Annotated in this window: 37 protein-coding genes, 1 tRNA gene and 2 rRNA genes (2 of these 40 only partly in view); 26 read left to right on the top strand and 14 right to left on the bottom strand. The window is 53.4% G+C overall.

All coding sequences use genetic code 11. From position 1 onward, the window contains the following. The 4 genes from QTO31_RS02330 to QTO31_RS02315 form a co-directional block, all read left to right on the top strand. Positions 1-99 (top strand): 23S ribosomal RNA (locus QTO31_RS02330) (it extends 2,843 nt beyond the left edge of the window). Positions 100-189: 90 nt separating this feature from the next. After that, positions 190-304 (top strand): 5S ribosomal RNA (gene rrf / locus QTO31_RS02325). 38 nt (positions 305-342) lie between these two features. Further along, positions 343-417: transfer RNA gene (locus QTO31_RS02320), tRNA-Met, on the top strand. Positions 418-1,059: 642 nt separating this feature from the next. Then, positions 1,060-1,557 (top strand): pyridoxamine 5'-phosphate oxidase family protein, encoded by a 498-nt coding sequence (locus QTO31_RS02315; protein ID WP_301427969.1) that lies wholly within the window; start codon positions 1,060-1,062, stop codon positions 1,555-1,557. A gap of 135 nt (positions 1,558-1,692) precedes the next feature. Here QTO31_RS02315 and QTO31_RS02310 read toward each other — a convergent pair whose 3' ends face one another. After that, complete coding sequence (locus QTO31_RS02310; protein WP_031460444.1) at positions 1,693-2,136, bottom strand: DUF3592 domain-containing protein; 444 nt, start codon at positions 2,134-2,136, stop codon at positions 1,693-1,695. A gap of 1,058 nt (positions 2,137-3,194) precedes the next feature. Here QTO31_RS02310 and QTO31_RS02305 point away from each other — a divergent pair. Both QTO31_RS02305 and QTO31_RS02300 read left to right on the top strand, forming a co-directional pair. Further along, positions 3,195-3,365 carry a hypothetical protein gene (locus tag QTO31_RS02305; protein WP_301427967.1) on the top strand — a complete coding sequence of 57 codons (171 nt, stop codon included), beginning with the start codon at positions 3,195-3,197 and terminating at the stop codon, positions 3,363-3,365. Between the two features lie 181 nt (positions 3,366-3,546). Then, positions 3,547-7,155 (top strand): histidine kinase N-terminal 7TM domain-containing protein, encoded by a 3,609-nt coding sequence (locus tag QTO31_RS02300; protein ID WP_301427966.1) that lies wholly within the window; start codon positions 3,547-3,549, stop codon positions 7,153-7,155. Between the two features lie 180 nt (positions 7,156-7,335). Here the strand turns inward: QTO31_RS02300 and QTO31_RS02295 are convergent, their stop codons facing one another. The 3 genes from QTO31_RS02295 to QTO31_RS02285 all read right to left on the bottom strand — a co-directional run bounded on the left by QTO31_RS02295 (position 7,336) and on the right by QTO31_RS02285 (position 10,127). After that, positions 7,336-7,932 (bottom strand): ANTAR domain-containing response regulator, encoded by a 597-nt coding sequence (locus tag QTO31_RS02295; protein ID WP_031460446.1) that lies wholly within the window; start codon positions 7,930-7,932, stop codon positions 7,336-7,338. Positions 7,933-8,091: 159 nt separating this feature from the next. Then, a complete protein-coding gene (locus tag QTO31_RS02290) occupies positions 8,092-9,165 on the bottom strand; it encodes a dipeptide epimerase (protein ID WP_081910043.1) in 1,074 nt (357 codons plus the stop codon). A gap of 17 nt (positions 9,166-9,182) precedes the next feature. Then, positions 9,183-10,127: a DMT family transporter gene (locus tag QTO31_RS02285; RefSeq protein ID WP_301427965.1), complete on the bottom strand. Its 945-nt coding sequence runs from the start codon at positions 10,125-10,127 to the stop codon at positions 9,183-9,185. Between the two features lie 51 nt (positions 10,128-10,178). Between QTO31_RS02285 and alr the strand changes: the two genes are divergently transcribed. From alr to QTO31_RS02265, 4 genes are all read left to right on the top strand, one after another. Further along, positions 10,179-12,629 carry an alanine racemase gene (gene alr, locus QTO31_RS02280; protein ID WP_301427964.1) on the top strand — a complete coding sequence of 817 codons (2,451 nt, stop codon included), beginning with the start codon at positions 10,179-10,181 and terminating at the stop codon, positions 12,627-12,629. Positions 12,630-12,733: 104 nt separating this feature from the next. Next, entirely contained in the window at positions 12,734-14,299 is a 1,566-nt protein-coding gene (pruA, locus tag QTO31_RS02275; protein ID WP_301427963.1) for an L-glutamate gamma-semialdehyde dehydrogenase, read from the top strand. An 8-nt stretch (positions 14,300-14,307) separates the two neighbouring features. Next, positions 14,308-15,171, top strand: coding sequence for a DUF72 domain-containing protein (locus tag QTO31_RS02270; RefSeq protein ID WP_301427962.1), 864 nt, complete (start codon positions 14,308-14,310; stop codon positions 15,169-15,171). 391 nt (positions 15,172-15,562) lie between these two features. Beyond that, a complete protein-coding gene (locus QTO31_RS02265) occupies positions 15,563-17,146 on the top strand; it encodes a proline--tRNA ligase (RefSeq protein WP_301427960.1) in 1,584 nt (527 codons plus the stop codon). 523 nt (positions 17,147-17,669) lie between these two features. Here QTO31_RS02265 and QTO31_RS02260 read toward each other — a convergent pair. Continuing rightward, positions 17,670-18,470, bottom strand: coding sequence for a DUF3352 domain-containing protein (locus tag QTO31_RS02260; protein WP_031460453.1), 801 nt, complete (start codon positions 18,468-18,470; stop codon positions 17,670-17,672). Between the two features lie 289 nt (positions 18,471-18,759). Here QTO31_RS02260 and QTO31_RS02255 point away from each other — a divergent pair, with 289 nt between their 5' ends. The 3 genes from QTO31_RS02255 (at position 18,760) to QTO31_RS02245 (ending at position 22,788) form a co-directional block, all read left to right on the top strand. Beyond that, positions 18,760-19,758 (top strand): molybdopterin-binding protein, encoded by a 999-nt coding sequence (locus QTO31_RS02255; protein ID WP_301427959.1) that lies wholly within the window; start codon positions 18,760-18,762, stop codon positions 19,756-19,758. Positions 19,759-19,826: 68 nt separating this feature from the next. Beyond that, entirely contained in the window at positions 19,827-21,179 is a 1,353-nt protein-coding gene (locus QTO31_RS02250) for a tetratricopeptide repeat protein (protein ID WP_301427958.1), read from the top strand. A 325-nt stretch (positions 21,180-21,504) separates the two neighbouring features. Next, positions 21,505-22,788 (top strand): glycosyltransferase family 4 protein, encoded by a 1,284-nt coding sequence (locus tag QTO31_RS02245; RefSeq protein ID WP_301427957.1) that lies wholly within the window; start codon positions 21,505-21,507, stop codon positions 22,786-22,788. Here the strand turns inward: QTO31_RS02245 and QTO31_RS02240 are convergent. Next, positions 22,731-23,306: a DUF3267 domain-containing protein gene (locus QTO31_RS02240; protein ID WP_031458205.1), complete on the bottom strand. Its 576-nt coding sequence runs from the start codon at positions 23,304-23,306 to the stop codon at positions 22,731-22,733. The two genes, QTO31_RS02245 and QTO31_RS02240, sit on opposite strands and share 58 nt — an antisense overlap. Before the next feature lie 113 nt (positions 23,307-23,419). Here QTO31_RS02240 and QTO31_RS02235 point away from each other — a divergent pair, with 113 nt between their 5' ends. Beyond that, positions 23,420-24,460: a uridine diphosphate-N-acetylglucosamine-binding protein YvcK gene (locus QTO31_RS02235; protein WP_301427956.1), complete on the top strand. Its 1,041-nt coding sequence runs from the start codon at positions 23,420-23,422 to the stop codon at positions 24,458-24,460. 121 nt (positions 24,461-24,581) lie between these two features. Here QTO31_RS02235 and QTO31_RS02230 read toward each other — a convergent pair whose 3' ends face one another. Next, positions 24,582-24,887, bottom strand: a complete 306-nt coding sequence (locus QTO31_RS02230; protein WP_301427955.1) for a P-II family nitrogen regulator — start codon at positions 24,885-24,887, stop codon at positions 24,582-24,584. 20 nt (positions 24,888-24,907) lie between these two features. Beyond that, positions 24,908-25,882 (bottom strand): sodium-dependent bicarbonate transport family permease, encoded by a 975-nt coding sequence (locus QTO31_RS02225; RefSeq protein ID WP_301427954.1) that lies wholly within the window; start codon positions 25,880-25,882, stop codon positions 24,908-24,910. A gap of 123 nt (positions 25,883-26,005) precedes the next feature. Between QTO31_RS02225 and QTO31_RS02220 the strand changes: the two genes are divergently transcribed. Beyond that, the gene (locus QTO31_RS02220) at positions 26,006-27,448 is read left to right on the top strand and encodes an MFS transporter (protein WP_301427953.1); all 1,443 of its coding nucleotides are present in this window, start codon (positions 26,006-26,008) and stop codon (positions 27,446-27,448) included. Positions 27,449-27,954: 506 nt separating this feature from the next. Here the strand turns inward: QTO31_RS02220 and QTO31_RS02215 are convergent. From QTO31_RS02215 to QTO31_RS02200, 4 genes are all read right to left on the bottom strand, one after another. Beyond that, positions 27,955-29,028: a CAP domain-containing protein gene (locus tag QTO31_RS02215; protein WP_301427952.1), complete on the bottom strand. Its 1,074-nt coding sequence runs from the start codon at positions 29,026-29,028 to the stop codon at positions 27,955-27,957. Positions 29,029-29,263: 235 nt separating this feature from the next. Beyond that, positions 29,264-30,109: a hypothetical protein gene (locus QTO31_RS02210; protein ID WP_301427951.1), complete on the bottom strand. Its 846-nt coding sequence runs from the start codon at positions 30,107-30,109 to the stop codon at positions 29,264-29,266. A 76-nt stretch (positions 30,110-30,185) separates the two neighbouring features. Continuing rightward, the gene (locus QTO31_RS02205; protein WP_301427950.1) at positions 30,186-30,518 is read right to left on the bottom strand and encodes a DMT family transporter; all 333 of its coding nucleotides are present in this window, start codon (positions 30,516-30,518) and stop codon (positions 30,186-30,188) included. Between the two features lie 10 nt (positions 30,519-30,528). Next, positions 30,529-31,440, bottom strand: coding sequence for a LysR family transcriptional regulator (locus tag QTO31_RS02200; RefSeq protein WP_031458213.1), 912 nt, complete (start codon positions 31,438-31,440; stop codon positions 30,529-30,531). An 886-nt stretch (positions 31,441-32,326) separates the two neighbouring features. On the opposite strand from QTO31_RS02200, the gene QTO31_RS02195 reads away from it, so the two are divergent. Next, a complete protein-coding gene (locus tag QTO31_RS02195) occupies positions 32,327-33,913 on the top strand; it encodes a proton-conducting transporter membrane subunit (protein WP_301427949.1) in 1,587 nt (528 codons plus the stop codon). A 26-nt stretch (positions 33,914-33,939) separates the two neighbouring features. Next, positions 33,940-36,471 carry a YbcC family protein gene (locus tag QTO31_RS02190; RefSeq protein WP_301427948.1) on the top strand — a complete coding sequence of 844 codons (2,532 nt, stop codon included), beginning with the start codon at positions 33,940-33,942 and terminating at the stop codon, positions 36,469-36,471. Between the two features lie 258 nt (positions 36,472-36,729). Here QTO31_RS02190 and QTO31_RS02185 read toward each other — a convergent pair whose 3' ends face one another. Both QTO31_RS02185 and QTO31_RS02180 read right to left on the bottom strand, forming a co-directional pair. Continuing rightward, positions 36,730-37,992, bottom strand: a complete 1,263-nt coding sequence (locus QTO31_RS02185; protein WP_301427947.1) for a sensor histidine kinase — start codon at positions 37,990-37,992, stop codon at positions 36,730-36,732. Positions 37,993-38,025: 33 nt separating this feature from the next. Beyond that, on the bottom strand, positions 38,026-41,007 hold the full coding sequence (locus QTO31_RS02180; protein WP_301427946.1) for a clostripain-related cysteine peptidase: 2,982 nt from the start codon (positions 41,005-41,007) through the stop codon (positions 38,026-38,028). A 712-nt stretch (positions 41,008-41,719) separates the two neighbouring features. Here QTO31_RS02180 and QTO31_RS02175 point away from each other — a divergent pair. From QTO31_RS02175 to tuf, 9 genes are all read left to right on the top strand, one after another. Beyond that, positions 41,720-45,403, top strand: a complete 3,684-nt coding sequence (locus QTO31_RS02175) for a DNA-directed RNA polymerase subunit beta (protein WP_301427945.1) — start codon at positions 41,720-41,722, stop codon at positions 45,401-45,403. Between the two features lie 354 nt (positions 45,404-45,757). Continuing rightward, positions 45,758-50,263, top strand: a complete 4,506-nt coding sequence (gene rpoC / locus QTO31_RS02170) for a DNA-directed RNA polymerase subunit beta' (protein WP_301427944.1) — start codon at positions 45,758-45,760, stop codon at positions 50,261-50,263. A gap of 314 nt (positions 50,264-50,577) precedes the next feature. Continuing rightward, positions 50,578-52,548, top strand: a complete 1,971-nt coding sequence (locus QTO31_RS19380; protein WP_301427943.1) for a hypothetical protein — start codon at positions 50,578-50,580, stop codon at positions 52,546-52,548. 155 nt (positions 52,549-52,703) lie between these two features. Beyond that, positions 52,704-52,982: an Lrp/AsnC family transcriptional regulator gene (locus QTO31_RS02160; protein ID WP_028457723.1), complete on the top strand. Its 279-nt coding sequence runs from the start codon at positions 52,704-52,706 to the stop codon at positions 52,980-52,982. Positions 52,983-53,203: 221 nt separating this feature from the next. Further along, the gene (gene rpsL / locus QTO31_RS02155) at positions 53,204-53,659 is read left to right on the top strand and encodes a 30S ribosomal protein S12 (RefSeq protein ID WP_031458221.1); all 456 of its coding nucleotides are present in this window, start codon (positions 53,204-53,206) and stop codon (positions 53,657-53,659) included. Positions 53,660-53,671: 12 nt separating this feature from the next. Then, positions 53,672-54,145, top strand: coding sequence for a 30S ribosomal protein S7 (gene rpsG / locus QTO31_RS02150; RefSeq protein WP_301427942.1), 474 nt, complete (start codon positions 53,672-53,674; stop codon positions 54,143-54,145). Between the two features lie 67 nt (positions 54,146-54,212). Continuing rightward, entirely contained in the window at positions 54,213-56,321 is a 2,109-nt protein-coding gene (gene fusA, locus QTO31_RS02145; RefSeq protein WP_031458222.1) for an elongation factor G, read from the top strand. 51 nt (positions 56,322-56,372) lie between these two features. After that, positions 56,373-57,269, top strand: a complete 897-nt coding sequence (locus tag QTO31_RS02140; protein ID WP_031458223.1) for a class I SAM-dependent methyltransferase — start codon at positions 56,373-56,375, stop codon at positions 57,267-57,269. Between the two features lie 49 nt (positions 57,270-57,318). Further along, a protein-coding gene (tuf, locus tag QTO31_RS02135) for an elongation factor Tu (protein WP_301427941.1) crosses the window boundary here: on the top strand, positions 57,319-57,671 show its start. Its footprint extends 853 nt past the window's final position; the window shows 353 of its 1,206 coding nt (coding positions 1-353); the start codon lies at positions 57,319-57,321; its stop codon lies beyond the right edge, outside the window.

Here is a 57,671-nt window from a genome sequence, read left to right as displayed (position 1 = left end):
CTGGTAAGCCCCCCGCGAGATGAGCGGGCCAAGCGGCCGGAGCTGGAGGCGGGGTGACCCGTAGAGGCGACCGGTGCGCAGGGGCGAGGGCTTCCTTCCGTCACGGCGAACCGACCGGCAGCAGGAAAACAGGGTGCACGAGCAAGCAATCGCGTGAGGGGTGAAGGGACGACGGTCTCTTCTCCCAATGGGTGTGTGTGGAGCGCGGTGGACCCACCCCGTCCCATCCCGAACCGGGTCGTGAAACACCGCAGCGCCGATCCTACTGGCGGCTCACCGCTGGGAACCTAGGTCCATGCACCCGTTCATAGGGGTGACAGATTTTCTGTCACCCTTTATCATCGCGGCGTGGAGCAGTGGCAGCTCGTCGGGCTCATAACCCGAAGGTCGCAGGTTCGAATCCTGCCGCCGCTACCAAATTGTGATACCCGTAGGGTTACACCTACGGGTATTCTACTTTTGTGTGATACCGAGACGAGTTTCTCTTGTCTGAGAGTGAACCTTTGGCGCCCATGATGGGCGACCGAAACCGTCGATGTCTCATCAGCATTCTATCTGGGATGGCTTGGGAACTCATCACTACAACTGACGCTCCATCCGAATATTCGTTGCCACATCACGACGGGTGAACACAGGTCATAATAATATGATGGACAACAGCCTGATACCGATGGAGTTGCATGGTGGGGAAGAAGACGCCTTATCTTATGAGTGAACTCTGACGGACGGGACACAGCGCCGCTATATACCGTCCGATGAATCCCGCAGGCGGGGTATGGTGTTGCCGTGTATCGCCGGTCAGAACCGACATTGCGAACGTGGGGGTGGTTCACGAACTGACTCTACGCCGCTCCTCTGATGTGGCTAATCGTCAGCTCTGCCAACAGGATGTTTCCGATAGGCTCTCATTTCTATTTCCCCTGCAAAAAACACGACAAAGCAGCCTCGTTGCTTATCTCGTTATCCTCCGTGACAATTCATCTCATCATTTGATAAACTGTCTGTAGATCGCGAAACCAGATTGCGCTTCCTGGGAAGGCAATGAGAAGAGGACAATCTATGCGCTATGAAGATCGATTGGCCTTACGCCGTTTAATCGAAGAGCAACAGGCTGCTGCACTCGGTACAGTTACTCCTGACGGGGTGCCATTTGTGTCTTATGTGCTGTACGCCGTTGAACGACGGGATGGACACACACCGGGTCTACTGCTTTTGTTGAGTCGCCTGGCAGCGCATACCAATCATCTGCTGGCCGGTTCACCGCTCTCGCTGTTAATCACTGCCTCACCGCAAGGTGTTACCGACCCCCAAGCGTTGGCCCGTGTCACGTTACAAGGTTCTGCTCAAGACATACCAAGGCATTCGCCCGACTTTCCGACAGCACAATCAATATACTTACAGCGTTTACCTGCACAGCAACACCTGTTTGCCCTGCCGGATTTCACCTTATTCCGTGTCACGCTCCACGAGGCGCGGTATATTGGTGGTTTCGGACGAGCTTTTACGCTTGATGCTGCTAGATTAGCGGAAGCGCTTATGGTCACAGAACCGGCATAATCGATCAGTGAAAGCGGTTTTTATAGTTTGTCTGAAAAATAATCCTCTTGCCTGCGCTACGTTGGTGTCATATGGCCTGTTGAAGCCATGCTTCAGTAGGAATTGCCTCAATCCTTTATTTCGGGGTATCGAGATTCAGGATTTAGCAAAAAGTGCCAAGCCCAACGCAAACATGCCCGGCGCAAGACCGGAAAGGCTCAATATAGTAACAACGATTGGTGGTAACCATATCTCATACCAGGAATTGATCGTAGCGTCTTGAGGCATTTGCGGGTCATACAGGATCAGTACTTGATCACCTACGCGGTAGGAGGTGGAACTACCACCAGTATTGCTCTCAAACTGGAAAGTCTCGCCAGTTTGCGTTTGGAACTCGATTCGTGGATAGTAGTTTATATCATCACCAATACGCCGTCGAGTGACTTCGACTACAGTACCTGTACCATCGATCATCCTTTTTAAACGCTCACTAGTCGCGTTCAGCCAGAACAAGCCGATGAACAGTACGACCAGGCCAATTACGGTAAAGGTTAGACCGATGAGTAGAGCACCCGTTCTAGACAGTGGTCGTGAACTCATGAGAGTGTCCTCCGATTACTAAATTTGCCTCAATATCTCTAATGAAGTACTGTATCGAGTAGGTATTGCAGACAATAGCTGGTGTTTGCCAAAAATAATGACTTTCACCGTACCGTAGAGGAGGAAACTGTCTCTGATGGTGTGTTGAGATAGTCTGCGTGAGGCTCGCTGAAGATTGCCCCCTACCTATGGACTACCGTCAGTCCTGACCGGTACGCCACGTGTTCATGGGGTATTGTACAATGAAATAGCAAAGAGATACAAAATATCATTATCGTAATCTTTCAGATTATTGCCAACAATGAGCGGAAGAGTGCGCGGGCCTCCGGCCCGCCTTGTGCGACATACTGTGGGGCAAGCATTGCCCGCCCTATCAACAAGCTATCTGGAGCGGGCATCCGACCTACCCATGATCCCCTTTCCTCGCCCTATGTAGACGAGGAAAAAGGTTGGGGTGAGAAGCGCCGGGCATGCTGATAAGACATGCGCTGGCTGCCACGTGATCACCCTATACGGCTGGTAAGGCTTTTCAACGTTCTCACCTTGCGCGGTAGAGGCAATGTGAGGAGAGGAATGGAGAGATTCCCAACTCGTCTACTGCGCGTGCGGAGATGTACTGCTTCCCGTTCCGACTGTGCGCTGCTTCCCCCTGTTTGTCTCGCCGATGACGCCCGTCCCTGACTTGTAGGGGCAACTGCCCAACCCGCCCGCGCAGGGGCGACTGCCCAATCCCCCCGCAAAACCGGCTACGTCGCAAGCGAATCGGTCTCGCAACCATAGGGTAGGGGCGGGTGCTCAACCCGACCGCCATATGCCATATCTAGCATTCCTGCCCAATGCGGGCCAAAGGCCCGCGCACCCAGGGAAACTATGTGGGATAGTAATGCGTGCGAAAGATGTTCATCGGTGAACACGATCAACACCTGATAACTCTGAAAAGCCATACACGGCTGGTACCCATCGTTCGTTACATTAGCACGCCATCCCCAGCCCCCGCTTGCGTCACCCCGCCCAAGCCCCCCTGCAAGTGGGGGGAGGGGGATTAGGGAGTGACGAGTATGATTCGGCGAGACAACGAGGGTCTGGCCGCAGGCTACCGTCCGAACGAAGAGCTGCATGCTTTCGCACGGGCTGCGAACAGTCTGGAAACCTCTCCTTACCTCCCAACTGCCGGGGTAGGGAAAAACTTTGAAAACCCTGAGCAGAATGAGGTATCATCTGTTAACTAGACTTCAGTTCTGCTATGTATGATTGTACTACCTTTTCTCAGAGGAATTAGAAGCCTATCTTAATTCAGCACTTTACGAAAAAACTTCTAAACGTTATATCATGTTGTAGCGTTAAATTAGGAATACAGCAGGATACATCTCTTAATAGCAGATTATTTTAGCGGTTAGAAGTTACACGATCATGCCGATAGAATTACTCGCTTCCATTCTGTTTCTCTGGATCAGTGCTGGTCTGACCGGCAGTATCGCCTATTATGCGTTTCGGCGAGCGAGTCAGCCTGGTGCACTTGTACTGGCGTTCTTGCTGTCGGCGATGAGTGCGTGGTCGGTATTGTATGCTGTTGAACTGCTCGTACCTGAGTTGCAGGGGAAGGTACTCGCAGCTCAATTGCAATATCTTGCTATTGCGGCTATTCCACCACTGTGGTTGATCTTTTCTTTGCAATACACCGGTCGTGCCGATTGGTTGACTCCAGCTCGCCAGCGCTGGCTATTTATCCCTGGGATCATAACCTGTCTTCTCGTGTTCACTAATCAATGGCATGGTCTCATCTGGCAAGGCGTGGCACTCGATCCTGCCGGTCATCGTGAATTGTACATAATCGGCAGGGGATTTTGGTTTTGGGTGCATACCACGTATGCTTACGGATTGATCGTTAGCGGTATTATTCGCTTCGTCTGGTTTGCTGTACAGGTTCCAAAACTATACCGGCTGCAAGCTCTGTTTATGGTTGGTAGCACGCTCGTGCCACTGATGGGAAATGCCGTCTATCTCTTCGGTGGCCTGCCACGTAGTTGGTTCGACCCCACTCCATTTTTCTTTTCCGCTTCAGGAGTGTTGTTGGCGGTTGGCTTTTTTCGGGTAGGGTTATTTGACGTAACCCCTATCGCTGCGCGAATGATCATTGCCAACCTGCAAGATGCAGTGATTGTGCTCGATCATCTGTATCGCGTTATTGATCTGAACCCGGCAGCCCGTCAACTCTTTCAATGTGGTGAAGAGGTTATCGGCCATGATTTTCGCGATGTACTGCGCCTGCATGGACTAACATTTGCCCGTGATGTTATGGCTGAAGGTCAACAGGAAATTGTCTTTCATCGTGAAGGAGTGCAGCACATTTTCCGGCGAACGGTTTCGGTGATTCGCGACCGAAAGGGGCTGTCACTCGGTTATATACACGTCTGGCGCAATGTGACCCACGAGCAAGAGCTGCTTGCTGCCGAGCGCCAGCATGCTGAACGCCAGCGGTATCTTGTGCAGGCAATTGGCGAGCTGTTAGTTGCCGTCGATCTGGAAACCTTTTACACGACGCTTATGAAAGCTGCTCAACAGGTATTGAGCGCTGACCGGACAGCGGTGTATCTCTATGACCGTGAAACAGATAGTTTGAGTTGTCCGTATGCGAATGGTCTTTCCAGAGAATACGTTGATGCGATTAACCGCTTCTTTCATAAAGTTCCAGGCGCACGACTGTTACAGCGACCCCAGCCAATAGTCATTACCGATGCGCAAACCGATCCGGCAACTGCTGCATTACGCGAGGTCATCGTGCACGAAGGATTTCACACGTATGCGGTTTTTCCACTGATCGGGTCTCATGGTCTCTTTGGTGCGTTTGCGGTCTATCGTAATGTTATCAAACTCTTTTCGGAAGATGAAGTTCACGGCGGTCAGACCCTGGCGTACATGGCTGCGGCCATGCTAGAAAATAGCCGTCTGCTGGCTGCTACTCGCCAGTATGCCCGTCGGATGGCACTGCTAAACGAGATTACCCGAGCAGCGCTGGAGGTCCATGACCTTCAACAAATGTCGCGGTTGCTCGCCAATCGGCTGGGAGTGTTGTTTGAGGCAGATGGCTCGTTTATCACCCTGTGGGATGACCATCTGCAACGACCGGCGCCAGCAGCGGCCAACGATGAGTTACACGATTATTATGTGCAGATTCGGGCTGAACCTGGTGAGCCAACCCTCACAGAGGCCGTCTTGCAGGCTGGCAAGGTTTTAGCCGTGGAAGACCTGTCTAACACGCCATACCTCAGTCCACGGATTGCAGCGTTGTTACCAACCCGTTCAATGCTGGCGTTACCGTTGATTGTCGAGCAGCAGAAGCTTGGGGCTGCATTGATTGGATTTAACCAACCGCACCGCTTTACCGCCGAAGAAATATCTCTTGGTGAACAGGCAGCGGCCCAGATTGCACTGGCAATCGTGAAAACCCGACTGCTGGTAGCCGAGCGAGAACAACGGCAATTAGCCGAAGCATTACGCCAGGCAGGACTGGCGCTGAGTGAAACTCTTGACCTTAACACGGTTCTTGAGCGGCTTCTCGATGAATTGCAGCGCGTTATACCGTATGACTCGGCAAATGTCATGATGGTTGAGCATGATGCGCAACAACAACCCATCCGTGCTTACCTGACACACCTCCGTGGGTATGAACAATTCGGCGAAAAGGTTGCTCGTGCTGCTGAAGCCGTTATATTCGAGATTGCGACGACACCCAACTTGCAGAGGATGATTGAAACCAGACGGCCACTCATCATTTCGGATACAGCTTCCTATCCCGGTTGGATTCATATCGAAGCGGCGTCCCATGTGCGTTCATGGGCAGGAGCACCGATTATTGCCCATGGGCAGGTGATAGCCTTCTTTTCACTCGATAAAACTGAGCCTTATTTTTATCGTCAGGAGCATGCTACGTATTTGGCAGCTTTTGCCAGTCAGGCTGCGCTGGCTATCGAAAATGCCCGTTTGTATAGTGAGGCGCAGCGGCGCAGTGAAGAGCAGCGCATGCTGTATGCGGCTGCTCGTGATTTTAGTGCTGGTTTGGAGGCAGAGGCGATCTTACAAGCCGTTGTTCATCATACCGTCGAGGCACTACGAGCGGCAATATGTATTGTCTTACGATGGGAGCCGGCATCCGAACAGTTGGTTGTTGTACAGGCATGTGAAGCAGTGACAAGCGGTAGTATGCCACTGACCACCGCATACAGTCTACGTACAGAACCCATGTTGTACCGCGCATTAACGGAATGTGAACCGTTGCGTCTTCAGCCTCATTCGGCTGATGATAGTACGTTTCTGTTCCGGTTTGCTCAGATGAAGTTGCTCATCTTGCCGCTGGCAACCGGTTTAAAGAGCGCAGTGTACGGTCTGGTTGTCGTTGGTCGTACCGCTGATGCGGTTGATTTTAACGATACCGATGTGCAGTTAGGACAAAGCCTGGCGACCCAGGCCGCAACTGCACTTGAGAATGCACGGTTGTATGCAGAGGTTGAATCTCTGGCAGTAACGGACAGTCTTACCGGAATCGCGAATCGGCGTGCGTTTGATCGTGCTCTCGAACGTGAGCTGGTGCGTGCTCGCCATTATGGGTATCCGCTGGCGTTGGTCATGATAGATGTCGACTCGTTCAAGCAGTATAACGACACTTATGGCCATCTGGCCGGTGATCAACGGCTACGTGCAGTTGCCCGCCTGTTAACGCAATGTGTGCGTGACATCGACTTTGTGGCTCGCTATGGTGGTGAGGAGTTTGTGATTATCTTGCCAGATACCAATAGGCAGCAGGCATTGCAGGTTGCCGAGCAGATTCGTCGGAGCGCCGAAGCTGAGTACACAGGATCGTTGAATGGTCAGGTTATTCCGGGTTATACGCTGAGTATGGGTGTGGCCGTCTTTCCTGAAGATGCCCAAACACCAGCTGAATTGTTGTTGGCCGCCGATTATGCCGAGTTGACGGCAAAGCGTACTGGAAAGAATCGGGTCTGTAGTATAGCTCTTAAATGACGAAAGCCGGTTCTGATAGTTATCTGGTGACCACTCACTGTTGTCTTTTCTATTATGCACATTATTACCGGTAGGGACGGGTTTCTTTCAGTAACCTGGTACAACCGGCTCGTCCCTACCGGTGATGTCAGATTGGGTTGAAACCTGGCTCATTCGTATGTCAGGTGTTGTCCGAAGTGTTTATTGTCCAGTGATCTGTCTATGTGATAACTGATGGGTTAAGAGAATCGCCTGCGCCACCTCGCGCATTGTCTTACGGTTACGCATTGCCAGTTGTTGAATCCGGCGAAATGCCTCTGCTTCACTCAAGCCGTGCTCATCCATTAAGATACCCTTGGCCTGTTCAATCTCTTTGCGCGTTTCCAGACGCTCTCGCAACGTCAGCATCTCCTTCCGTCGCGTTTGATAGTCTTGCCAGCGTGCAAGCGTAATCTCGATCAGCGGCAAGAGGTCGGTATCGCGAAATGGTTTTATGAGACAGCCAAACACCCCTGCGGCTCGTGCTCGCTCGGCCAGTTCACGTGATGCTGATGCCGTAAGCAGGATAACCGGCGCTAAGCCCTCCTGGTGAAGTATCGTTGCAACTTCTAGACCATCGAGATAGGGCATTTTGTAATCGAGCAGCACCAAATCAGGTCGTACCTGGCGCGCTACTGCAACTGCCTGCTGACCATCAGCCGCTTCGCCGACGATCAAATAACCGAGTGCGAGTAATACTTCACGTATGTGGAATCGAATCAATGCCTCATCGTCTGCTATTAAGAGTCGCGCTGTCATGCGTGCTCCAAACACAATAAGCACCTGCCGCCGCAACCGTTGCGACGTGCAGGTGGCATCAATGCGGATATAACGTATATGTTTAGTATAAAGGAACAAATGCGTCAGCGGCTATGGCTGAATTGCACAATATGTTATGTACGCTCGTGACGAGTTCCGTTACAACGGTTCAACACCGTGCCCGGCTGTGATATGATCGAGTTCGATGGTACCCCCGCGTAAGCGAAAACCACCTTGGAAAGGATTGGTTGCCAGAAAGAGCGGCGTATCGAGATCGACGAAACGAAACCCACCTAACCCGGCCGCGAAATGGGCCGACATGGTCATAGCCAGGATCGATTCGACCATACCGCCGATCATAAGCCCCAGTCCCGCAGCACGGGCAATCGCTGCAATTTCGAGTGCTTCAACTACCCCGCTCTTCATCAGTTTGATATTGATGACATTGGCTGCGCGTTCCTGCACAATTCGTAAGACGTTTAACGAGCTACTCGCTGTCTCGTCGGCCGCAATCGGTACCCCACCCCATTGCACCAGTTGACGCAGACCAGCCCAATCATCGGCTGCAACCGGTTGTTCGACCAGTACCGGAACGATCCGCTGCAAGCTCAGGGCGCCAAGGAGTTCGAGCATCTGTTCGGCAGTAAGACCACCATTCCCATCGAGGATGAGCGGGGCCTCTGGTGCCAGCGCATAGATTGTCGTGATGCGGGCCAGATCGTGTGCTAGATCACTGCCACCGATTTTAATCTTAATTTGACGGATACCCCGTTCGAGAATATCCAGCGTGGCTAACGCTGCTTCTTCGACCGTACCGGTCGTGATCGTCATATCGGTTTCGAGCGTATGCCCAGCGCCGCCAAAGAAGACGTAGAGCGGTAGCCGATAATGGCGGGTCAGGGCATCGAGAATTGCTGTCTCGATAGCGCAGCGCGCCGATCCGCTTGTGCTAATCCGATCACGCAGCAGCGCGGCAATCGCTCGCCATTCACGCACATCAGCACCCTCGATTGCTGAACGTACTGATTCAATCGCCTGCTGTGCGTTGGCCTGGGTTTCACCGTTGAAGGCCGGAAAAGGCGCTGCTTCACCATAACCGCGAATGCCGTTGACAAGTTCGACTGTCACTAACAGATTACGGGCGATCTCCTGACTACCGCCGGCGATCCCAAACGGATTACGCAGCGGGATGTCAAGAGGAGTGACAGATAGCGAGCGAATAACGGTGCTCATCATTGTCTCAGCTCGTATCAGGCACGGTATTGCTGTTGCAGGTAGACCGTAATTGTGACTAGCACGATGATCGCTCCCAACACCTGCCAAAGGTTCTGCAATTGCTCACCGAGGAGCAATGCGGCCAAACCTAATGCACTGATCAGTCGCCAACCCATCGTACTACTGATCAGCGGCGCACCCAGTTGGCGAAGGGCAACGATCTGGCCGAGGTTGGCTCCCAGGAGAACGAAGACCACAAAGGCTGCGAAGACCGCCCAATCGTGTGGCCCGATAACGGCAAACTGGTACCATTGCTCGCCGAGCACGAGGCTCATTGCGCCGCATGTTATCGTGAGGGCAACCAGTTGCACAAACAACATCGCTTCGGCGCTGATATTGCTAACCGACGTTGCACGTGGGATCAGTATCATGTAAAAGGCTAACGCAAATGCCGAGATCAGGGCAATGACGATGCCCAGGACATCGCTTTCGGTCAGGCGCAACACAGTACCATTGCTGAGATCGCCACTCATCATCAATAATGAGCCAAAGAACGAAAGGCCAATGGCCGGAAGTGTGAAGCGAGGTAAGCGGTTGCGAAAGAACAATTTGCTCAAGAGGGCGACAATAAGTGGTGTAAGCAATGTGATAAGTTGCACGTAGATGGCTAACGTGAAGCGTGCTGAAGTGAGATTGGTCATTGCCCGAATACTGACGACTAGTGCAAACAACCAGATAATCGGCGTGTGCCAGATGTCTGTGCGAATATGCCGGTAGGCAAACGGTACATATACGATCAGCGCCAGGAGATTACCGAGCGTGAGGATAGCCATGCTCGGTAAGTGACTGATCGTTTGGAGATAGCGCGCCAAGACTGGATACGCACCCCATCCAGTGTGGGCAAAGAGCGCTATGATTACCCAGAGCCATGAGACGCCAGTATGAGTTGTCGTTGCTGTGGTGGAAGATGCGTTATTCATAGGCTGTATTATAACCCGAATTAACAAGATGAATTGAAGGTATAAAGACGAATGAACATTCAACTCGCCGAACTGATTGCGGCCGGTGGAACGGTTAGCGAGCCAATCCACGCCGACACCTTCACCGATTGGAGTTACGATTCGCGGCTTACCGCTGCCGGAGAGTGCTTTATTGCGTTGCGCACTGCACGGGCAGATGGTCACGATTATATTCCGGCTGCGATAGCTGCCGGTGCGCGTGGTGTCTTGTGTGTGCGTCCACCGCATGATGCTGGCAATGCAACGGTAATCATCTGTGCTGATCCACAGACAGTACTGCTCCGTTGGGCAAGTGCACGCCTGCGGACGTTGCAGCCAACGGTGATCGCTGTGACCGGTGGGATCGGGAAGACTCTGGCGCGGCGAGCGATTGCGGCCGTGTTAGCTATGCAGGCGCCTACCTTTCAAAGTCGTCGTAATTTCAATTCGCTCCTCGGATTACCGATTGCACTGGCCCGTCTCAGTCAGACTGACCGCTACGCAGTGCTCGAGTTTGCCGGTGAGCATCTGGCTCCGCTGGCAACGGCGTTTCCGCCTCAGATCGCGGTGGTAACACCCGCTGCCGATACGGCGATGGCCGCATTCCTGGCCGACAAAGGAGTAATGGTGGTTGCCGCCGAAGGGATTTCACCGGCAAATATTTGCTATGGCACCGGTCATGAGTGTGCCGTGCGGGCAACCGATATTTCCTGCCACCGTCATGGTGTGGATTTTGTTGCTTCAAGCCGGGAAGTAACCATTCCCGTTTCAACCCCGCTTTTGGGCCTTCCCGGTGTGATGGCGGCACTGGCTGCCGTTACGGTTGGACTGATATGCGGCGTTCCACCGGAGGCGATCCAAAACGCCCTAGCTCATCTTGCAGCACCGGCGGGGCGTTTACGTCCACTACCTGGCACCAATGGTGAACTCATTCTCGACGATAGTTTCAATGCTACTCCAGCAGCCATGGTGGCGGCAATGCAAACCATGGCTGCCTTGACGGCCAAACGCCGCATTGCCGTTTTAGGTACGCCCACCGAATTGCCTGCCATTGATGCAACGCCATTTCTAACCGAACTTGGTGCTCTAGCGGCCCGTAGTGCCGATTACCTGGTACTCAAAGGGGGTGGGGCGGCAGTGATGGCCCAGGCTGCACGGACGGCCAACCCCGCCATTCCCATTCACGTCGTTGATACCAACGAAGCGGCACGTGCTGCTTTGCCCAACAAACGCAACCAGGGCGATCTGGTGTTGGTGTCGGGTGGAGCTGGTGAGCGGCTTGAACAGGTTGTAGCTCCTCTGTTAGCTGCCGACTGTCCGCCAGAACATCACCTCGTGCGCCAGGAACCGGCCTGGCGTAGTGTGCGGATCGGTGATCCGGCACGTCCAACCTGGGTGCATCTCGATCTGACTGCCATTGCCGACAATGTTCGTGCGCTCCGAACTCATACCGGTGTACCACTGATGATCGTGCTTAAAGGTGATGGGTACGGGCATGGTGCAGCACGAGTAGCGCGGGCGGCATTGCGAGCAGGGGCCGAGATGTTGGCTGTTGCGACCCTTGGGGAAGGACGGGCATTGCGCGTACAGGGCATTCACGCGCCGATTCTGGTGCTAGGCTACACGCCGCCGTGGCAGGTCGCCGAAGCGATCCGGCTCGATCTGATGATAACACTCTTCGATTACGATACGGCTCTAGCACTTAGTAATGCTGCTACCGAAATCAGACGCCCTGCCCGTGTGCATGTCAAAGTTGATACCGGAATGGCTCGTCTGGGTTTGGCACCGGCTGAGGTCGCACCATTTCTGACCCGATTACGCGATCTCCCTGCCATCGAGGTTGTTGCGCTCTACACCCATTTTGCCCGCGCCGATGAAGACGACCCAACTCCAACCGAGCAGCAATTGGCTCGTTTCCAAACACTGGTTACCGAACTTACCGCAGCCGGTCTACGTCCACCACTGCTTCATGCGGCTAATAGTGCGGCGACATTGCGCTTTCCGGCCAGCCATTTCGATATGGTTCGACCAGGATTGGCTTGCTACGGATTGGCGCCAGGGGCTGCTGTTCCCCTCTTGCCAGGCATGCGGCCAGCACTAAGCTTTTACAGTGAAGTAGCGCAGGTCAAGGAACACCCGCCTGGCACGCCAATCTCCTACGGTGGTACCTTTATCACAGCCCGCCCATCGCGCATTGCTACTATTCCGGTAGGTTACGCCGACGGGCTGCGTCGTTCACCGCCGTGGCGGGAAGTGCTGATTCGAGGGAAACGGGCACCGATTGTCGGGCGCATTTGCATGGACTATGCGATGGTCGATGTAACCGATATTCCTGGCGTTCAGCGTGGTGATACCGTCACACTCATAGGACAACAGGGAGAGGATTCGATAGGTGTTGATGAGATTGCTAGTTGGTTGGGAACGATCAGCTACGAAGTATTGACCGGCATCTTACCGCGCGTGCCGCGCGAGATAGAACCGTAGGGATACATTCTCGTCAGCGCAAAAGCAGTTCCACATTGTTCAAGCAGATCCGTGTACAATGTCAATCAACAGCAGCTTCGCAAAATGATGGTAAGGAGCAGTTTATGCTGACCCCATTTCAAAATGAACCGTTTGGTAACTTTGACAGTGGCGACCGACGGACGGCGATGCAGCGAGCGATTCGTCATGTTGCCGGGCAATTGGGCGCCACCTATCCGCTGATTATCGGTGGTGAACGGATTGTGACTGAGCGTAAATTGCCTTCGATCAATCCGGCAGAACCGAAAAAAGTTGTGGGCTATGCCAGTAGTGCCTCGCAAGAGCAGGCCCATCAAGCATTGCTGGCGGCTGATGCCGCGTTCCGCACCTGGTCGCGTACACCGGTTAGTGCGCGCGCACAGGTGTTGTTGCGGGCCGCGGCAATCATGCGGCGGCGGAAGGAGGAACTGGCTGCATGGATGATGCACGAGGTGAGCAAGAACTGGGTTGAAGCCGATGCCGACGTTGCCGAAGCGATTGACTTTTGTGAGTGGTATGCGCGTCAGGCAATTGCACTTCAGGGCGAACGGCAACCCCTCGTTCCTTACCCCGGTGAGGATAACGAGCTGCGCTACCTGCCGTTAGGGCCTGGACTGGCGATACCTCCCTGGAACTTCCCGCTGGCAATTGTGACGACACTCACTGTTGCGCCGATTGTCGTGGGGAATACGGTCGTGTTGAAACCCTCACCACGCGCACCGGTCATTGCGGCTATTCTCGTCCAGATTCTCGAAGAGGCTGGGTTACCGCCTGGTGTTGTGAATCTGGTGACCGGGGAAGATGCGGTCTTAGGTGATTTCCTGGTCGATCATCCGTTGGTGCGCTTCATTGGCTTTACCGGTTCAAAGAATGTCGGTCTGCGGATTCAACAGCGGGCTGCTGTGCGTCAACCTGGTCAGAACTGGCTCAAGCGCACAATCCTTGAAATGGGTGGAAAAGACGCAATTATTGTCGATGAAACTGCCGATCTGGAAGCCGCGGCAACCGGTATTGTGGTGAGTGCGTTCGGTTTTCAGGGGCAAAAATGTAGTGCTTGCTCACGCGCAATTGTCGTTGATCAGGTCTACGATCAGGTCTTGCAGCGAGTCGTCGAGAAGACGAAGGCGTTGCGGCTTGGGAATCCTACCAAACCAGAAACCGATCTAGGCGCGGTGATTGATCAGCGGGCCTTTGACACCATCAGTCAGTATATTGCGATTGGTCAGGAAGAGGGCCGACTGGTTACCGGTGGTGAAGTCATTGATCACGAACTGGTCAAGGATGGTGGCTTTTTCATCAATCCAACCATCTTTGCTGATGTCCATCCTCATGCCCGTATTGCCCAGGAAGAGATTTTTGGTCCGGTGCTGGCCTTCATCCGTGCTGCCAATTTCACCGAGGCCCTGGCTATTGCAAACGATACTGAATACGGTCTGACCGGTGGTCTTTACAGCCGGAGTCTCGAACGCTTGGAGCAGGCTCGCGAAGAGTTTCATGTCGGTAATCTCTATTTCAATCGGAAGTGTACCGGTGCTCTGGTTGGAGTGCAGCCATTCGGTGGCTTTAAGATGTCAGGCACTGACAGCAAGGCCGGTGGCACCGATTACCTACGTCTGTTTACTCAGCCTAAGGTCATTAGCGAGCGCTTTTAAGAGTATGCATGATTAGAATTGGATGCGCAGTTTGGGCTTATCACGGTTGGGTAGGTGATCTCTTCCCACCAGGAACACGCAGCAGCGAGTTTCTCAGGCTCTATAGCCGAAAGCTGACGACAGTGGAAGGAAATACGACTTTTTACGCAACGCCATCGGCAGCGATGGTTGCACGCTGGGTCGAAGAGACTCCTCCTACCTTTCACTTTTGTTGTAAGCTGCCGCGTGAAGTGAGTCACAACGGCTTCCTTGTCGAGCGCCTGCCGCAGGCCCAGACCTTCGTTGAACGAATGCAAGGTCTAGGATCGCGCTGTGGTCCGTTCTTCTTGCAACTACCGCCGAGCTACGGTCCGGCTCGTCTTGCCGATCTGGAACGGTTTTTGGCCGGTTGGCCACGTGATGTTGCGCTGGCAGTGGAGGTTCGTCATCCCGACTGGTATTTGCCACTGGGCGAGGAACCACTGATGACGCTCCTTAACCGCTATCAGGTGGGGCGGGTTGTAATGGATGTTCGTCCAATCCGCGATCCGGCCGATCCGGCTGGTTCACTGCTTGCCGATGCACGAGAGCGTAAACCCGATGTGCCATTACGACCGTTGCGCAGCAGTGGGCCAACGTTGATACGCTATATCGGTCATCCCGATTTGGCTTGTAATGCCCCGTTTCTCGATGAATGGGCGGCACGGATTGCAGAATGGGCACAGACCGATCCGCGCATCTACCTGTTTATGCATTGCCCTGATGAATCCCGCTCACCAGACCTCTGCCGCCAGATCGCAGCGCGTCTGCGTGAACGCGGGGCACCGTTGGTTGAGCCATTGGATGAACCGCCACCATCACCAATGCAACTCGATATGTTTGGTTTGTCATAGGGGTGTCGTCGTGGTGGTGATGTGCATCACATCTGTGACATCATCTGCGGTATTGTATCTGGCTTTGTCAGGGCATGAGGCGCTGGCTGGCAACTGAACCTTGTCCGGGGTGGATAGGTTGATTTCCCACCTATAGGGCTGGTTATTAGCTCTGTGCAAGGAACCTATCTGCAACAGCCGGTTGCAGGAGAAGATCAGTCGGCGTAGTTCGCAAACCACTTTGCTAGTAGGCGGAGTGGTGCTCATTGGTGCTGCGCCTGCCTGTTGAGTTTCACTCGTGGAGAGTACATTCCATCGGCATCAGACTAATCGTCGATTGTGTTCGTTCCGAGTATGCGGAAAAAATAGGATTGACCTCATCGCCACTATTCCTGTTGAGGAGAAACAATGTATGCGACTTGCTACGATCTTTGGTCGTACCCTCCGTCAGGCGCCGACCGAAGCCGATAATCCGGCAGCGCAGTTGCTCTGGCGGGCCGGGATGCTGCGTTCGCTGGATACCGGCGAACCTGCTTTATTGCCGTTGGGAAATGCGGTTTTGCAGCATCTGATAACCCATCTGACCAATACGCTTCGTCGTAATGGTTCCCAAGAAATCTACCTGCCAACAATGGCGAGTTGGTTGGATGTGATAACCACTCTGGCCCGCCGTGAGATCGATTCATACCGTCAGTTACCGCTATCTGTCTGGAGTCTGCGCCGCCGCCGGCGCGCAACGGTGCGTCAACGATCGGGGCTGCTCGATCTGCCCGTTGTAACATCCTTGAGCTGGGCAGGGTTAGCACTCGACGTTGCTCAAGCTCAAACGAACCTCGCAGCAATCATTGAACAGTTACGCACAACGCTGCACGAGTGCGGGCTGACGGTTGTGGCCGATGCGCTCAAGACGGAACGTGGCGCAACGATCATTGTTGATACAAAAGCAGGACCGCTCACGACCCTCGATTGTCCGGTTTGTGGGGGACGTGCGCCAATCGACCTGGCGCCGCTCGCTCCTCTGCCGCCGTATTCCGGGCTGGCACCGGCCATGAGTCTGGTTGAAACACCCAACGCGAATACTATAGCAGCCCTGGCTACCTTCCTTGGCATCTCAACCTCAGCTACGGCCAAAGCTCTTTTCTTCAATGCACGTTGTGCTGGTGAGCAGCGCCTGATCTTTGCCGTGGTGCGTGGCGACCGCGAAGCGAGTTTGTCTAAATTGGCTGCGGTTGTTGGCGCCGATGAACTGTTGCCTGCCGACGAAGCGCAGATTAGGGCGTGTGGTGCCGTACCTGGTTACGCCTCACCGGTTGGCCTGCACAACGTGTTCGTAGTTGCCGATCAGACGGTCACGAATGGCGCGCCACTCGTGGCCGGCGCCAACCGCCCCGGTTATCATCTACGTGATGTTGTGTATGGGCGCGATTGGCAGGCAACGCTGGTCGCCGATATTGCGCAGGCGATGGTTGGTGATCCATGTCCGTTTTGCGGTACGGCGCGTGTGCAAGGAAATGGCGCGGCGGTTGGTGTTGTAACACCGCTCCAAGCGACCACAATACTCGTGCAGGATGCAGATGGCCACAATCGACCATTGGTGATCGCGGGTATCGAACTCGACCTTGAACCACTCTTGCACATTGCGGTAGAGCGGAATCACGATGAGCGTGGCATTGTGTGGCCGGTTGCGATTGCGCCGGTAGCTGTGCATCTGGTAACAATAGGCCGGAGCGATGCACTCATCACTGCCGCCCAGACACTAGCCACTGAACTACAGACTGCTGGTTGGCGAGTGCTGATCGATGATCGCGATGAACGAGCCGGGGTAAAGTTCAACGATGCTGATCTGATCGGTGCACCCTGGCGGGTCGTCATCAGTGAGAAGCTTCTGGCGACAAACCAGGTTGAAGTTCGCTATCGCACAGCCGGTCAGCCGACGATTGTGAACAGAAGCGAACTGAAAGATGTTCTAGCAGGTGCAGTAGCAAACGGTTCCTGATCTGCGCTGGTATCGGTTACCGAGCGGTTTTCAACATGCCCAGTACCTGCACGGTAGAGAGCGCCTGGCGTTCCGTACCATTCTCTAGCCCTCTTTCTTTCTCACAGAGAGGAGGAGGTGTTTGCGTAGATTGGGAACTGTTACCTCTACCGGGGTCGGAAAAGCACGCTGAAAGAACCTGACCGAGATATTCTGTTGCAAAAGTGCAAAAGAAGGAGGGGCAGCTCGCGAACCGCCACTCTAGTACTGCGAGGTGATAGACATTGATGTTGCGTCCGTCCGTCGGGGTTTACTCGTGGGGATACGTCATCGTCTTGTCACACTGCATCGGTATCAGGCTGATTATCATCGTGTGCCATTTAGAGCCTATCCGGAATATCCTGTCACGGCACCTATCCAACATATCCTGTCGCCGAAGCAGATCGGTCGAGACACAGCGGCGCTACGCCCATTCAATTAGCGTGAGATGAGTGTTCGGATAAAATTCCTGCCCGGTCACCACAAGACGACGAGCGACGTGCTGCTACTGCGTTCCGAGTATCTTCACAAGCCAGGCTCTGACAGCGGCGCGGGCTGCTTCTGCGGAAGGTGAACCATCGGTATACAGTGCACCCGAACGCACGACGGCAATCGTCTCCTGAAACTTTTGGAACGCATTTAGATCGGCCAACCGATCTGGCTGCCCAGCGCCATCGGTCAGCTTAACGAGCGCTTCAGGGCGATTAGAAAAGACGACATAGTGCTCGATCAAGCCTACTGCACGGAGAGGATGATCGATCTCGCCGATGAAAATCGTGGTGTTTCCAGCTCGCTGCTCGGTAATGGTTTCGCCACGATTACGGCGTATCGTCAGATGTTTCTCTAAAAACAGGCGAGCCTGGGGATCATTGCGTGAGGCAAGAAAGATCAGCACCTCACCGTTCGTCATCAGATCAGTTGCGACATCGCGCGTTACGGGTGTAAAATCACGCACAACAATCGCAATATCACTGCCAATCCACGTTACTACATCGCGATCCAGGTCGACCCCAAGCAACGCCGCGATATTGGCTGCTGCATCAGATGACAGCGCCAGGCCGAAAATTTCATTCAACGCACGTTCAATACGCGGTTGTTCAGGCACATCGCTCAGAGTTGGCGATAGACTGGCGTACAGTTGAACGTCAGCAGGTAAGAGTTCGGCCGGTGCCGGCCCCTTTTGAACGGTAATAAACCAGTAGAGAAAGATGGCGCCTAGCAAAACAGCGATGAGCGTAATGGCCAGACCACCGACGAAAGCATACCCAAGGCCGCGCTCACGCGGTACAGTTGGAGAGTTGATCATACGTTGTGCAAGTTATGTCTACGAGTCCATGTTGTGTTTTCCATTAGCATGGTACCATGAATTACACGTGTTAACAAAAAGTGCGCTCGTAAGGAAACCGGGTATCAGTTGCTGTGACAAACATTTTACAATGTGAAACGTGCGGTTGCTGGCATCTGTTATCCCTCTGCGTTCCTCTACGGCGAAAGAAGGGTGAAATGAAGCACGATGCGGAACAGGCTGCACACACCTGGGCGCATTCTCAGCGTCGGTTAGTATGAGCACATCACTCAGGAACAGGCAGACAGGTATGCAAATCGAGACCTTACCGGTAACGGCGGCCATTGGACACATCCTCTGTCACAATATAGCCGATGCACAGGGACGGAAAGCTTTCAATAAGGGTCGCCAATTACAGGCTGACGATGTACCGCGCCTTGCTGAGCTGGGTTGTACCACTGTGCGGGTTGCCGTACTGGAGGCTGATGATGTGCACGAAGATGAGGCAGCATTGCGTCTGGCCCAGGCCGTGGCTGGAGCCGGTGTGGTCATCGGTGAACCATACGCCGGACGGGTAAACCTCCGTGCTGCGTACAACGGCCCGTTGATGATCGACGCTGAAGCGTTGCTGGCAATCAATTTGATCGACGGTTTAACCGTTGCAACATTACCTCCGTACACACTGGTCTCGGCCGGTCAGATGCTTGCCACAATTAAGATTATTCCATTTGCAGTACCTGCCTCAGACATTGCACGGGCTGGCGCTGTTGCTGGCGAGCAAGGGGTATTGCGTGTGGCACCGTTCGTGCGCTGCCGAATTGGCGTTGCGTTGGTCAGTAGTCCATCAGCACGGGCGCGAGTCGAACGTGGTGTGCTACCGGCGATTGTTGGGCGAATTACCGATCTGGGGGCAACAATGGTTGCGTGGCATCATGTACCACCAGACGAATCCGAAGTAGCTGCCGGACTTACATCACTGGTGGCAGCCGGTGCTGATTTGATCATAACGGCTGGTGAAACTTCGGTTGTTGATCGTGATGATGTGATTCCGCGAGCGGTCAGACGGATCGGCGGCGAGATTGCTCATTATGGTGCTCCGGTTGAACCAGGGAATCTGCTCTTACTGGCTTACGTGCCCGGTAGTGCCGATCGTATTCCGCTGATCGGTGCCCCTGGGTGTGTCCGTTCCCGCGATCAAAATATCGTCGATCTCATCTTACCTCGTTTGATGGCGAATGAACAGCTTGGCAAGTACGAAATTGTTTCGTTAGGTCTCGGTGGACTACTCGGTTCAGTTCGTCGAGGGTGATCAGATGAAACATCACCCCGGTACTAGTCGTATGTTTCATCATCATTCGTAGTGAAAAGAGGACCACGATGAGTCTTGAACATCTCTCTAATGACCGACGGGAAGCAGCACTGGCCGACTTTAACCGTGCGATTGCCATCGATGATACTTACGCATGGGCTTATTTTCAACGCGGACAGGTATTGCGCGAACTGGGTCGGCTGGAAGAGTCACTGACCGATCTGACACGTGCCTGCGAGCTGGAAGCCGATGATCCGGTCTACCACGCCGAGCGTGGTGAGACGTTACGTATGCTTCGCCGATATGAAGCGGCGATTCACGCTTTTTCGCAGGCAATCGCCTTGCGACCAGAATATCCCTGGGCATTAGGAAGCCGTGGGCAAGTCTGGCGTGCATTACGCCGCTATTCAGAGGCGCTGGCCGATTTTGATGCTGCACTGGCACTCAATCCTGATCTGGCGTGGGTACATGCAGAGCGCGGTGAAACGCTTCGCGCACTTCAGCGTCATCATGAAGCTATTGAAGCCTTTACGCAGGCACTGATCATAGATCCAACCTATCTTTGGGCATTGGGTCATCGTGGCATAACGTACCGGGAACTGCGCAATTTTACAGCAGCAATTGCTGATTTTGATGCAGCCATTGCCATACAAAACAATCTGGCGTGGCTCTACGCTGAACGTGGTGAAACACGACGACTGGCCGAAGATTTCGAGGAAGCAATTGCCGATCTGACTCGATCAATCGATCTCGATCCCAATTACGCTTGGGCGTTGGGAAGTCGTGGCGCGGCGTTCCGGGTTATTGGCGAGATGGAGTCTGCGCTGGCCGATTTCAATCAGGCGCTGGAGTTGGATCCCGAGTATGCGTGGGTCTACTATCAACGTGGTTTGTTGTTCCGCAATGTCAATCGTCTTGATGAAGCAATAGCCGATTTCAGTCGGGTGATCGAGCTAGAGCCGAGCCACGCCAGTGCCCTTGCCGAGCGTGGGGAATTGTTTCGTTTGCAGCGTCGCTACCAGGAAGCACTCGCTGATTTTAACCGAGCTGTTGAACTTCAGCCTGATTATGCTTGGGCCATAGGTAGTCGTGGTCAGGTTTATCGCGTCTTGGGACGCTACGAAGAAGCACTCACTGATTTTAACCGTGCCTTAGCATTGAAACCAGACGCTACCTGGATTATTGCCGAGCGTGGTGAAACGCATCGGTTGCTTCGCCACTACAATGAAGCATTGGAGGATTTTAACCGTGCCCTTGAACTCAGCCCCAACGACTCGTGGGTGCTTAGTCGGCGTGGTGCGACCTATCAGGCGCTCAAAATCTACGAAGAGGCCTACATTGACCTGACCAAAGCGATTGAGATCGATCCCAACAACGCCTGGGCATGGGCGCAGCGCGGTTCTCTCTTCCGGCAAATGTGATGTGGCGAGCGTGGTGCGTTCCACTCGATGAGGGTGTTACGCATTTAAGGATGTGGGCTTATCGCTCGAGACAAACGAGTCGGCATCCGAGACAGTCAGCTTGCTGAAGGTAGTCCGGGGATGATATTGAGTGCAACATTGCAAGCAGTTATGAACGGTATGCCACCTTCCACCCGTAAACGTGTGGACTTCCGTGCCTGTTGCGTGCCTTCCCAGCTCCAAATGAGGTCGCTGTGACCGATACCGTTGTCTTGCCAGAGCTACGAGTCGTGTTATTATCATTCCGACGTTATTGTTCGTGGGAGTACGAGAGGATTTTGTAGCCATGATCGCCACCCATCCAAAAGCTAACCGACCGATTCGGGTGGCTATGTTGGCTCGTGCCGTCTTTCCGCTGCATGGGTATGGTGGCATCGAACGCCACGTCTACCATCTCACCAAACATCTCACCCGCCTAGGCGTTGAAGTTACCCTCTACGTTCAATCACCGTCGGTCAGCAGTGATCCGGGTGATCTGCGTCTACATGCCATCGAGACCATCCGCTACGATTACACGTCACCGTTATTAGCACCCAACGGTGTTATTGGACGACAAATCAACTTCCCAATTTACAGTTGGCATATTGGTCAACGAGCTGCCCGGCGCGTGCTGCAAGGGGATTTCGATGTTGTTCACAGCCAGGGTCTGTGCGCGTTCGGTTATGCAGTAGCGCGAAACCGCACACCACAACTGCGGTATGTTCCGTTTGTGGCAAATCCACACGGTATGGAGGAGTTTCGCACGCCAGACTGGCGTAAATGGCTGGCATATGCACCGTTTCGTATTCTCTACGCTTATGGGCATCGCCAGGCTGACCGAGTCATTGCGACCGATGCCTGCACCAAAGATGATCTACCGCGCTACCTCAAGGTTGATCCTGCCCGCATTGTCGTGATTCCATCAGCCATTGATACGGAAGAGTGTGTATCACAGGTACGCAGCGATCTCCGTGCTGCGCTACGGTTCCGCTTTGGTCTAGCCAGTAGCACTCCGATCTTACTCAGTGTCGGTCGCCTGGAACCAAACAAGGGCTTTGATGTATTAGTTGCCGCGCTGGCGCGCTTACGTGATGAATTGCCACCTAACTGGCTGTGGCTGATTGTTGGCAGTGGCTCAGCGCGTGCTGCACTAGAACAGCAAGTTAAAGCAGCCGGTATTGCCGATCATACGCTGTTCGTGGGACGGTTGAACGATGAAGAGTTGCATAGTCTGTACGAAGAAGTTGATCTGTTCGTCCATCCAACGCTGTACGAGGGTAGTTCTCTGGTAACCCTTGAGGCAATGATCCATCGCCGACCGGTCGTTGCAAGCGCGATCGGGGGTATTCCCGATAAGGTTTTTCCCGATCGTAACGGCTTACTGGTTCGTCCCGGCGATGTTGATGATCTCACAGCGAAACTCCGCCTCGCCCTGGAATCGCGTGACCGCTGGTCAGAATGGGGGGCGGCGGGTGAACAAATTGTGCGCTCGACCTTCGACTGGCCGATAGTGGCCCGGCAAACGGTTGAACTCTACGTTGAGCTGTTGTCAACCGGAATGAGCACCTCGCAGCCGACACGTTCTGGGTGATCGGTGACTAATGCCTGTGGTGGATCGTTGCGCAGCAGCCACAAGACGAGAAAATCTCCACCAGCAGTGAGTGTGAAGAATGCGCCGTATACTGTGAAGAGTGACAGGTTGCCGATAATACCAATAGCTGCTGGCAGCAGACCTAATCCTATCGCCGGCAAGACAACGCCGAATCGGTAGGGGTTGATGGGAAGTGGTTGTCGTAGATGTGCATATGGACTGAGCGTTTCTCGATCAACTCCAAATTTGATCGCGCTGAAAGGTACTCGCCCGGCCAGTATCCAGCCAAGTGCATGCAACAGTTCATGAACGATGATACCGACAACAATCAGGATTAAAAACAAGATAAGCGACCACCAGTGACCGGAGTCATCAATCAGAATTAAATTGCCGTTATAGAGAATGTGGCCGATATATAAGGCAATTGCTGGAACTGCTCCCAACCCGATACCGACCAGATTGGCGGTGACGAGCGAAGTTGTGCGGTCAAAGCGATGATACTGTGTAGATGGTTGCATATATCACCACAGATGGCACAGAGGACACGGCGAGTGTTTTGGTTTTTTCAGTGATGAAAGCTCAAGAGGTCATTGTACCACAGAGGACACAGAGAGTGTTCAAGGAGTTTGTTATGTCTGATAATACTCGAGCACTCCGAATCGTCGCGCTTGGTGGTGGTGGGGGTAGTGCGCAAGTCTTGCTCGGTGCTCGTCCGTTCTTCGCCGAACGTACTGCTATCATCGCAGTTACTGACTCGGGGCGTAGCACCGGTACGGCGCGAATGATTGCCAATATTCCCGCTCCCGGTGATCTGCGCAATCTGCTGGCAACCCTCGCTGCCAATCCTGATGCTGTTCTCCCGCGTTTGATGCAACATCGTTTGCGCAGTTCAGCGGTTCCACTGCTTGATGGAATGGCAGTCGGCAATCTGATGATAGGCGGCTTGACCCAAATGACAGGTGATATTGCTGCAGCAGTCGAACTGGCCCGCCAGATGTTGGGGTGTCCTGAACAGATTCTGCCGGTTTCAACCGCCAACACTCATTTGTGTGCCGAGCTGGTTGATGGTCGAATCGTCGTTGAAGAAGCGGCAGTGCGTGCGTTGGGCAAACCGGCGATTCGGCGTCTCTTCCTCGACCCGCCAGCAGTAGCTTACCCGCTGGCAATCACCGCGATTACCGACGCCGATGTCGTCGTCATTGGGCCTGGGAGCTTCTACACCTCATTGTTGGCTACACTCTGCTTTGAGGGAATCGTTACGGCGCTTCGTGAAACATCAGCAACAGTTGTCTTTGTCTGCAATACAACGACACAACCGGGACAGACTGACGGGATGAGCGTTGCTGATCACGTTTCGCGATTAGTCGATGTACTCGGTCTTGGTGTGCTGGATGTTGTTTTAGTTAATGACACTACCGAATTACATCCGGCTGTTGTAGCCCGTTATAGTGCGGCCGGTCTTCATCCGCTGGTCTTTACCGAAAATGATCGGCATACGATACGGGCGTTAGGGATTGAACCGCTGGTTCGTCATCTGGCCGAATCCGATCCCGGTTATCGCGAGTTATGGAATAAAGCCGATACCATTCGCCACGATCCGCAGGTACTGGGATTGGCGCTATGGAAAATTGCGTTGGATCGCAATACACAGCGAGACATAAGAGGTGGGTGATCGGTTTCCCTCACTCAATTCCGCTGTGTGCGGGGTAGGGTCATACTCTGCTGATGTGGTGTGCTGATACCACTGGGCAGGAATGGCGCCAGGGTAGGTAAAGGTCGCCTGTCCTCTCTACCTACACCCCAAACTTCGCCCCCCGTACCACCTGCACGTCCATTGTGTATGCAATAACGGCAAAGTGAGGAAAGTAGACCGCTGCCAGATGCTGTAAAATCTTTTCAGCTACTTCAGGTGGTACCAGCGTCTCAATCCGCAGACTCTTCCCCTCCCATTCACTGGCGTGCACTCCACGGGTTCCTTCTCCCTGCACCGTACCAATTGTATAACCCCGTGCACCGAGCTGACGGAGATCGTGCAATATCCGATCTTCAAGTACCGCCTCGGCGATAATAGTTACCAGTTTGACGGTTGTCAATTCCATTGCGCTGACCCTTTCTCTGCTCAATGTGCACCGACAATCAAAGACGCTATCGTGTAGTAGAGCGGTAAGCCGATTGCCAGATTAAAAGGAAAGGTAATACCGAGTGCCGCTGTCAGGTAAAAGCCAGGATTCGCCTGCGGTAGTGCAATCCGAACTGCCGCCGGTGCAGCAATGTACGATGCACTAGCAGCCAATACGCCCAAAATGGTACTGCCACCCAGTGATAGACCGGTCATGCTTCCAAACCAGATTCCAAGCAGCCCGTTGAAAATCGGCATGATGATACCAAAACCGAGCAAAAACAGACCAGCGCTGGGCAGATCGCGAAAGCGACGGGCAGCAACCATTCCTAGCTCCAGAAGGAAGAAGGTCAGCGCACCTTTGAACAGATCGACAAACACTGGTGCGACTTCCTTGCCGCCACGCGGGCCGGCCAACCAACCGATAATCATACCGCCAACGAGAAGCAAAATACTCTTGCTCGTGAGCAACTCACGTAGCGCTTTGCGCCAGTCACCACCTTGGGGGGCGCCAGCTACCTGCGCAATCAACAGTGCTACCACAATTGCCGGCACTTCCAGGATTGCGACTAACGCCGGCATAAAACCTTCATAACGTACTCCCACCGTGTCAAGGAATGTCTGCGCAGCGGCGAAGGTCACTGCTGACACCGAGCCATAATGTGCAGCCAGAGCTGCTGCATCGGCAACATTCAGCTTACCGATTTTACGTGCTACTCCGTAAGCAATCACTGGAATGATGATTCCAAGGAGCAACGTGGCTACAGCCGGTGCCCAAAACACGGCCAGGCTTGTCTCAGCCAGCGCAATACCGCCTTTCAGCCCAATTGCCAGCAAGAGATAGATCGAAAGCGTGGTGTACAACTCGTCAGGAAGTTTGAGATCACTATGTAGCAGTGTCGCAGTAATTCCAAGTGCAAATGCCAATACCATTGGTGAAAGCAGGTTGATCTGAACCAATTCCAGAATTGTCATAATTACCCTTTGTATTGCAAAGCAATCCCCTTCCCGATATTGTACCATCTCGCGAAACAGCGCTAATAGTGCTACAATAGCAGGCGTCGGTTGTCTTTTTGAAAATCAGAGGAGAACATCCCTATGGCCGCCCCGTTGTCGGCTCCCTCAGAGCGTTTGCCCCTCGCGACCCGGCTGGCGTTCGGTGCTGGTGATTTAGGTCCGGCCATCGCCACCATTATTGCTTCGTTCTTCCAGCTCTATTTCCTCACCACCATTGCCGGTCTACCTCCTGGCCTGGCGGGCACAATACTGCTTATCGTCAAAATTTGGGATGCGGTGAACGACCCGATTATCGGCTGGCTGACTGATAAAACCCAGACCCGCTGGGGACGACGGCGACCATGGCTGTTGTTTGGTGCCGCCCCATTTGGCTTGCTCTTCTTTTTACAGTGGATTGTTCCTCCATTCGATGTGACCGGTAAATTTATTTACTATCTGGTGATCGCTCTTCTCTTTGATACAGCGTTTACAGTGGTAAATGTGCCGTATACAGCACTTACCCCCGAATTGACCCGCGACTACGACGAACGTACTGCACTCAATTCATATCGCTTCGCCTTTAGTATTGGCGGGAGTCTGCTTGGTGGCATTTTGCACCAGATTATTGTAGGGCAATTTGCCGATCAACAAACTGGTTATCTGGTCTCAGGCGCCGTTATCGGGGTGCTTATTGCGCTTCCCTTCCTCTGGTGTTTTTTCGGCACTCGTGAGCGTTACGAACCAGAACCCGGCAGCGAAGAGTTGAGTCTACCGGATCAGATTCGGTATGTTTTTAAAAATCGTCCCTTTCTCTTTGTGGTTGGAATCTACATGTTCTCCTGGCTGGCAGTACAGGTTACTTCTAGCGTCCTCACCTTCTTCATAGTGTTTTGGTTAGGAAGTATTCCACAGTTCCCGCATGTCAGTTTTGGTCTGACATTTAACACCGTCAACGATCTGATCCCAGTGATGTTATTCGCAGTTCAGGGTTCAGCCCTCGTGTTTCTGTTTGTCTGGAGTGCAGTAAGTCGGCGGATTGGTAAAAAGGCAGTCTACATGATCGGCAGCCTGATCTGGATCGGTGTGCAGGCATTTCTATTCTTTCTACAGCCCGAACAGATCGATCTGGCGATCATTCTTGGCCTGATTGCCGGTGCGGGTGTTGCCACTGCCTATCTCATCCCGTGGAGTATGATGCCCGATATTATTGAGCTTGATGAACTTGAGACCGGTCAACGTCGGGAGGGCATGTTCTACGGATTTATGGTGTTCTTGCAAAAGATGGGGTTGGCGCTAGGGTTATTTCTGGTCGGTCAGATTTTACAATTTTCCGGCTTTAACGAAAATCTGCAACCCGGTCAGCAACCCGAAAGCGCCTTGCTAGCAATTCGCTTACTGATTGGCCCAATGCCAACCTTGATCCTGATCAGCGGGATGGTTCTGACAGCCTTCTACCCAATTACAAAAGCCAGTCATGCGGAAACACTGGCGAAACTGGCGCTACGGCGAAGCGAGCGTTTTGATCGAGCTTCCTCAAGGCGTTAGGTGACAGCTCGGCAGAACCACTCCGAGCCATCCTGTCGTGGGAAATGCAGGGCATTGTCTGGTGCCCTTTTGTCAGATCGGTAGCAATCCGAGCAGGGGTGAGGCACCAACGGGTTCCTTCGCCTCATCCGCTAGGATTGTGTCGGCGACAGGATGGCCGTGTCTCGTGTTGCATCCATTGTCCGACAGGTTGCAATTGTCGTAATGTGGTAACGAGGTATTCGGGTAGGCGCTAAGAAAAACGTCTTTGGCAAATCCGTTTCATTCATCTGACCGGATTATCACTTACAAGAACACCCGATACGGCTACGCCTGGATGATTATCTACCCTTCCGCAGACCAGGCGCCTTGTTGTGCACTCAGATAATCACAGCGTGCGGTCGTCTCGTTCTTGCGAATCGGTTGCCTGGCGTGTGGCAAGAACTCTCTCGGTCCTGGTGCAGTGCGCGCCTGGATATTCCCAAGTGCGCCGGTTTCTGAATTGGTGTGCGGTTGCCGCTGGGGCGTCATCGTATTACGAGCGGGATATACACCCGGTTTAGACTACTTGAGCAGGGATTGGTCCTTGCGTCGATCAACTCTGTGACTCCCGACTCTCCGGCAGTGTTGTACGTGCTTACCCGATAGCGGTAGCTCTGACCGCAACTCAGGCCGGTATCGGTATAGGTAGTGACATTCGCTCCCAGGGTGGCAATTCGCTTCCAGGTACTACCGTTCCAGCGGTAAAGGTAAAAGCCGCTCTCGGTACTGGCGTTGTCCTGCCAGGCGAGGGTAATGCTGGTGGCAGTGCTCCCGGTCTGGCGCAGGTTGCTGGGTGATGGCGGTGGTGTGTTATTTTGTACCACAATGGTATCACTTGCCTGGTAGACGGTCGTTCCACGCCGAATCTCCACGAAAACGGTGCGCACTCCATCTCCTGCTGCCAGTGTCCAGGTGTATTCGGTGGCGTATGGTCGCCATTCCGTCCAGGTACTCCCATCATTACTCAGCCGCATCTGCTCCGCCCATCCTGCACCGTAAATGTACAGGTTTACCGTCGACGATGTTGTGACTGCTGCCTCGCCGTTGATCACCACCGGATAGGTATTCCAGCGGCAGCCAAAGGTCTGCGACCAGAAATGGCCGTAGGTTGTGCCGCTACGGTAGGTGTAACCGGCACCGATTTCGCACAAGCCGGTGCGTAGGATATTCTCCCGATGACCGGAGCTACTCATCCACCCATTGATCACCTCCTCTGGCGAGTTATAACCGGCTGCCAGGTTCTCAGCGGCTACGGAATAGAAGTAGCCAAAATCCGGAAAGCGCTGCCTGATACTGCGCCCAAGACTGTCGATGTGTGAGAGGGTATTGCGGTTGGCGTTGTCCTCTACGATGTAGATCGCTGCCTGCTGTAAGTTGTCGTTGCGTTTCAGTGGTGACAGGCCATTTGCCATCCGTATCTCATTCGTTAGCTCAATTACCCGTTGCATCTGGTCGGTTTGGGCAAGGAGTGGGTGGGTGAATGGTGGATCGTTATGAACAAAGAGGATAAGACAGAGACCGGTCAGAAAACTTACAATGCGAAGACCTCGGCTCAACACGAATTGACCTCCTCGTTATTTCAAGATCAACGCTTGTGTGCGCATTGTAGACTGCTGGCAGCTCTGTGGCATGCCCGATGAATCCTATTGCGAGCAATGTTTACAATAAGTTTCGGGCATGTCTCTCTTGGGTGAAAACATTGAAGCCTCTGATTTTGTGCACGGGCGGCTTTTGGTACTGTGGTCGCAAGATCGGTGCGCTTCCCAGCAGGTATTATCGAAGATTTGACGCACTTTAGATCGTGTCCTGATTTATACTGTTTTTCGATGATGTTGTACTGCGATACCAACACTTTGGTAGTGACAATGCCTGACGTGTGGTATTATCGGCATCGAGTGGATGCGGAAAGTCGCTCCGAAATTGATGTTCTTTCAACCGATCACGTCGTAAAAAGGTAAATTCCATTGTACGCGGAATAGTAATATTACCAATAGTGACTGCACCACGTCGATTATTCGGGTGAATGTGAACACAGGCATGGGTTTGTAATAATTTCTCGATGGCGCGACTGGCGAAGAGAAAGAACCATTTGTTCCATAATTGATCGAGATGATGAAATTCAGCCACAATAATCCGAAAACGGTGTAGTAACTCGACCGGTGTTGCCAGAATTACCTCGTACTCTGCACCCTCAATGTCCATTTGCAGTAAGAGATCACCGTTCTCCTGTGGCGGTAGCGATTGATGTACCCAATCGGCCAGCGTGATATACTGACCGTCTGTGAACGCACCGAGAAAGCGCTTGCTAAATCGAAAGGCCGGATGTGGGCAGGGCGGTCCCTCAACAGAGGCATCGGCCATAAAGACGGTCATCCCCCGCCGTGCACAGTCTTGCTCAAAATCGGCAATCTGACCAACGCCGGGAGAGAAACAAGTTGTTATGCCTTCCAGATCGTCGGGGACGAGATACCCGCCATCACCTGATGGCCCGAGGCGAATGAACGGGGTTGATGGCGCCAGCGGATGAAGCTGCTCGATCAGGGTTTGAACATGTGTTTGTGGCGTAAGATTGGTAGGAAACATGCGGCCCTTAGCCAGCAGCCTGATCGCCAGTTGTAAGACTGTATCTTTTACCATCATGTGGCAGCCTGAAAACGATTATTCGGTGCCAATATTGTAGCATTCTATATTGTTGTGATCAATGAATTTTTGATGATTAACGGACTTCAACTTTTGACAAAAGATTCAAAATGATGACCCCGACAATAATAAAACCAATGCCAATCATTGCCCATAGATCGAGATGTTGGCCGTAGAGGATCCAGGCTGCAACCGTGATCAGGACGATACCGATCCCTGACCAGACTGCGTAGGCGATACCTACCGGAATGGCTTCGAGAGCCAGTGACATTGCGTAGAACGAGATAGCATAGCCAATTACGACAATCAATGAGGGTAAAAGGCGAGTAAAACCGGCGCTGGCTTTGAGCGCCGAAGTAGCAACGACTTCGGTGAGAATGGCGATGAGTAAAAAGAGCCAGTATTTCATAGATGTTCCTTTATGTTGGTAAGGAAAGGTCACTGCTTCCCGGTTCTGAAGCAGCGGTCTTCGGTAACACCAGGCTTAGCAGAGGATTGGGAAACCGACGTGCCAGGGTGATTGCGCAAAAGGTTTCTACAAGGTCTGGTAGTTCGGCATATTCGACCACCATGCCGGTCTCTAGCTCATCTTTCACTACGATTGGTGGAATAACCGCCAGAGCGTGATGTTCGCGTACTACGAGACGTAACATTGCCATGTCATCAATCTCGGCGACGATCTTTGGTTGGATATTCAGGCGATGGACGAACGCATCAAAACCAGTTCGTATCGTCGATTCTGGCGAAGGAACTATTATTGGCTCGCTTTGTAACAATTCTGCCAGGGTTTGACGGTAACGGTTTGGATGCGGTTGTCCGATCAAACCAACCGGTTGTGTGTCGATGACGTGGACAATCCACGGTGTGGTCTGATCACTAAAAGGAATCCCGGTTGCCAGAACAACATCTAGATCGTAAAGCTTGAGACTGCCGAGCAGTTCTTCAAGGGTTCCCGAACGAACGATGACCTTGATCTCGGGATTGGCGAACAACGGACGAAGAAAGCCTACTTGAAAGTTGCGCGACAGAGTCGCTAAGGCGCCAACGCGCAAGGTCTTTTGGTGCGACTCCGCAAGTCGGCCAAATGTAGCGAGTAGCTCTTCACCCTTAGCAAAGATCGCATCGGCAAAGTCTAACGCGATGTGACCGGCTTCAGTTAAAACGAGTCGCCGACCGACCCGTTCAAATAGGGGTTGGCCGAGAAATTCTTCAAGGGCATTTATCTGCATTGAGAGGGCTGATTGGGCAATGTTATACTTCTGTGCAGCACGTGTCAGGTTGCCTTCGTGGGCGACAATCCAGAAGTAGCGAAGATGGTGATAATTCAACATAATTCTTTCCATCGGAACGAAGACGTAGCGTCGATCCGAAACTCCTGTTGGCGGAAGGGCGTGGTGTGAGAACCACTTCTACGGTAATGTGGCTTCATAGGTACAGGTCATGCGAGCCTAGGGTTGCGCTCGTGGTGCCCAACGATACCATTCTCCATCTGTCGGCGTATATCGGTCGGGGCGCAGTGGAGCTGTGTCCTTTGGTCAGGGTTTACCTCGTGGTGGCAAAGCGTTGTTCTGCCTCACTGTGCGACGCCATCGGTACCAGGCTGATCGACCATCGTGTTTTACTCATCAACCGGTTTCACCGTTGTGACGTGACGACGAGTTTTCGGATAGGCGCTTACAGAGTTTCCTAGACAGATGCCTGTTCGCGTTCATTCCCGTTCTTACGGTATTTCCTACCGTTGACCATAGCTCTCAGTATGCCAGATGAGATAGTTTTGTGCAATCTGTAAAAGAAACGAGCGTGGAATTCCTCTTTTCCCATACCTTTCTCCCAGCTCCCATCCTCTGCTCAGGGAAGAGAATGACTCCCTTATCTTCCCGCCAGCCCCTCCTCTCGCTCTCGAGCAGAGAACGGAGGAGTGCAGTGCGGGGTTTCTCCTAATCTCCCTCTTTCCTCCCTCCGCATTTCCTCTTTTCTCTCTACCTCACCGCTGCCGGTTGGGATGAAAACGTCGAACAGCCCCGGTCATTCCAGGCGCTGTAGACTGCTGTTTGTCCGGCGTTGCTCTTCCTTCGCTATGCAGGAAGCCGAACAATTGGGCTGGATTTATTTGTTCTGTTAAAAAGAATGTTTTTTGAAGATACATATATTTTTCTGACAGGTACTCCCATGATACTATTGAAACATCGAAATCATTGTGAAGGAGGAAACAAGGGTATGGGTAGTGAGCTGGTTCAGACTGGAGCGCTGTTGGGGTATCTTCCCTCGCTATTGCTGATAGCGGTGGCTCTCCTGGCAGCAAGCAATGTACTGCATTCGGTTGATTTGACCTTTCAGCTTGGCCGTCTCATCGGTATCGGCTCGTTTCTGCTGTTCCTCGGCATTGGGATGGTTGTTTTTACGTCGGGGCCGATGGTGAGTCCGATCATTGGTAGCGGTGAGATCGGTCTTCAGATACGTTTTGATGCGCTGAGTGTCTTACTATCGTGGCTGGTGATCTTGCTGGGTACCTTACTAATCCAGTTTAGCCGCAACTATCTTGATGGCGATCCACGACAGAAAGTGTTTTTTCTCCGTCTTTACCTGACAATCGGCGCCGTTCTCTTAATGATATTGGCCGGCAACCTTTGGCAATTGGTGTTGGCCTGGATCGGTACCAGCCTCGCGCTCCATGAATTGCTCGTGTTTTATCCTGAACGTCCACGTGCAATCCGTGCAGCACGGAAAAAATTTATCGTGGCCCGTGTTGGTGATCTCTGTTTGATCATTGCTGCTGTGCTGTTGTTTCGCGATTTTGGCACCACCGATATTGGTGCGATCCGCGACGCAGCCAGCGCTGCTCTGGCAAGTGGGAATATTCCGAATGGCGCGGCCACAGCAGCGATCTTTATTGTCTTTGCCGCTTCACTGAAATCGGCGATGTTCCCCTTCCATGGCTGGTTGTTGGAGGTGATGGAGACACCTACTCCGGTATCAGCCCTGCTCCACGCCGGTCTGCTGAACGCTGGTATCTTCCTGGTCGTGCGTTTTGGGGAGGTGGTGTTTCTTTCAACACCGGCGCTCATGATGTTAATTGCGATCGGTGGCTTCACTGCTATTTTTGCCTCATCGGCAATGATCACTCAGAGCAGTGTGAAAGTTTCGTTGGCTTACTCAAGCGCTGCCCACATGGCCTTCATGATCATGCTGTGCGGATTTGGCGCCCATACTGTGGCCATCATGCATCTCATTGCCCATTCTTGCTACAAAGCTCACGCCTTTCTCTCGTCAGGGAGCATCATCGAATACGTTCGGAATACGGGCGCACAGCGTCTCGATAAGGTTCCCCACCCGCTGGCGCTGCTCGTCAATGGTGCGTTAACGGTAGCAATCTTTCTTGCCGTTGCCACAGCTCTGGGCATCGACGTTACGAAGCGACCGGCTGAAACGGCGATGATCACGATCTTTATGCTCGCCGTTGCCTATCTGATGGTAAAGGGTAACACCGGTAAGGCGCCGTTGTACGTTATCAGCCGCACGACAATGATGGCCGCGTTGGTGACGGTTGCGTTCTTCATCCTTGAGGTACTGGCAGAAGCCCTGCTTGGTAGAGCGGTCGCCGTTTACCCAACGCTGAATGCGCCTGTGCTTATTTCAGTATGGACAGCAGTGGTTGTATTCGCCATCGTGATCATACTCAGCTCCTATTTACCGGCCCTGGTGAATCGCCCTGCCTGGCGTGCGTTCTACGTACATCTGAAGAACGGCTTTTACGCTAACACGCTGTTTGATCGTCTGATCGATATGGTACGTCTAGCTCGCTAATTCGTAAACCCACGGAGGCAATACCAATGAGTGTACTTGAAACGCAGTTCAGTGCTCAGGCCGTTGTCGTGACACCCATACCTACAGTTTCCCGCGACAGAATTATCTGTGCGGTAAAACAGGCCGAACAGCGTATCGCACCCTTATGGCCATTACGGAACTTTGTAGCAGTGAATCCGTTCCTCGGTCTGGCGGATGTGCCGTTCGCTACCGCAGCGCAGCTTCTGCTTGGTCGAGCGGGAGCACGGATGACCGCACCACGTGCTTTCTATGCACGGCTCATCAGTGATGGGCGGATAACCGATGCCGATCTGGCGACGGCAATTGCGGAACATAGTTCATTACGACATGCGCCGAAAGGTGTCGCTGAACTCAAGGCATTTGCATTCAGTGACACCACCGAAGCGACATATCCAGTACTACCGACCGTCGCTGATGTCGCTTCTACGCTAACCGGTATCAATTGGGCAGATGTCGTTACTGATGCCATTTCTACCTGGGCTGGCGCATACTTCGACCTTGGTCAGTCTTACTGGCGCTCACCGTGGGCACAATTACCGGCTTACGCAGCGTGGCGGGCCGAGGCAATGCACGACCGTAGTCCTCAAGTGAGAGGGTTACGCCGTTTTCGGCAGACGGTGCAAGAATTCCCAGAGACTGCCCTGGAGACGATTGTGGCAGCGGTGAACATATTACAGATTCCCAATGACGGATTGGAGGCCTATCTGCATCGTCTCCTGCTGACAATTCATGGCTGGGCCAGCTATGCCCGTTATCTACGCTGGAATGCCGAACTCTACGGTGGTGAAGACAGTACGCTCACCGATCTGCTGGCGATCCGAATTGTTTGGGAAGTTGCTCTTTGGAAAAGCCTGGCAGGGAAAGGCCTTGCAGAGGCATGGCATAAGCGAAAGCAGGAATTGAGTGATGTACGTCTGGCGGAACACGTTCAGCGTGCACTGGCAGGTGACATTCTGCTTCAACGGGCCTTCGAGAAATCGTATCAGCGTCAGCTCTTCACTCAACTCGGTTCAAAACAGACTGCCACTGTTGTCCAACAAAGGCAACGCAAGCGCGTTCAAGCAGCATTCTGTATCGATGTACGTTCTGAGGTCTTCCGACGGGCACTTGAAACGGTAAGCAGTGAGATCGAAACGATTGGTTTTGCCGGATTTTTCGGTTTTCCAATCGAGTATGTTCCTCTGGCAGAGGTTCATGGTGGTGCGCAGTGTCCGGTGTTGCTAACACCACAGTTCGTAATTGCCGAGACTGTTGAGGGCAAACCAGAGCAGGAAGTGGCAGCGATTGTAGCGAAGCGTGCAATGAATCAGCGGGTTGCTAAGGCCTGGCGAATGTTCAAGTTTGGTCCAGTCTCCTGCTTCGGCTTCGTTGGACCGGTTGGTCTTGCCTATGTGCGGAAACTGTTGCTAGACACACTTGGGATCACGCGACCGGTCCCTCATCCAGCACAGTTTGGCCTGGATGCGCGAACTCGTGCACACGTGGCTCCCACTCTTGATCCATGGATAATAGACGGTCGCAGTACCGGCATGTCAATTGAGCAGCGGGTGGCGGCAGCAGCGGGTGCACTCAAGGCAATGTCATTGACTGATAATTTCGCCCGTATTGTGTTACTGACCGGTCACGGTTCAACGACGGTGAATAATCCGCATGCTACCGCTCTCGATTGTGGCGCGTGTGGTGGGCACACTGGTGAGGCTAATGTGCGAGTTGCAGTGCGCATCTTGAACGATCCGGCTGTGCGTGTCAAATTGCGCGAGCAAGGGATTATCATTCCCGATGACACGATATTTGTTGCTGGTCTACACGATACTACGACCGATGATGTTGTCATTTTCGATAAACATACCATCCCGAATAGTCATGCTGCTGACCTCAAACGACTGGAAGCCGACCTGGCCGCAGCCGGACGATTGGCCCGCGCTGAACGATCGGTACTGCTCAAGCTCGACCGCAACAACAAGCTTGATGATTTAGTTCGCCATCGGAGTAAAGATTGGTCGCAGGTGCGCCCAGAGTGGGGATTGGCTGGATGTGCCGCGTTTATTGTTGCACCACGCGATCATACAGCGGGCATTAAGCTGGATGGACGCGCCTTTCTCCATTCGTACAACTGGCAGCAGGATACCGATTTCAGCGTCCTGGAGCTTATCATGACAGCTCCTATGATTGTTGCCAGTTGGATCAACCTCCAATATTATGGTTCAACAGTTGATAATCGAGTCTTCGGGAGTGGTAACAAAACGCTGCACAACGTTGTCGGAACGCTCGGCGTCTTAGAAGGCAACTCAGGTGATTTGCGGGTGGGATTGCCGTGGCAATCGGTTCACGATGGCGCGAAGTATGTGCACGAACCACTCCGTTTACACGTGTTGATTGAAGCGCCAATCGATGCAATGACTGCAATCATCGCAAAGCACGAGCAGGTTCGGCAACTCCTCGATAACGGTTGGCTCTATCTGTTTGCTCTTGATGACCGGGGTAACGTGTCTCACAAATATGTCGGTCATCTGAAATGGGAGCCGTGTGGTACGTAATAAGTTCATCCCAAAAACGATGTCGCCTGTAACTGGATTAGGCAGGCGAAGGGAATACCTTCGCCTGATCTTTCACTGCATTGATAATTGGTAATTTACAGTAGGGGCACGGCGCCGCCGTGCCCCTATTAACGAAATCACACATCGAATGAGGCAATGCCTTATCTCTCCAGGTGGAAGCCGACGGTTGTCAAACAGTCTACGATACTATCGGTACCTGAACGTGGTACAGGATACAGGATTAATGTAATGCTTCTACTACACACGCACAGGCAGTTGGACAATGAAGGTACTGCCTCGTCCAACTTCGCTCTCCAGTGAGATACTGCCACCATGGGCCTCCACAGCCAGCCGGCAAAAGTAGAGACCCAAACCGGTGCCTTGCCGACGATCATGGTCACGGGCCTGGTAAAAGCGTTCAAAGATGTGAGCCTGGGCTTCGGCAGGAATACCTTGACCAGTATCGCTGACCCGGATTTCAACACTGTGTCCGTTGTTTGTTACTTGTGCGGTTATTCGTACCTCACCGCCTGCAGGGGTAAACTTCATCGCATTTGAAATCAGGTTGGTCAGTACCCGTTCAATCAAATGAGCGTCTACGGGCACAATAGGCAGCTCAGCGGGTATTTCAACCCGTATCTGTGGGTGATCGATATGGGACAGTTGCCGAAGAGGATCGCAAACGGTTTTGATCAGGTTGACTAGATTCGTAGGTTGCAACTGTAATGACCAGCTACTGGTTTCAAGCCGTGCTGAATCGAGCACGGTGTTGACCAGGCTGAGCAGGTAGGTTGCGCTCTCCTGCGCAACTCCCAGCAATTCCTGATGAGCATTTGGATCAAACCCCTGCCGTTGCAGTGCCTTCAGACTGATGAGCAACGTATGCAGTGGCGCCCGCATGTCGTGGACGATCATGTTCGTTTGATCTTCGTGGTTGCGGAGACGCTCGGTGAGCGAACGATTTGCCAGCGTGAGCGTGACGTGCTGACGAGCAGCGAAATCGAGTGCCTGATTAGCAATGTGCAAGAGCAGGCTGGTTGGTGGTGGCTGCAACCGTAATAGCGCAGCACGTTGCATCATCGGAATAGCACCATCAAGTATCTCGCCAATTGCCAGCAGGTCTTCGGGTGCGCAACTCCATTGAGCATCGTACAATTGCAAATCGGCATCGCGTTCGAGTGGTTCCATCGGAATTGCAACTAGGGCATAGCCGTAGCGCGGGCCGATTCCAATCAGTGCGACTCCCGTACCGTTGGTAACCAGGTTGCTGCGCTGAATCGGCAATGCAATGTCTTGCAGCACCAGATCAGCCCAATGGCCACCCTTGGCGCCAGCGACCAACACCGATCCTCCTTCGGCCAATGTTGCATAGCTTAACGTTTGGGTCAGTTGGATGAGCGTTGCTGGTGTATAACCTCCGGCAACCCCCATTCGGAGACAGGCCCTCAGTGCACCAACTTCTGGTATCGTCTTTACCGCTCCGAGTTGTGCGCCAATTTCCCGTTGCTGTTGCCCCCCCACGGTTCGTTCCTTCCTCGCTGCGTAGTTTTTCTACTACCCGATAACGAGGCTTGCGAGCATGGCGTTAAAGAGATCAAGTTGATTGTCAAAACTATTTTCTGGCGCTTCGAACATGATCAGGTATGTCCATCCGGTTGTAGGGCTGGTAGCCACGATGGCAACCACATAGCTGTTGGTACCCTGCTGATCTGGATAGACATACTCAATCTTAAGTCCGTCGATTCCAGAGATGCGGAAATCGGTTTCATTGACACGCAGTTCACCATTTTGCTCGACCAGGCGCTTCAATTCCCGCATCAGGATGCTGGTAGCAGTTGCTGGATCGTCGTCTACGAACTTGTAGACATCAACCACAACGTATACACCGTCATCGATCGCACGGTGAGCGAAAATAATCCGATCGTTGCCGGTATCTGTTGCACGCCAGGATTGTGGATAATCCATGGCAAAGCCCAGGTTGCTTTCATAGCGCTGAAAACCAGCCTGAGCGGCACCGGGTGGTACAAGCACAGTACTGGGATTTGTGGCTATGTTGGCATTATTAACTGAAACATCAACGTAGTCGTAGTGATAATTGCCGGAAATGTCGCGTACCAGGAATCCCATCACGTAATTGCCGTTGAGTGTAGGCGCACGTACTGCTGTGAGCGGTTTTTCACCAAAGGTGATAGTCTGGCCCTCGAAACGATTAACCTCTAGCTTACTACCGGTGTCAGTGTACGAACGGTAGTAGGCAGTGAAGGTATCGCCAGGGCGTGGTGTTAGCTCAAACGGTTGCGGTTCCTGTTTACCGGCGCTGCGGGGGAAGCCCCAGATTCGTACAAGCTGTGCTTCACTGCCCTGGATCGAAAAGATCAAACCGGCATTGATCTTCTCTCCAGTCGCTGTTGAGGTGTAGATACCTTCAACACCGTAGAATTCAGAGCCATACTTGATCGGTCCAAGCAACACCTCAATCGAGTCCTTCCCATTGTTCAGGTACCAGCTTGTTGCATCCCAGCTCAGTCGTAAATTATACTCACCAGCATCCCAGTTTGGTACCTGATTGCCGGGAATAGTTCCTGGTGGGTAGATGAAATCGACCTGGATCAGATCAACGGTATCGCGCCGATCATTAGGAATGCCGATGAATTGAAAGACGTAAGCAATATCGCTGCCAGCAACGGTGCCGGTCAAATGAGCCGGTGTATTGACACTCACTACCTCACGGTTGATGACCAGATTGCTGATGGTTGGGCGCTGCACGGCGACACTACCGGCTTGATGGTAAGCGCGCAGAAATTCTTCCCACGCTGTCGCTCGTGGTAATGGTGAAGCCCGTTCGTACATCTCGGCATAGAGTTCGGCCAGTTGCGGGAAGTAAATCGAGAGGCCACCACTTTCCCGATGATACTTGCCTGCTCCGTGCGCAATACGCGCCTGTTCAATGGTTTGTAGTAATTGGTTGGCTCGATCTACTATCGTGCTACTAGCGCGTTGTTGGGGGAGGAGGGTCAGAAAATGGGGCAGATCGATGGCATTGAAATCTTCTGAGTAGGCCGGTGCGTACACGTTGGTGAACGAACGGGCCTGCCCAATCGCATTGTAGCTCTGCTGCACTTCACGCTGTAGTGTTTGCGCCAGTGTGTTAATGCCATTCACGATATTGTTGACTTGTGTCAAGTCGAATGCCGACAATGTGACTTCGTCTGCTCTGCTACCCCTAAACGAATCCATATATGTTTGGACAATAACTGGTGCAATCGCGAAGCCATCCTGATCAGGATTGGCAACCAGTTGTTCGAGCCACGCATCCCATGCCCAACCACTGTTCGGTTCTAGTTCGGCCGATGCCACTGCAACTTGTCCGTATGGGGCAATGGTTTGTAAGACATCGATCTGTGCCATCAGACAGGCATCAAATCCGATCAGTTCAAACCCTCCGATCTGAGTACGACTCAGAGCATTCTGGAAGGCTGAGCTGATTTCGGGCAAATTGAGCACATCGTTGTCAGTATCATCACTGGCAATTCCTAACCACGAAGCACCGTGATCCCAGAGAATAATGGCGTAGCGACGTGCTGGATAGGTCTCGATGCCCCAGCTTAGGAACTCGGTTAACGTTGCCGGATCACCCATGTTGGTCTCACCTAGATCGGCAACTGCATGATCCGGCGTTGGTTCCATACCTGCCTCAACCCGGAAGCGCAGCGTTCCCTCCCAATTATCGTAACGCTCGTCATCCCAGGTTTCCGGCGATCGGATTCGATCCAGTTGCACAACAATGTGTACCCGTTCGGTTGAACCGACGCGGGCCATTTCGAGAAAGTCGTCGAGCGCATCTGCCTCCAGATTATTGTCACCGTCCAGGTAAACCAGGATTGTCCAATCGGCAGCATTTGCAGGTAACTCGCGGGTAGGAATGGCTGGTGGAGGTGTGGTTGGCGAGGGAGAGATGCCACTTCCTTCACCGCTGTTATTGCTATTGTTGCTCCCACCGGCAATGATACCGCTCCGATTCAGCAGCATCACGCTGCCGGTGACAGCTCCGGCCAGGATGATGCAGGTAAACAGTCCACCGATCAACAGCCAGATCGGGAAACGTCGTGGTTTGGGCTGTGCTGGAGCTGGCGGAACAGGCGGTAGGCGAAATCCGCCGTCTGCCGGTGCAGGCGATGGTTGCGCCGACCAGCCGGGGGCGGCTGGTGTTGAACCAACCGGTAACGTTGGATCGAGCGTGGCACCGGCAGGCTCTTCAAACCGGAATATTTCGTCGCCAATAACGAAAGTATCACCAGGTCGTAATATCTGACGCTGAATGAGTTGGCCGTTCAAAACGGTACCGTTAGAACTTCCCAAATCGATTAAGAGATAGACCCCACCTTCACGTCTGATCTCGGCATGCCGACGCGAAGCACGCTGACTGGTAATGACGATAGTATTGTCTGGTGAGCGGCCAAAGGTGATCGGTGTATTGCCTAGTGGAAAGATTCGACCGCTGAGTGGGCCACTGACGGCAACGATCCGAGCTGTCATAGAGCAGTTTCCCCTGGTGATATGCAAGCACAGTCGAATTGTAGCACGCTATCAATACGTTGAATATGGGAAAAAGGTTACATTTGCTCAGACTCGCTGAAGCCGGATCGACGTGTAGCAGAGCGTTTGCGATGTACTCCTGATCAGTCGAGAGTACAGTCCTCTACACTTCATCGAGGATGACACACAAGAATATTTCTATTACCGGTTTGTACTCGATAGAACGTCGTACCCTCATCGAGATTCCCAATCCGTCTTCCGTATCTGTGGAGGTGCGCAGCTTCCTGTTGCGATGAGATGAAAGGCTATGACCAGAACCCGTTTCCCCGTTGCGCACCGAGATGCACGCGGAGAAGCTCTCTCACCTTACCCCAGCCTCTTTCTCACCAGTGGTAAGGACGGGGGACGAAGGCCGGCTCACTACCCACTCTCATGTATCTCTTTTCATGAAACTGGCAAAAACCCCTTGCTCTTCTTCCATAGTTGTGGTATCATCATTATTCGCGATCTATATTATGCGCACGACGTAAGCAGTGTGAATGGTAGGACGTCCCCGTGTGGGGCAATACAATTTTAAAACAAACGATGTGCCGGAGCAGTCCACCTGCGGCCCGCTGATGGGTAGTGCCGCAGGTTGGCTATTTATGTTTTTTGCAACGTCGAACGCAACACCGTGTGCTGAACCGTAAGCGTTATACAGAGAGAGGTGCGTATGCCCCCGTTGATTGAGAGCGTGGTTCTTCAGCCGTTGATCGCCCCGATCGACCCGGGCGCCGATGGGCGTCGGTCGCGCCGGATTGAGCGTCGCTCGTTCGCCCGCATTAAAGATGCCATCGATCTGCCATTACTGATTGAAACTCAGCTCAAGAGTTTTGAATGGTTCAAGCGGGAGGGGCTGCGCGAACTCTTTGATGAGATTTCGCCCATTACCGATTTTACCGGAAAAAACCTTGAACTCCACTTCCGTGACTATACGTTTGGTGAGCCGCGCTACGATGAATTCGAGTGCCGTGAGCGCGATTTGACCTACGCCGCTCCGCTGCGCGTGAAGGTTGAATTGCGTATCCTGACCACCGGTGAAATCAAGGAGTCCGAAATCTTTCTCGGCGATTTCCCGATGATGACTGATAACGGTACCTTTGTGTACAATGGTGCCGAACGGGTGGTGGTCTCACAGTTGATCCGCTCTCCTGGTGTCTATTTCAAAGATGAGAAAGACCCTACCAGTGGGCGGGCACTCCATACGGCGAAACTGATCCCTAATCGTGGCGCCTGGCTTGAATTCGAGACGAATAAGCGCGATGTTATCAGCGTGAAGGTTGATCGCAAGCGCAAGATTCCGGTGACGATTCTGCTGCGTGCGATTATGGCCTGGCAGGCCGAAGAGAATGGTCAGGGGCGCTGGGTGCCGGATAACGAACTCGACAAGTATGGTCATAATGACCAGATTATCGAGTTGTTCCGCCATGTCGATACGGTGCTCGAACATCAGTATATCCATGCGACCCTCGATAAAGACCCTTCGCGGAATGCCAAAGAGGCATTGCTGGAACTGTATAAGCGGCTCCGTCCTGGTGATCCGCCAACGCTAGAGAATGCTCGTTCGCTGATTGAGTCGCTGCTGTTCAATCCACGCCGCTATGATCTGGCGAAGGTTGGACGCTACAAGCTGAATAAGAATCTCTGGGAACGTGATGCCCGTCGCGACAACGCAAAAGCTCCCGACCTCAGTGTGCGGGTGTTGCTGCCGCGTGACATCTTCCGCATTGTTGAGCAGCTTATTTTGCTCAATAATGGTCACGGGCGTCCCGATGATATTGACCATCTCGGTAACCGACGGGTACGCACCGTCGGCGAGCTGATTCAACAGCAGTTCCGGGTTGGTTTGCTCCGTCTCGAGCGGGTGGTGAAAGAGCGGATGTCGCTCCAAGACCCGGCTAGTGCTACTCCCAATGGCTTAATCAATATTCGACCGGTTGTCGCCGCCATGCGCGAGTTTTTTGGTGGTTCGCAGTTGAGCCAGTTTATGGATCAGACCAATCCACTGGCTGAGCTGACCAATAAGCGCCGGCTTTCTGCCCTTGGTCCTGGTGGTCTTTCGCGTGACCGGGCCGGTTTTGAAGTGCGTGACGTACACCACTCGCACTACGGGCGTATCTGCCCAGTCGAGACTCCAGAAGGGCCGAACATCGGTCTGATCGGTACGATGTCAACCTTTGCCCGTGTCAATGAGATGGGCTTTCTCGAAACACCTTATCGCAAGGTGTATAACAGCATTGATAACGCCCATGTCTGGAAGGAAAAGGGCATCCTGCTGCGCGACGTGCGTGATTTGCGTACCGGCGATCTGATTGCCGCCAAAGGGACAAGGGTAGATGATCAGATTGCCCGCCAGATCACTATTGGTCTCCTGCGTGGTCAGATCCTGCGTGAAGACATCGTTGATCCCAATACCGATGAGCTGATCGCTGAAGCTGGTACCGAGATTAATCGTGCGCTGGCCGAACGGATTGTCGAATTGCCGATCAGGCATATCAAGATTCGTCCGGTCGTCTCGCAAGAGGTCGATTACCTCAGTGCTGATGAGGAAGATCGCTTCGTTATTGTGCAGGCAAACGCTCCACTCGATCAGCATAACCGCTTCCTTGAAACGACTGTCTCGTGTCGCTTCGGCGAAGATTTCGTCACCGAACGGGTGGAACGGGTTGATTACATGGACGTGTCACCCAAGCAGGTGGTGAGTGTCTCTACGTCGTTGATCCCCTTCCTCGAGCACGATGATGCGAACCGTGCGCTGATGGGATCGAACATGCAACGGCAAGCGGTGCCATTACTGCGCCCCGATGCGCCCATCGTCGGTACCGGTATGGAATACCGCGCTGCTCGCGATAGTGGTCAGGTGGTTGTCGCCCGTCGTGATGGCGTGGTGGTCAGTGCCACCAGCGACCGAATCGTGATTGAGGAAGATGACGGGAATCGTACTGAATACCGTCTGCGCAAGTTTATGCGCAGTAACCAGGATACCTGCATCAATCAGCGTCCGGCAGTGGTTCGTGGTCAGCGGGTCAAGGCTGGTGAGGTGATTGCCGATAGCTCAAGTACCGATCAAGGTGAACTGGCCCTTGGTCAGAATGTTTTGGTGGCCTATATGCCGTGGGAAGGCGGTAACTTCGAGGACGCCATCCTTGTCAGTGAACGGTTGGTACGCGAAGATATCTTTACCTCAATCCACATCGAGAAGTACGAGGTGGAAGCTCGCGATACCAAACTCGGCCCTGAAGAGATTACCCGCGATATTCCCAACGTCGGTCAAGAGAGCCTGCGGAATCTTGATGAGCGCGGTATCATCTATATCGGCGCTGAAGTGCAGCCAAATGATATTTTGGTTGGCAAGATTACACCGAAAGGCGAAACCGATCTCACCGCTGAAGAGCGCTTGCTGCGGGCAATCTTTGGTGAGAAGGCTCGTGAAGTCAAAGATAGCTCGCTGCGCGTACCAAACGGCGTGCGCGGGAAGGTGATCGATGTCAAAGTCTTCTCGCGCAGTGAAGGTGCTGAATTGCCGGTTGGTGTGAACCAGACGGTGCGAGTCTTGCTGTGTCAGAAGCGAAAGATCAGCGCTGGCGACAAAATGGCCGGTCGCCACGGAAATAAGGGTGTGGTGTCACGGGTCCTGCCAATTGAAGATATGCCGTTCCTACCCGATGGCCGCCCAGTAGATATTATTCTGAACCCCATCGGTGTGCCGTCGCGTATGAACATTGGGCAGATTCTGGAAACACACCTGGGCTGGGCTGCGGCCCGTCTCGGCTTCCGCGTGGCTACGCCTGTGTTCGATGGCGCTCGTGAGGATCAGATCAAAGAGCTGTTGGTACAGGCGGGTCTGCCGGCCGATGGCAAGATTACGCTCTACGATGGCCGTACCGGCGAGAAATTCGATAATCCGGTGACGGTGGGCTATGCGTATATGCTCAAGCTTGCTCACCTCGTCGAAGATAAGATTCACGCACGCTCAACCGGCCCTTACAGTCTGGTGACCCAACAGCCCCTCGGCGGTAAGGCGCAGTTTGGTGGTCAGCGCTTCGGTGAGATGGAAGTCTGGGCACTTGAAGCCTACGGTGCTGCCTACACGTTGCAAGAGATGCTGACCGTGAAATCAGACGATGTGGTTGGTCGCGTCAAGACTTACGAGGCTATCGTGAAGGGTGAACCGATCCAGGAAGCCGGTGTGCCCGAGAGCTTCAAGGTGCTGATTAAGGAATTGCAGAGCCTTGGTCTCAGTGTCGAAGTGTTGAGTGCCGATGAGAAGCCGGTTGAGCTGAGTGATGATTTCGACAGCGACATCGGTGCCCTGGAGGGTATTAACCTGAGCGGTATGGAACGTGGTGAGTTCTGAGCGTGTTTCTGAATGTTATACCTCTTCCGCGTATGTTGGTAGCGGAAGAGGTATGGACTGTGATGAGGGTTGTGGTCCGTTTGTGACGTTGCCCTGATCTGAGGAGAATGTTCAGATACGCACTACTCGCCTCGTCATACACGGCGGTTCTTCTCGTCGCTATGCAGGTTGAGGGGAAAGTTGTTGGTAACGACAGTATCAGAGTCGCTTTCTTCCCTAATCTGAGGCGTCTGTCTGATGGGTAGCACTGCCTGCCAGATAGATGAAACGGACCTTCGCTCATACGAGCACTGTTGTGGCTGATAGTACATGCTGGAGATTGGTGATATTCTCCCGCTACAGGAGTAAGCCCACATGTTGGAAATTAACGACTTCAACGCTATACGGATTAGTCTCGCCTCACCCCAAGATATTTTATCGTGGTCGCACGGGGAAGTTACGAAGCCTGAGACGATTAACTATCGCACGCTTAAACCCGAGCGTGATGGTCTGTTCTGCGAACGTATCTTTGGTCCAACCAAGGACTGGGAATGCTTCTGCGGTAAATACAAACGTGTACGCTACAAAGGTGTCGTCTGCGATAAATGTGGTGTCGAAGTCACTCGTTCCAAGGTGCGCCGTGAACGGATGGGGCATATCACGCTGGCTTCACCCGTCAGCCACATTTGGTTCGTAAAGGGTACGCCATCCCGGCTCGGTCTCTTGCTCGACATCTCACCGCGAAATCTGGAGCGTGTGCTCTACTTTGCCTCGTACATTATTGTCGAGGTAAAAGAAGATATGCTACAGGTCGCTCGTGAGATGATCCAAGAGGAGTACGCTGCTCGCCGCCAGAAGATTCAGAAACAGGCTGAAGAAAAACGGATCGAGTTGAGCACTCAACTGACGCAAGACCTCGGCGGTATGGAAACGGCGCAACGCAGCGCACAGCGCCAGATCGAAGAGGAATATCACCGTCTTCGTGATGAGGTTGCCAGCGAAGCTGAACAACTGCGTGAGCGTTTGGAGGAGCTGAGTGGCACGCTGGCCGACGAAGATATTATCTTCCGTGGCGTGACGATTGTTGAAGAGGGTGAACTCATCAACGAGCGCACGCTTGATCAGCTCGATGAATTGGTCGAGCAAGAGCTTGATGTCCTCGAAGAGCGCCGCCGTCGTGATCTGGCCGATGCTGAGATGCTCACCGACGCCGAACGCGAGCGCAAGGCGTATGAGGCTACTCAAGAGCAAGAGCGACTGCAAGAGCGTCTCCAGCGCGAACTCGATAATCTGATGCGCGAGGAGAAAGAAAAGCTCGAACAGCTCAATAACCTCAAGGTTGGCCGTATTATCAATGAAACCGAATACCGTCAGTTGCGCGAGATCGCTCCTGGCGTCTTCCGCGCTGATATGGGCGCAGGTGCGATTCGAGAGTTGATCGAGAAGACCGTCAACCTCGATAAGCTGGCCGAAGAGTTACAGGCCGAAATTCAATCCTCACAGGGTCAGCGACGCAAGAAGGCGACCAAGCGCTTGCGCGTCGTCGAAGCGTTCCGTAAAAGTGGCAATCGCCCTGAATGGATGATCCTTACCGTGCTGCCGGTGATCCCTCCCGATCTGCGCCCAATGGTGCAGCTCGACGGTGGCCGTTTCGCGACAAGCGATCTGAACGATCTTTATCGCCGTGTCATTAACCGCAATAACCGGCTAAAGCGGCTGATTGAACTCAATGCACCGGAAATCATTGTGCGCAACGAGAAGCGCATGCTGCAAGAAGCAGTTGATGCGCTGATCGATAATGGCCGTCGCGGTCGAGCAGTGAGCGGCAAAGGCAAGCACCGCCTCAAGAGCCTGAGTGATATGCTCAAGGGGAAGCAGGGCCGCTTCCGCCAGAATCTGCTCGGCAAGCGCGTCGATTACTCTGGTCGCTCGGTCATTGTGGTCGGGCCAAATCTGCAACTGCATCAGTGTGGTTTGCCCAAGAAGATGGCCCTTGAGCTGTTTAAGCCCTTTGTGATGCGTCGCCTCGTCGAACGCGGTGTTGCCCACAACATCAAGAATGCCAAACGCGCCGTTGAGCGTGTTCGCCCTGAAGTCTGGGATGCGCTCGAAGAGGTGATTAAAGACTATCTCGTCTTGCTCAACCGGGCGCCTTCGTTGCACCGTCTCTCGATTCAGGCGTTTGAGGCGAAATTGATCGAAGGCTCGGCAATTCAACTTCATCCACTCGTTTGTGCCGCGTTTAACGCCGACTTCGACGGTGACCAGATGGCGGTGCACGTACCACTCTCGCGGAAGGCGCAGGAGGAAGCGCGAACCCGTATGCTGAGCAAATATAATTTGCTCAGTCCTGCCCACGGCGAACCGATTATTACTCCCTCGCAAGACATCGTGTTGGGTTGTTATTATCTGACGATGGTTCGCGACGGTGCAAAAGGGTCGGGCAAGCGCTTTACTTCTATCGATGAGGCAATGCTGGCCTACGAGAAGCACCTAATCGATATCCAGGCCCCGATCTGGGTACGAATGAATGGTACGATCTCTGGCAAAAGCGACCGTCCGGTACGCGAACTGCCACCAGCCGCTGATGGCACTCCGCGTATCTTGATTGAAACGACAATTGGGCGTATCTTGCTCAACAACGAGCTGCAACCGCCGCTCCGTTTCCGCAATCGCTTGATCGATAAGAAAGGTCTTAAAGAGATCATTGCCGATTGCTATCAGTACTACACGAACTTGCGTAACCTGAACGAATCCCAGCTCAATGAAGTCCGTGCCTCGCACGGTAATAAGCACGTTCAGGAACTGGCTCGTATCTATGGTTCTGAAATGACGGCCCAACAGGCTGACCGGATCAAGGCCCTTGGCTTCCGCTATGCGACGTTGGGTGGTATGACTATCGCTATCGATGACATCGAAGTGCCGGCCAAGAAGTACGATATTGTCCGTGAAGCCGAGCAACTGGTAGCCGATGTCGAAAAGCAGTTCCGCCGTGGTCTGATTACCGAAGAAGAACGCTACCAGGAAATCGTGCGAATCTGGCAGGAAGCCACCAAGCAGACTATTAACGCAGTCAAAGAAAATCTGAACCCCTTTGGGCCGGTGGCAATGATGTCTACCTCTGGTGCACGTGGTAACATCAACCAGATTTCACAAATGGCCGGTATGCGTGGTTTGATGTCTGATCCTACCGGTCGGATTATCGAGCTGCCGATTAAAGCGAACTTCCGTGAAGGTCTCTCGGTGCTCGACTACTTCGTTTCAACCCACGGTGGCCGGAAGGGTCTGGCCGACACAGCGCTTCGTACTGCCGATGCCGGTTATCTGACCCGCCGCTTGGTTGATGTAGCGCAGGATGTGATCATCACCATCGAGGATTGCGGTACCGAAGAAGGCCTGTGGCTCCATAGCGCTGATGATGGCGAGCTGATGGAGAAGCTCCAGGTACGTATGTTGGGTCGTATCCTGGCTGCGCCAATCTATCACAAAGAGACAGGTGAGCTTATTGCCGACCGCAATACCGAAATTGATGAGGAATTGGCCGCTACTATTATCGCCAGTGGTCAAGAGTCGGTCTTTGTGCGCTCACCGTTGAGTTGCCAGGCGGAACATGGGCTGTGTCGGCTCTGCTATGGTCGTAACCTGGCTACCGGGAAACTGGTTGAAATCGGTGAGGCCGTTGGCATCATCGCGGCGCAGTCGATTGGTGAACCAGGTACCCAGCTTACGCTGCGAACCTTCCACACCGGGGGTGTCGCTTCAGCCGATGACATTACCCAGGGTTTGCCCCGTGTCCAGGAAATTTTTGAGGCGCGGGTGCCGAAAGGGAAAGCCCTGCTGGCCGAAATTGATGGCGTGGCTCAGATTATCCGCGATGAAGAAGGAGTTCGCACCATTCGGATCGTCTCAACCGATGTCTACACGGATGAATATCCGTTGGGTCGTGGCTTTAGCCCAACGATCAGCAACGAGAGCGATGTCTACGAAGGACAGGTGATCGCTGAAGGGCCAGGTGGTGCTCAGATTGTGACACGCCTGACCGGGAAAGCGTTCATTCAGGGTGACCGGATTATCGTTAGCCAGGAAGATCGCCAGGAGCGCGAGCTGGTTGTGCCTCACAACGCTCGTATCAGAATTGAAAACGGTGAGCGGGTGATGGCCGGTCAGCAATTGACCGATGGCAGCGCAAACCCTCAAGAATTGCTCGAGCTGCAAGGCCGTGAAGCTGTGCAGCGCTATCTGGTCAATGAAGCCCAGAAGGTTTACCGCTCGCAGGGTGTGAACATCAATGACAAGCACATCGAAGTCATTGTGCGTCAGATGCTGCGTCGGGTGCGGATTGAGGATCCGGGTGACACCGGTCTCTTACCGGGTGAGCTGATTGACAGCGGTGAATTCCGCCGTCTTAACAACGATATTGTCAGTCAAGGTGGTGATCCGGCAACCGCTTCTACCGTGTTGCTCGGTATTACGAAGGCGTCACTCAATACCGATAGTTTCCTGGCCGCTGCCTCATTCCAAGAGACGACACGGGTTTTGACCGATGCTGCCATTCAAGGGAAGGTTGATTACCTGCGTGGGCTGAAAGAGAATGTCGTTATCGGTAAACTGATCCCAGCCGGTACCGGTATCGAGAAGCGGCTTGAACGCCCCCACGAGGATCTGATCAGCGAAATGGCCCGTATGCTCGAAGAGGCGCAACGCGCAGAAGCGGCTCAGGCAGAAAGCCAGCGTGCGGCTACTCTGCCAACACCAAACGGTAAGACAACACCGGAAAGCGAAACCGATGCTTTGTTGCGGGCACGGCTTGAAGAGTTGCTGTCCGGTGACAATGATCAAGACGAGGCTGACCAGGAAGATGCAGATCACCCAACATTCTAGTTTGTTTCACAGGAGGGGCGGGTATCATACCCGCCCCTTATCCGTGTTCGCACGTTCCTCACTTTATGAGAGTGAGACCAATCTTTCCCGCCAGTTATCTGGTGCAACTCTTCCTTTTTCTCCCGTTTTGAAAGCAGAAGCATCTTGATACTGCCAACATAGGATGAGTCGACGCAGACAAGGTGGCTATGATGCCCGATCTGTGTGTTTACCCGCGTATAAAATGATTACTTGCACTACAATCGGCTACATGCGCTACTGTAGATACGGAATGCTGCTATGACGTTCTTGTTGTGCAGAAATCTGATACCAGCATGCAAACGCTGTTTACTTCGATCCACAACTGGCTGCAACTCGAATGGCGTGCACTCCGTGTACCGATCCTCTGGATAGCGGTAGGGTTTCTTGTTGCTATTGCCACCCTCTCTGCCCAGTTTTCCTATCAATACGTCATTGATGTTGGTTATGAAGAGGGTATCGGTCATACCGATCTCCCCTTCCTGAACGATTTCAACACCCCTGAAGAAAGTGTATATGGACGGTTTCGCTGGACTGGCGGCGACTCTAAAATCTTCTTACCTGCTCTGGGTGTCCGGCCAGCTCTGATCGAATTACGCTGGCTCCCGATCGGTGAACCTATTCGCCCGCAGGTGTCAGATAGCTACCAGGTGTGGGTTGATGATCGCCTGCTAACCGAATCTCCGGTCTGGTACAGCGGTAGCCGACAATGGTTCGTCTTACCGGCGACGGCGGATGGGCACTTGCGTATCCGGCTTGTCAGTAGTGTCTTTCAACCAGCTCAAGACCCTCGTCAGCTCGGTCTTCCACTTGAACGGATCGTTATTGCTACTATCCCTGGCGGCTGGGTTTGGCCAGCAGTATCTCCGCTTATGGGATGGATCGGAGCAGTCATCCTCGGTTGGCTCATCCTTTTCCGTACTATCCATAAATGGGCTGGCTGGGGCTTGTTGATCGGGCTGATAGCAATAAGTCTGGCTATCATCCTCGATCCAGTACGGTGGGCATTTGGCGCCGAAGCCGTAGTGGCGGCATTGGCACTTACCTATGTTCTTACTCTGGCAGTGCAGTTTGGTCTACAGCGGTTGCCAATCGATCATCATGTCAGGTCTCCACTGAGCGCTATCGTTGCCATTGCCTTTGCTACCCGCATCGGTGGGCGCTTCTACCCGACCAGCATGCCGGGTGATATTGGCTTTCACACCAACCGCTTTCACGAAGCACTCGGTGGACTGATCACGATTGTTTCAGAGAATCGCGGAATTGATTTTCCCTATCCGCCGGGGCCATACTTACTCCTCGCACCACTGCGCGTATTGGGCATCGAAAAGTCTCTACTCTTGCAGATCGGTGCTGCGTTGGCCGATAGTCTTAGCCCGTTGCTCATCTACGTCATTGCTCGCCGCGTTCTGCCACCGCGACCGGCAGTACTGGCTGCGGCAATCTATGTGTTTACCGCTGCTACCTACCTGACCACATGGTGGTCGTTCGATACACACATCATTACGCAAAGCCTCTACCTACTCTTAGTTTGGGCGATCATCAGGGCATGGGAAGACTGGCAAGTCGATCAATACTACTGGGAATGGGTTTTCGGGCTGGCCACCATCAGCGCGATGGTGTTCCTTGGCCACTTCGGCTTCCTGATAAGTAGTGGTACCCTCTTAGGATTGTTGCTCGCGATTGTTTGGATTGCCCATCGCACAGGAGTGGCTTGGGCACGCCGGGTTTGTCTCCCCTTCACCGTTGCAATCGTTGTTGGGGCCACGTTTGCGATCCTCTTTTTCTACAGTTCGTATGTGCCAATGTTTTTCTCACAACTTGAAACAGCTCGAACTGGTGGCCTAACTGCCGTTGCCGGACGAGCACCGATCAGTCGGGAAAGGCTTTGGCAAACACTCTGGCAAGCCGGCCTGATTGCACACTACGGTTTCTTCCCAATTCCACTTGCACTGGGTGGTCTCTGGTTACTGCAACGTCAGCAAGGCTGGCACATAACGTTGATACTCATGGTTCTCAGTTTCGGTGTAGCTCTCGTCTTCGCCACCCTCCCCTTCATCACCCAAATCTCCAATAGTCCACGCTACCTGATGGCACTCGGTTGGGTCATTGCCGTGGGAAGTGCAGCGGCTTGCGATGCACTCTGGCATCGGGGAAAGATCGAACGGCTTGCCATCATCGGGGTAGGTCTGCTCGTACTCGCCAACACCATATGGTACTGGCTTACCCCGATGCTCTGGCGAGTGCGTCCACTGGAGCCATTCTGATGACGGGCAGGCGGGAATGTGACCAGGGGAGAATAGCAGCGGGCAACCGTTGGAAGAGCAAGACGCTTGGGTCGCGATCAATGCCTTTTTCTGCTTAGAGACAGAATCTGGTATCATTGCCGTATCAGCCCTTTGGGAAGCATAGGAGTGTGCTTATGGTCACTGCCTTCGTATTTATTACCTGCGAACCACGACGGATCAGCGACATAGCCCAGGAAATTGCCGAGCTACCTAACGTTGCCGAAGTATATTCGGTTACGGGCGACTACGACATCATTGCCGTTCTGCGCGTGAATGCCTACGAATCACTTGACGATGCCGTACCAGGTGGGATTGCTCGCATCGATGGTGTGCGGCACACCACGACAGTTTTGGCTTTCCGCCGTTATTCACGACGTGATCTCGAAGCTGGTTTTGATATTGGATTGTCGTAACAGTAACGAGTTCTCGTTCCGTCGTGGCCATCGGGTTTGACAAAGCCCGAAGCCAATGTTATACTGCGTAACTGCTGCGAAGAAATACGCAGCAACAGCTTTGTGCGCCATGCGGCCCACTTCTAAGGCGCAGTGGCATACTGCGACCAGATCTTTGGGCCAGTTATTATTTTGTCTATAAGCGGTTAATTAGCATAGGCCGGTTTGAAGGAGAGCATTACATGCCGACCATTAACCAACTTGTTCGGAAGCCGCGCAAGCCGGTGGTGAAGAAGACGAAAGCCCCGGCCCTGCGCTTCACCTACAACTCGCTGAAGGGGAAGCTGACTCGCGGCCGCGGATCACCACAAAAGCGCGGCGTCTGCACAAAGGTGACGACAATGACGCCGAAGAAGCCAAACTCGGCGCTGCGCAAGATCGCCCGCGTGCGGCTCTCCAACGGCCTTGAGGTGACGGCATACATCCCTGGTGAAGGTCATAATTTGCAAGAACACTCAGTGGTTCTGATTCGCGGTGGTCGTGTGAAAGACTTGCCCGGCGTGCGTTACCATATCGTCCGTGGTACCCTTGACACCCAGGGCGTCAGTGGGCGCAAGCAGGGTCGCAGCAAGTATGGTACCAAGAAGAATCAGCCGGTCGGTAAAGGTGCTGCTGCCGGTAAGGGCGGTAAGAAGTAGAAGAGGTGCGTTATGCCCCGTCGTGGCAATGTTGAGCGGCGACCAATTCCACCTGATGCGCGCTACAATAGCGTTCTCGTACAAAAATTTATTAATAAGGTGATGGAGCGCGGCAAGAAGAGTCTTGCCGAGCGAATCGTGTATCAGGCACTTGATCTGGCTGCGGCACGACTCAAGAAGCCGCAGATGGAGATTTTTGAGCAAGCAATTCGCAACGCCAGTCCTTCAATCGAGGTTAAGCCGAAACGGGTTGGTGGTGCGACGTATCAGGTACCAGTAGAAGTTAAGAGTGATCGTCGTCATTCGCTGGCAATGCGCTGGCTTATCATGTCGGCCCGTGCTCGTACCGGTAAGCCAATGGTCGAGCGCCTCGCGGCTGAATTGATCGACGCTTATAATAATACTGGTGCTACTATCAAGCGTAAAGAAGATGTTCATCGGATGGCGGAAGCTAATCGTGCTTTCGCTCACTATGGCCGTCTGTAGAACCGGCTATCGGCATAAGAGTAAATGGCGACCAGTGGTTGCCTCACGTTAGGAGTGTGTGACGGGTATGCCACGTCAGATCGAACTCGACAAGGTACGCAATATCGGCATTATCGCCCATATTGACGCGGGTAAAACCACGACGACCGAGCGGATTCTGTTTTACACAGGCCGCACGTATAAGATCGGCGAGGTTCATGAAGGAACCGCGACAATGGACTGGATGCCGCAGGAGCAAGAGCGCGGTATTACGATTACTGCTGCTGCCACGACTGCTTCCTGGCGCCTGGACGGCGTAGAGTATCGGATTAATATCATTGATACTCCCGGTCACGTCGACTTTACCGTAGAGGTGGAACGCTCATTGCGCGTGCTCGATGGCGGCGTCGTCGTGTTCGACGGCGTGGCTGGTGTTGAACCTCAGTCTGAGACCGTTTGGCGACAGGCTGATAAGTACAACGTGCCGCGTATCTGTTTTGTAAACAAGATGGATCGCGTCGGCGCGAGCTTCGAGCGCTGCGTGCAGATGATTAAAGATCGCCTCGGCGCCAAACCGGCGATTATTCAGTTGCCCATCGGGGTCGAAGATACGTTCCGCGGAACGATCGACCTCTTCAAGATGAAGGCAACAATTTATTACGATGAGCTGGGTAAGGATATTCGCGAAGAGGAGATTCCGCCAGAGTTGCTCCCCGCTGCCGAGAAAGCTCGCAATGAATTGGTTGAGATGATCGCTGAGACCGACGATGAGTTGACTCTGCTCTATCTCGAAGGGCAAGAATTGACCGTCGAAGAGCTGAAGCGGGGGTTGCGCAAGGCAACGATCGAACGGAAGTTGGTACCAGTACTTTGTGGCGCTGCTTTGCGTAACAAGGGTGTCCAAAAGCTGCTCGATGCGATTGTGGAATTCTTGCCGTCGCCTCTCGACCGGCCGGCAATTACCGGTACGTTGCCCGGTCAGGTAATGGGTGATGAAGGCGTAGAGGTTATCACCCGCCCAGTGAGCGATGATGCGCCGTTTACGGCTCTGGTCTTCAAGATTGTCGCCGATCCCTATGTCGGTAAGCTGGCTTACTTCCGCGTTTACGCCGGTAAGATTACGAAGGGTTCTTACGTGCTGAATTCAACGCGAAACCAGCGTGAACGCCTTGGCCGTCTCCTGCGCATGCACGCCAATCATCGTGAAGATATTGAAGAGGTATACACGGGCGAAATTGCCGCTATGGTGGGCCCTAAGAACTCGTATACCGGCGATACGATTTGCGATCCCGATCATCCTATCGTGCTTGAAAGCATTCGCTTCCCAGAGCCGGTGATCGAGTTGGCAGTTGAGCCAAAGACCAAGGCTGACCAGGACAAGATGTCGATTGCGCTTAGCCGCCTTGCCGAAGAGGATCCTACCTTCCGCGTGTATACCGATCCTGAGACCGGCCAGACTATTATCAAAGGGATGGGTGAGCTGCACCTTGAGGTGATCCTTGACCGTATGCGCCGTGAGTATAAGGTTGAGGCCAATCAGGGCAAGCCCCAGGTTTCGTACCGCGAAACCATTACCATCCCAGTTGATCAAGAGACTCGCTTCGTACGCCAGACCGGTGGTAAGGGTCAGTACGGTCATGTGAAAATCAGGTTTGAACCCTTGCCGCCTGGTAGTGGGTTTGAGTTTGTCAATGCTATCGTCGGTGGCGTGATCCCGAAAGAGTACATTCCTGCCGTTGAACAGGGCTTGCGCGAGGCGATGCAGACCGGTGTTATCGCCGGTTACCCGGTGGTTGATATTAAGGCAACGTTGTACGACGGTTCATACCACGAAGTTGACTCGTCGGAAATGGCCTTTAAGATTGCGGCCTCGATGTGTCTCAAAGATGCCGTTCGCCGTGGTAAGCCACAACTGCTCGAACCGATTATGAAGGTCGAGACGGTTACTCCAGAAGAGTTCCTTGGTACGGTGATTGGTGATTTCAACTCACGCCGCGGTCGCATCGAGGGTATGGAAGCTCGTGGGAATGCGCAGGTGGTACGCGCCTATGTACCGCTGGCAAATATGTTCGGTTACATGACCGACCTTCGCTCGGCAACGCAGGGTCGTGCTACGTCGTCGATGGAATTTGATCATTACGAGCCGTTGCCCGAAGCGCTGGCGAAGGAAATTATCGAGAAGCGTAGTACGAATTAGCAAGGAGAGAGTGGGACGAACGCGGCGAGCGCTCGTTCCTTCACTGCGACGATGGAGCTACGCCTGTTGACGCCACCGCCTTGGGCTGATTATGAGTTAATCGACTCGGGTCACGGGGCGAAGTTGGAACGATTTGGTCCCTACCTGTTGGCTCGACCGGAAACGCAGGCGATCTGGACGCCGCATCTGCCGGAGTCTGAGTGGCAACGAGCTGATGCTACCTTTCGTCGCATTCGTGGTGAAGAGGGGCCGGGTGAGTGGTATCAACGTCAACCTTTGCCTGAACGTTGGTCAATGAATGCCCATGGGGTGCGTTGCTGGGTACGTCTGACACCGTTTCGTCATACCGGTGTTTTCCCGGAGCATAGCGCACATTGGAATTGGCTGGCCAGTCAGGTGCAACGTCGCTCGCAACCACGCGCCTTGGTCTTATTTGGCTACACCGGGTTGAGTAGTTTACATCTGGCTCGCTACGGTGCCCATGTGACGCACGTCGATGCTTCTAAGCCTGCTGTGCGTTGGGCACAGGAAAACCAGGTTTTAGCTGATCTGGCAGATCGTCCGATCCGATGGCTGATCGATGATGTCGGGAAGTTTGTAGCGCGTGAGCTGCGACGTGGTAATCGTTATGATCTGATTTTACTCGACCCACCGGTATTTGGGCGAGGTCCTAACGGTGAAATCTGGCGCTTGCACGAACAACTACCACAATTGCTGGCTCAATGTGCGCGCCTGTTGAATAGGCAACCGCTGGGAGTGTTAGTATGTGCCTACGCAACCACAATTTCGGCGTTGACCATCGGTAATCTCCTCGCAGAAACGATGGCTTCGTTTGATGGCTATCTGAGTGCGGGTGAGCTGGCAATTCCGGAACGCACAACCCGGCGTCTACTGCCAACAGCTATCTACGCTGCCTGGTCTGATCGGGAAATAGCCATTTCTGGCTGATAGAGAATAGTATAGTGAAGATCGCGCATAAACGCGGAGGTACAACACAATGGCCAAACAAAAATTCGAGCGGACGAAACCGCACGTCAATGTCGGCACCATCGGTCACGTAGACCACGGTAAGACGACGTTGACCGCTGCAATCACCAAGGTGCTGTCACTCAAGGGCGCGGCCCAGTTTATGGCCTACGACCAGATTGACAACGCACCCGAAGAGCGTGCCCGTGGCATTACCATCGCCATTCGCCACGTCGAGTATCAGACCGAGAAACGCCACTACGCGCACGTGGACTGTCCTGGTCACGCCGACTATATCAAGAATATGATTACCGGCGCAGCGCAGATGGACGGCGCCATCCTGGTAGTGAGCGCGCCCGATGGCCCGATGCCCCAAACCCGCGA

This window comes from Chloroflexus sp. MS-CIW-1, from assembly GCF_030444705.1.
In the GTDB taxonomy this organism is placed as follows: Bacteria; Chloroflexota; Chloroflexia; order Chloroflexales; family Chloroflexaceae; genus Chloroflexus.
Note: the sequence above shows the minus strand (reverse complement) of the source record. Positions and strands in the feature narration are given on the sequence as shown.

Excerpts from the sequence above, each read along its gene's own strand:
- QTO31_RS02285 (WP_301427965.1), bottom strand. The coding sequence starts at position 10,127 with ATGAATAACGCATCTTCCACCACAGCAACGACAACTCATACTGGCGTC.
- QTO31_RS02290 (WP_081910043.1), bottom strand. The coding sequence starts at position 9,165 with ATGAGCACCGTTATTCGCTCGCTATCTGTCACTCCTCTTGACATCCCG.
- QTO31_RS02235 (WP_301427956.1), top strand. The coding sequence starts at position 23,420 with ATGTCTGATAATACTCGAGCACTCCGAATCGTCGCGCTTGGTGGTGGT.
- rpsL (WP_031458221.1), top strand. The coding sequence starts at position 53,204 with ATGCCGACCATTAACCAACTTGTTCGGAAGCCGCGCAAGCCGGTGGTG.
- QTO31_RS02315 (WP_301427969.1), top strand. The coding sequence starts at position 1,060 with ATGCGCTATGAAGATCGATTGGCCTTACGCCGTTTAATCGAAGAGCAA.
- pruA (WP_301427963.1), top strand. The coding sequence starts at position 12,734 with ATGCTGACCCCATTTCAAAATGAACCGTTTGGTAACTTTGACAGTGGC.
- QTO31_RS02205 (WP_301427950.1), bottom strand. The coding sequence starts at position 30,518 with ATGAAATACTGGCTCTTTTTACTCATCGCCATTCTCACCGAAGTCGTT.
- QTO31_RS19380 (WP_301427943.1), top strand. The coding sequence starts at position 50,578 with ATGCAAACGCTGTTTACTTCGATCCACAACTGGCTGCAACTCGAATGG.
- QTO31_RS02225 (WP_301427954.1), bottom strand. The coding sequence starts at position 25,882 with ATGACAATTCTGGAATTGGTTCAGATCAACCTGCTTTCACCAATGGTA.
- QTO31_RS02305 (WP_301427967.1), top strand. The coding sequence starts at position 3,195 with ATGATTCGGCGAGACAACGAGGGTCTGGCCGCAGGCTACCGTCCGAAC.
- QTO31_RS02260 (WP_031460453.1), bottom strand. The coding sequence starts at position 18,470 with ATGATCAACTCTCCAACTGTACCGCGTGAGCGCGGCCTTGGGTATGCT.
- QTO31_RS02210 (WP_301427951.1), bottom strand. The coding sequence starts at position 30,109 with ATGATGGTAAAAGATACAGTCTTACAACTGGCGATCAGGCTGCTGGCT.
- fusA (WP_031458222.1), top strand. The coding sequence starts at position 54,213 with ATGCCACGTCAGATCGAACTCGACAAGGTACGCAATATCGGCATTATC.
- QTO31_RS02300 (WP_301427966.1), top strand. The coding sequence starts at position 3,547 with ATGCCGATAGAATTACTCGCTTCCATTCTGTTTCTCTGGATCAGTGCT.
- QTO31_RS02270 (WP_301427962.1), top strand. The coding sequence starts at position 14,308 with ATGATTAGAATTGGATGCGCAGTTTGGGCTTATCACGGTTGGGTAGGT.
- QTO31_RS02240 (WP_031458205.1), bottom strand. The coding sequence starts at position 23,306 with ATGCAACCATCTACACAGTATCATCGCTTTGACCGCACAACTTCGCTC.
- QTO31_RS02160 (WP_028457723.1), top strand. The coding sequence starts at position 52,704 with ATGGTCACTGCCTTCGTATTTATTACCTGCGAACCACGACGGATCAGC.
- QTO31_RS02295 (WP_031460446.1), bottom strand. The coding sequence starts at position 7,932 with ATGACAGCGCGACTCTTAATAGCAGACGATGAGGCATTGATTCGATTC.
- QTO31_RS02220 (WP_301427953.1), top strand. The coding sequence starts at position 26,006 with ATGGCCGCCCCGTTGTCGGCTCCCTCAGAGCGTTTGCCCCTCGCGACC.
- rpsG (WP_301427942.1), top strand. The coding sequence starts at position 53,672 with ATGCCCCGTCGTGGCAATGTTGAGCGGCGACCAATTCCACCTGATGCG.
- QTO31_RS02195 (WP_301427949.1), top strand. The coding sequence starts at position 32,327 with ATGGGTAGTGAGCTGGTTCAGACTGGAGCGCTGTTGGGGTATCTTCCC.
- QTO31_RS02200 (WP_031458213.1), bottom strand. The coding sequence starts at position 31,440 with ATGTTGAATTATCACCATCTTCGCTACTTCTGGATTGTCGCCCACGAA.
- QTO31_RS02310 (WP_031460444.1), bottom strand. The coding sequence starts at position 2,136 with ATGAGTTCACGACCACTGTCTAGAACGGGTGCTCTACTCATCGGTCTA.
- alr (WP_301427964.1), top strand. The coding sequence starts at position 10,179 with ATGAACATTCAACTCGCCGAACTGATTGCGGCCGGTGGAACGGTTAGC.
- QTO31_RS02250 (WP_301427958.1), top strand. The coding sequence starts at position 19,827 with ATGAGTCTTGAACATCTCTCTAATGACCGACGGGAAGCAGCACTGGCC.
- QTO31_RS02190 (WP_301427948.1), top strand. The coding sequence starts at position 33,940 with ATGAGTGTACTTGAAACGCAGTTCAGTGCTCAGGCCGTTGTCGTGACA.
- QTO31_RS02255 (WP_301427959.1), top strand. The coding sequence starts at position 18,760 with ATGCAAATCGAGACCTTACCGGTAACGGCGGCCATTGGACACATCCTC.
- QTO31_RS02230 (WP_301427955.1), bottom strand. The coding sequence starts at position 24,887 with ATGGAATTGACAACCGTCAAACTGGTAACTATTATCGCCGAGGCGGTA.
- QTO31_RS02265 (WP_301427960.1), top strand. The coding sequence starts at position 15,563 with ATGCGACTTGCTACGATCTTTGGTCGTACCCTCCGTCAGGCGCCGACC.
- QTO31_RS02175 (WP_301427945.1), top strand. The coding sequence starts at position 41,720 with ATGCCCCCGTTGATTGAGAGCGTGGTTCTTCAGCCGTTGATCGCCCCG.
- QTO31_RS02245 (WP_301427957.1), top strand. The coding sequence starts at position 21,505 with ATGATCGCCACCCATCCAAAAGCTAACCGACCGATTCGGGTGGCTATG.
- QTO31_RS02180 (WP_301427946.1), bottom strand. The coding sequence starts at position 41,007 with ATGACAGCTCGGATCGTTGCCGTCAGTGGCCCACTCAGCGGTCGAATC.
- rpoC (WP_301427944.1), top strand. The coding sequence starts at position 45,758 with ATGTTGGAAATTAACGACTTCAACGCTATACGGATTAGTCTCGCCTCA.
- QTO31_RS02140 (WP_031458223.1), top strand. The coding sequence starts at position 56,373 with ATGGAGCTACGCCTGTTGACGCCACCGCCTTGGGCTGATTATGAGTTA.